Origin of the sequence: Enterococcus sp. DIV1767 (genome assembly GCF_050542585.1) — a bacterium.
GTDB lineage: Bacteria > Bacillota > Bacilli > Lactobacillales > Enterococcaceae > Enterococcus_D > Enterococcus_D innesii.
Genome location: NZ_CP172936.1, coordinates 1611217 through 1668887 on the forward strand (window position 1 = coordinate 1611217; position 57671 = coordinate 1668887).

56 protein-coding genes (2 of these 56 only partly in view) are annotated in these 57671 nt (G+C 42.5%); 39 read left to right on the forward strand and 17 right to left on the reverse strand.

The annotated features are described in order from the left end of the window. The 4 genes from IGI78_RS07735 to IGI78_RS07750 form a co-directional block, all read left to right on the forward strand. Positions 1-66, forward strand: partial view of a hypothetical protein gene (locus IGI78_RS07735; RefSeq protein WP_077453460.1) — the end only. Its footprint begins 117 nt before the window's first position; the window shows 66 of its 183 coding nt (coding positions 118-183); its start codon lies beyond the left edge, outside the window; the stop codon is at positions 64-66. Positions 67-236: 170 nt separating this feature from the next. After that, entirely contained in the window at positions 237-1019 is a 783-nt protein-coding gene (locus IGI78_RS07740) for a MurR/RpiR family transcriptional regulator (RefSeq protein WP_195265166.1), read from the forward strand. 103 nt (positions 1020-1122) lie between these two features. Beyond that, the gene (gene malX, locus IGI78_RS07745; protein WP_195265165.1) at positions 1123-2685 is read left to right on the forward strand and encodes a maltose/glucose-specific PTS transporter subunit IIBC; all 1563 of its coding nucleotides are present in this window, start codon (positions 1123-1125) and stop codon (positions 2683-2685) included. Positions 2686-2715: 30 nt separating this feature from the next. Next, positions 2716-3876, forward strand: a complete 1161-nt coding sequence (locus IGI78_RS07750; protein ID WP_195265164.1) for a MalY/PatB family protein — start codon at positions 2716-2718, stop codon at positions 3874-3876. Between the two features lie 62 nt (positions 3877-3938). Here the strand turns inward: IGI78_RS07750 and IGI78_RS07755 are convergent, their stop codons facing one another. Then, on the reverse strand, positions 3939-4109 hold the full coding sequence (locus tag IGI78_RS07755; RefSeq protein ID WP_081118717.1) for an aldo/keto reductase: 171 nt from the start codon (positions 4107-4109) through the stop codon (positions 3939-3941). Between the two features lie 185 nt (positions 4110-4294). After that, entirely contained in the window at positions 4295-5695 is a 1401-nt protein-coding gene (locus tag IGI78_RS07760) for a C69 family dipeptidase (protein WP_195265163.1), read from the reverse strand. 165 nt (positions 5696-5860) lie between these two features. Here IGI78_RS07760 and IGI78_RS07765 point away from each other — a divergent pair, with 165 nt between their 5' ends. From IGI78_RS07765 to IGI78_RS07775, 3 genes are all read left to right on the forward strand, one after another. Then, on the forward strand, positions 5861-6280 hold the full coding sequence (locus IGI78_RS07765) for a DUF4430 domain-containing protein (RefSeq protein WP_195265162.1): 420 nt from the start codon (positions 5861-5863) through the stop codon (positions 6278-6280). Continuing rightward, on the forward strand, positions 6264-6809 hold the full coding sequence (locus IGI78_RS07770; RefSeq protein ID WP_081118714.1) for an ECF transporter S component: 546 nt from the start codon (positions 6264-6266) through the stop codon (positions 6807-6809). Before IGI78_RS07765 ends, IGI78_RS07770 begins: the two co-directional genes overlap by 17 nt. 168 nt (positions 6810-6977) lie before the next feature. Continuing rightward, a complete protein-coding gene (locus IGI78_RS07775) occupies positions 6978-7349 on the forward strand; it encodes a hypothetical protein (protein WP_077453452.1) in 372 nt (123 codons plus the stop codon). Positions 7350-7438: 89 nt separating this feature from the next. Here the strand turns inward: IGI78_RS07775 and IGI78_RS07780 are convergent, their stop codons facing one another. Continuing rightward, positions 7439-7711 (reverse strand): hypothetical protein, encoded by a 273-nt coding sequence (locus IGI78_RS07780; protein ID WP_005226206.1) that lies wholly within the window; start codon positions 7709-7711, stop codon positions 7439-7441. Between the two features lie 135 nt (positions 7712-7846). Between IGI78_RS07780 and IGI78_RS07785 the strand changes: the two genes are divergently transcribed. Further along, positions 7847-8044 carry a hypothetical protein gene (locus IGI78_RS07785; RefSeq protein ID WP_005236143.1) on the forward strand — a complete coding sequence of 66 codons (198 nt, stop codon included), beginning with the start codon at positions 7847-7849 and terminating at the stop codon, positions 8042-8044. Positions 8045-8080: 36 nt separating this feature from the next. Here the strand turns inward: IGI78_RS07785 and IGI78_RS07790 are convergent, their stop codons facing one another. The 3 genes from IGI78_RS07790 to rsxC are packed head-to-tail and all read right to left on the reverse strand — an operon-like array spanning position 8081 to position 11077. Beyond that, positions 8081-8653 carry a hypothetical protein gene (locus IGI78_RS07790; protein ID WP_081118713.1) on the reverse strand — a complete coding sequence of 191 codons (573 nt, stop codon included), beginning with the start codon at positions 8651-8653 and terminating at the stop codon, positions 8081-8083. Positions 8654-8676: 23 nt separating this feature from the next. Continuing rightward, the gene (locus IGI78_RS07795) at positions 8677-9747 is read right to left on the reverse strand and encodes an RnfABCDGE type electron transport complex subunit D (protein ID WP_195265161.1); all 1071 of its coding nucleotides are present in this window, start codon (positions 9745-9747) and stop codon (positions 8677-8679) included. Further along, a complete protein-coding gene (rsxC, locus tag IGI78_RS07800; RefSeq protein WP_195265160.1) occupies positions 9740-11077 on the reverse strand; it encodes an electron transport complex subunit RsxC in 1338 nt (445 codons plus the stop codon). The genes IGI78_RS07795 and rsxC overlap by 8 nt, the downstream gene beginning before the upstream one ends. A gap of 184 nt (positions 11078-11261) precedes the next feature. On the opposite strand from rsxC, the gene IGI78_RS07805 reads away from it, so the two are divergent. After that, complete coding sequence (locus IGI78_RS07805) at positions 11262-13196, forward strand: heavy metal translocating P-type ATPase (protein ID WP_369907635.1); 1935 nt, start codon at positions 11262-11264, stop codon at positions 13194-13196. Positions 13197-13228: 32 nt separating this feature from the next. Here IGI78_RS07805 and IGI78_RS07810 read toward each other — a convergent pair whose 3' ends face one another. Continuing rightward, the gene (locus tag IGI78_RS07810; protein ID WP_077453448.1) at positions 13229-13672 is read right to left on the reverse strand and encodes a hypothetical protein; all 444 of its coding nucleotides are present in this window, start codon (positions 13670-13672) and stop codon (positions 13229-13231) included. Between the two features lie 120 nt (positions 13673-13792). Beyond that, positions 13793-14320 (reverse strand): HdeD family acid-resistance protein, encoded by a 528-nt coding sequence (locus tag IGI78_RS07815; protein WP_369907636.1) that lies wholly within the window; start codon positions 14318-14320, stop codon positions 13793-13795. A 137-nt stretch (positions 14321-14457) separates the two neighbouring features. Between IGI78_RS07815 and IGI78_RS07820 the strand changes: the two genes are divergently transcribed. After that, positions 14458-14952, forward strand: coding sequence for a hypothetical protein (locus IGI78_RS07820; protein WP_195265153.1), 495 nt, complete (start codon positions 14458-14460; stop codon positions 14950-14952). Between the two features lie 63 nt (positions 14953-15015). Here the strand turns inward: IGI78_RS07820 and IGI78_RS07825 are convergent, their stop codons facing one another. Then, the gene (locus IGI78_RS07825) at positions 15016-15612 is read right to left on the reverse strand and encodes a nitroreductase family protein (protein WP_195265151.1); all 597 of its coding nucleotides are present in this window, start codon (positions 15610-15612) and stop codon (positions 15016-15018) included. Between the two features lie 114 nt (positions 15613-15726). Next, positions 15727-17178: an NAD-dependent succinate-semialdehyde dehydrogenase gene (locus IGI78_RS07830; protein WP_349702306.1), complete on the reverse strand. Its 1452-nt coding sequence runs from the start codon at positions 17176-17178 to the stop codon at positions 15727-15729. 215 nt (positions 17179-17393) lie between these two features. Between IGI78_RS07830 and lepB the strand changes: the two genes are divergently transcribed. From lepB to pheT, 6 genes are all read left to right on the forward strand, one after another. Then, a complete protein-coding gene (gene lepB, locus IGI78_RS07835; RefSeq protein ID WP_077453443.1) occupies positions 17394-17942 on the forward strand; it encodes a signal peptidase I in 549 nt (182 codons plus the stop codon). A 126-nt stretch (positions 17943-18068) separates the two neighbouring features. Continuing rightward, the gene (locus IGI78_RS07840) at positions 18069-21686 is read left to right on the forward strand and encodes a PD-(D/E)XK nuclease family protein (RefSeq protein ID WP_195265147.1); all 3618 of its coding nucleotides are present in this window, start codon (positions 18069-18071) and stop codon (positions 21684-21686) included. Then, complete coding sequence (gene addA, locus IGI78_RS07845; protein WP_195265145.1) at positions 21679-25356, forward strand: helicase-exonuclease AddAB subunit AddA; 3678 nt, start codon at positions 21679-21681, stop codon at positions 25354-25356. The genes IGI78_RS07840 and addA overlap by 8 nt, the downstream gene beginning before the upstream one ends. A 67-nt stretch (positions 25357-25423) precedes the next feature. Then, positions 25424-25744: a winged helix-turn-helix transcriptional regulator gene (locus tag IGI78_RS07850; protein ID WP_005226192.1), complete on the forward strand. Its 321-nt coding sequence runs from the start codon at positions 25424-25426 to the stop codon at positions 25742-25744. A 357-nt stretch (positions 25745-26101) separates the two neighbouring features. Further along, positions 26102-27148 carry a phenylalanine--tRNA ligase subunit alpha gene (gene pheS, locus IGI78_RS07855; RefSeq protein WP_140965593.1) on the forward strand — a complete coding sequence of 349 codons (1047 nt, stop codon included), beginning with the start codon at positions 26102-26104 and terminating at the stop codon, positions 27146-27148. Next, positions 27149-29569 (forward strand): phenylalanine--tRNA ligase subunit beta, encoded by a 2421-nt coding sequence (gene pheT / locus IGI78_RS07860; RefSeq protein WP_194194525.1) that lies wholly within the window; start codon positions 27149-27151, stop codon positions 29567-29569. It abuts the gene before it with no gap. A gap of 400 nt (positions 29570-29969) precedes the next feature. Here the strand turns inward: pheT and trpS are convergent, their stop codons facing one another. Further along, positions 29970-30977 (reverse strand): tryptophan--tRNA ligase, encoded by a 1008-nt coding sequence (gene trpS / locus IGI78_RS07865; protein ID WP_081118703.1) that lies wholly within the window; start codon positions 30975-30977, stop codon positions 29970-29972. A 19-nt stretch (positions 30978-30996) separates the two neighbouring features. On the opposite strand from trpS, the gene IGI78_RS07870 reads away from it, so the two are divergent. From IGI78_RS07870 to cbpB, 9 genes are all read left to right on the forward strand, one after another. Continuing rightward, entirely contained in the window at positions 30997-31254 is a 258-nt protein-coding gene (locus tag IGI78_RS07870) for a hypothetical protein (RefSeq protein ID WP_422718479.1), read from the forward strand. Continuing rightward, the gene (locus IGI78_RS07875; protein WP_077453439.1) at positions 31245-31982 is read left to right on the forward strand and encodes an amino acid ABC transporter ATP-binding protein; all 738 of its coding nucleotides are present in this window, start codon (positions 31245-31247) and stop codon (positions 31980-31982) included. The genes IGI78_RS07870 and IGI78_RS07875 overlap by 10 nt, the downstream gene beginning before the upstream one ends. A gap of 18 nt (positions 31983-32000) precedes the next feature. After that, a complete protein-coding gene (locus IGI78_RS07880; RefSeq protein WP_077453438.1) occupies positions 32001-32810 on the forward strand; it encodes a transporter substrate-binding domain-containing protein in 810 nt (269 codons plus the stop codon). Between the two features lie 11 nt (positions 32811-32821). Then, a complete protein-coding gene (locus tag IGI78_RS07885) occupies positions 32822-33469 on the forward strand; it encodes an amino acid ABC transporter permease (protein WP_077453437.1) in 648 nt (215 codons plus the stop codon). Between the two features lie 17 nt (positions 33470-33486). Continuing rightward, positions 33487-34143 carry an amino acid ABC transporter permease gene (locus IGI78_RS07890; protein WP_086292424.1) on the forward strand — a complete coding sequence of 219 codons (657 nt, stop codon included), beginning with the start codon at positions 33487-33489 and terminating at the stop codon, positions 34141-34143. A 226-nt stretch (positions 34144-34369) separates the two neighbouring features. Then, positions 34370-35185, forward strand: a complete 816-nt coding sequence (gene racE / locus IGI78_RS07895) for a glutamate racemase (protein WP_081118702.1) — start codon at positions 34370-34372, stop codon at positions 35183-35185. Then, the gene (gene rph, locus IGI78_RS07900) at positions 35186-36538 is read left to right on the forward strand and encodes a ribonuclease PH (RefSeq protein ID WP_140965595.1); all 1353 of its coding nucleotides are present in this window, start codon (positions 35186-35188) and stop codon (positions 36536-36538) included. Next, positions 36535-37047 carry a metallophosphoesterase gene (locus tag IGI78_RS07905; RefSeq protein ID WP_140965596.1) on the forward strand — a complete coding sequence of 171 codons (513 nt, stop codon included), beginning with the start codon at positions 36535-36537 and terminating at the stop codon, positions 37045-37047. Before rph ends, IGI78_RS07905 begins: the two co-directional genes overlap by 4 nt. A gap of 109 nt (positions 37048-37156) precedes the next feature. Continuing rightward, on the forward strand, positions 37157-37660 hold the full coding sequence (gene cbpB / locus IGI78_RS07910; protein ID WP_005226181.1) for a cyclic-di-AMP-binding protein CbpB: 504 nt from the start codon (positions 37157-37159) through the stop codon (positions 37658-37660). A gap of 35 nt (positions 37661-37695) precedes the next feature. On the opposite strand, the gene IGI78_RS07915 is transcribed toward cbpB, so the two are convergent. Both IGI78_RS07915 and fabI read right to left on the reverse strand, forming a co-directional pair. Beyond that, positions 37696-38613, reverse strand: coding sequence for a mechanosensitive ion channel family protein (locus tag IGI78_RS07915; protein WP_005236101.1), 918 nt, complete (start codon positions 38611-38613; stop codon positions 37696-37698). A 147-nt stretch (positions 38614-38760) separates the two neighbouring features. Continuing rightward, the gene (fabI, locus tag IGI78_RS07920) at positions 38761-39516 is read right to left on the reverse strand and encodes an enoyl-ACP reductase FabI (RefSeq protein WP_430618569.1); all 756 of its coding nucleotides are present in this window, start codon (positions 39514-39516) and stop codon (positions 38761-38763) included. A 203-nt stretch (positions 39517-39719) separates the two neighbouring features. Between fabI and fabZ the strand changes: the two genes are divergently transcribed. Continuing rightward, positions 39720-40160, forward strand: coding sequence for a 3-hydroxyacyl-ACP dehydratase FabZ (fabZ, locus tag IGI78_RS07925; protein ID WP_005226178.1), 441 nt, complete (start codon positions 39720-39722; stop codon positions 40158-40160). A gap of 50 nt (positions 40161-40210) precedes the next feature. On the opposite strand, the gene IGI78_RS07930 is transcribed toward fabZ, so the two are convergent. Continuing rightward, positions 40211-40960: a peptidylprolyl isomerase gene (locus IGI78_RS07930; RefSeq protein ID WP_195265143.1), complete on the reverse strand. Its 750-nt coding sequence runs from the start codon at positions 40958-40960 to the stop codon at positions 40211-40213. A 182-nt stretch (positions 40961-41142) separates the two neighbouring features. Here IGI78_RS07930 and IGI78_RS07935 point away from each other — a divergent pair, with 182 nt between their 5' ends. Then, a complete protein-coding gene (locus tag IGI78_RS07935) occupies positions 41143-42234 on the forward strand; it encodes a DUF871 domain-containing protein (protein ID WP_086292419.1) in 1092 nt (363 codons plus the stop codon). Positions 42235-42414: 180 nt separating this feature from the next. Beyond that, positions 42415-43365, forward strand: a complete 951-nt coding sequence (locus IGI78_RS07940; RefSeq protein WP_195265182.1) for an alpha/beta hydrolase — start codon at positions 42415-42417, stop codon at positions 43363-43365. Between the two features lie 52 nt (positions 43366-43417). Here the strand turns inward: IGI78_RS07940 and gap are convergent, their stop codons facing one another. After that, entirely contained in the window at positions 43418-44428 is a 1011-nt protein-coding gene (gap, locus tag IGI78_RS07945) for a type I glyceraldehyde-3-phosphate dehydrogenase (protein WP_061054148.1), read from the reverse strand. 248 nt (positions 44429-44676) lie between these two features. On the opposite strand from gap, the gene obgE reads away from it, so the two are divergent. From obgE to IGI78_RS07980, 7 genes are all read left to right on the forward strand, one after another. Continuing rightward, complete coding sequence (gene obgE, locus IGI78_RS07950; RefSeq protein ID WP_077453427.1) at positions 44677-45990, forward strand: GTPase ObgE; 1314 nt, start codon at positions 44677-44679, stop codon at positions 45988-45990. 180 nt (positions 45991-46170) lie between these two features. Continuing rightward, entirely contained in the window at positions 46171-46746 is a 576-nt protein-coding gene (locus IGI78_RS07955; RefSeq protein WP_010748409.1) for a DUF456 domain-containing protein, read from the forward strand. A 72-nt stretch (positions 46747-46818) separates the two neighbouring features. Continuing rightward, a complete protein-coding gene (rnz, locus tag IGI78_RS07960; protein ID WP_081118695.1) occupies positions 46819-47775 on the forward strand; it encodes a ribonuclease Z in 957 nt (318 codons plus the stop codon). Continuing rightward, entirely contained in the window at positions 47759-48547 is a 789-nt protein-coding gene (locus IGI78_RS07965; protein ID WP_086292417.1) for an SDR family NAD(P)-dependent oxidoreductase, read from the forward strand. Before rnz ends, IGI78_RS07965 begins: the two co-directional genes overlap by 17 nt. Before the next feature lie 12 nt (positions 48548-48559). Then, positions 48560-48997, forward strand: a complete 438-nt coding sequence (locus IGI78_RS07970) for a LapA family protein (RefSeq protein ID WP_195265142.1) — start codon at positions 48560-48562, stop codon at positions 48995-48997. 147 nt (positions 48998-49144) lie between these two features. Further along, the gene (gene recJ / locus IGI78_RS07975) at positions 49145-51445 is read left to right on the forward strand and encodes a single-stranded-DNA-specific exonuclease RecJ (protein ID WP_140965601.1); all 2301 of its coding nucleotides are present in this window, start codon (positions 49145-49147) and stop codon (positions 51443-51445) included. Positions 51446-51456: 11 nt separating this feature from the next. Further along, positions 51457-51969: an adenine phosphoribosyltransferase gene (locus tag IGI78_RS07980; protein ID WP_005226167.1), complete on the forward strand. Its 513-nt coding sequence runs from the start codon at positions 51457-51459 to the stop codon at positions 51967-51969. A gap of 63 nt (positions 51970-52032) precedes the next feature. On the opposite strand, the gene IGI78_RS07985 is transcribed toward IGI78_RS07980, so the two are convergent. Together IGI78_RS07985 and lexA are read right to left on the reverse strand one after the other, a co-directional pair. Beyond that, a complete protein-coding gene (locus IGI78_RS07985) occupies positions 52033-52245 on the reverse strand; it encodes a hypothetical protein (protein WP_005236082.1) in 213 nt (70 codons plus the stop codon). Between the two features lie 128 nt (positions 52246-52373). After that, a complete protein-coding gene (gene lexA, locus IGI78_RS07990; protein ID WP_005226165.1) occupies positions 52374-52994 on the reverse strand; it encodes a transcriptional repressor LexA in 621 nt (206 codons plus the stop codon). 135 nt (positions 52995-53129) lie between these two features. On the opposite strand from lexA, the gene IGI78_RS07995 reads away from it, so the two are divergent. The 4 genes from IGI78_RS07995 to cysK all read left to right on the forward strand — a co-directional run. Beyond that, positions 53130-53369 (forward strand): DUF896 family protein, encoded by a 240-nt coding sequence (locus IGI78_RS07995; protein ID WP_077453423.1) that lies wholly within the window; start codon positions 53130-53132, stop codon positions 53367-53369. 100 nt (positions 53370-53469) lie between these two features. Continuing rightward, on the forward strand, positions 53470-55467 hold the full coding sequence (gene tkt / locus IGI78_RS08000) for a transketolase (protein ID WP_195265141.1): 1998 nt from the start codon (positions 53470-53472) through the stop codon (positions 55465-55467). A 370-nt stretch (positions 55468-55837) separates the two neighbouring features. Continuing rightward, on the forward strand, positions 55838-56707 hold the full coding sequence (locus IGI78_RS08005) for a glucosaminidase domain-containing protein (RefSeq protein ID WP_194194529.1): 870 nt from the start codon (positions 55838-55840) through the stop codon (positions 56705-56707). Positions 56708-56907: 200 nt separating this feature from the next. Then, positions 56908-57671, forward strand: partial view of a cysteine synthase A gene (gene cysK / locus IGI78_RS08010; protein ID WP_077453420.1) — the 5' portion only. 166 nt of this gene lie beyond the right edge of the window; only the first 764 of its 930 coding nucleotides appear in the window; the start codon lies at positions 56908-56910; its stop codon lies off the right edge, out of view.

Sequence of the window (57671 nt, forward strand, 5' to 3'; positions counted from 1 at the left end):
CGTCATACGCAAGAAAATGATTACGGCAACGGGCAAGAGTTTACTGAAGTGACTGTCTACAGATGACCGATGCAGAGACAATAACAAAGATGGCTCACTCATCAAAGGGTGAGTCCTTTTTTTTATTTCAAGCCATTCATCATCAGTTTGTACTTTTGTTGAGGGAAGGTATAATGAGTAAATGAAGCATAGTGGAGACGGAAGAATGAAGCAATAGTAGAGAGGAGAAGCAGGTGATGAATCATTTATATAAACGAATCCAATACAAAATTCCAGAGCTGAACCGAGTAGAAAGAACGGTCCTTAACTATTGTTTAAGGGCACCCGAGAAAGTTTCAGAAATGACGGCCGATGAGTTAGCTTCCCAAACGTACACCAGTCAAGCGACGATCAGCCGAATGGCAAAAAAACTTGGCTTTACCGGTTTTCAAGAATTCAAATTTTCACTGAAGAATTATCAAACTCTTGAAAGAAAATCATCTACTCAAGCTTCTCTTGGTTTATCCCCACTGATCAAGCAAATGATTGACCAGCTGACGACATCCTTATCAATGATCGAAGAAGCCGACTTTCAGCGTGCCGTGGAAATGCTTCAGCAAGCACAACGAATCGAATTTTTTGCTTTAGGGCAAAGTGCGCCGGTTGCATTATCTGCGAGTCGAAAGTTGCGGTTTTTAGGAAAAACGGTTGGCGCTTCAACGGATTGGGATGAATTGACAACCATCGCTAATCAACTATCAAAAAAAGATATCGCTATTTTTGTTAGTCATAGTGGGGAAACGATCGGGATGCTAAATTATGCTAACCGGTTGAAACAAAGAGGTGTGCCAATTTTAGCCTGTATTGGTCAACCAAAAAGCACGTTGGAGAAGCTTGCCACCTTCTCTTTTCCTGTTGAAATGACAGCGATTTATCATCATGAAGTCGATTTGAGCCCACGGATCTCTTTAGCAGCGTTACTGGATATTTTAATTATTCAATACGCCAATCAAATCGAAGAAGTACTTGATCCTGAATGACCATTCCATTTTGTGAATGGTCATTCTTGTTTTGGTAACTGTATTGTAAGCCTTCTTGATATCGTTTACATTTTAAGAGACAAAAGTGTTAGGAGGAAATGATATGCAAAAAGGGAAGAAAGCAAGCTGGATGGAAATTTTTCAAGGACTTGGGAAAACATTTATGTTGCCAGTCGCTTTACTCGCATTCATGGGTTTATTTTTAGGGATTGGTAGTTCATTTTCATCTTCTTCAACGATCGATGTTTTCCCGTTTTTAGGTGCCCCTTGGCTCCAAGTGGTTTTTCGTTTCATGTCAACGATCGGTGGGTTTGCCTTTAGTTACTTACCCGTCATGTTTGCGATGGCGATTCCTTTAGGTCTAGCAAGAAAAGAGAAGGGAGTTGCGGCATTTTCAGGCTTTGTGGGCTATGTCGTGATGCATTTATCCATCAATTTTTATTTACAAGAAACGAATCAATTAGCTACTGCAGATCAACTACGAGAAGCAGGACAAGAGATCGTTTTTGGCATTCAAACATTATCAATGGGAGTTCTAGGTGGTATTATCGCAGGATTGATCGTTTATAAATTGCATATGCGCTTTTACCATTTTCAATTGCCAGATAGTTTTGCATTCTTTTCAGGAGCACGTTTTGTTCCAATCATCACCTCGCTTACTTTAGCTGTGGTTGGGGTGATCATTCCGATGATTTGGCCGTTGTTTGCTATGATCATCACAGGAATCGGACATTTAATTCAACAAGCTGGTCCATTCGGTCCGTTCTTATTTGGTTCAGGTGAACGCTTATTACTGCCATTTGGGTTACACCATATTTTGGTTTCCATGATTCGTTTTACCGAAGCAGGGGGAAGTCAGCTGATCGATGGTCAGCAAGTCTTTGGGGCGTTGAATATTTTTTATGCGGAATTACAAAACGGCTTAAGTATCTCACCAAGTGCAACGGCGTTCTTGTCTCAAGGGAAGATGCCAACCTTTATGTTTGGTTTACCGGCAGCAGCATTAGCTATGTACCAGACGGCAAAACCTGAGAATCGTTCAAAAATAAAAGGCTTATTGATTTCAGGCGTCATTGCAACTTTTGTGACAGGAATTACTGAACCAATCGAATTCTTATTCTTATTCATCAGCCCTTTATTATGGATTTTTCATGTAATCATGACAGGTGCTGGATTTATGGTAATGAGTCTATTGGGTGTCACGATTGGAAATACCGATGGGGGCGTGCTTGATTTTCTTATCTTTGGCGTGATGCAAGGCGCATATACAAAATGGTGGCTCGTTCTGATCGTAGGAGCTTGCTGGTTTGCCCTGTATTACATTGTTTTTAAAACAGTGATCCTTCGTAAGAATTTGAAAACACCTGGCCGAGAAGACAACAACGAGCAACAGAATGAGATGGAAGATGAAAAGACGTATTCTGGAAAAAGTGGCTATGATGCCCATGGCATTTTGGCAGCTTTAGGGGGAGCAAGTAATATTGACTCTTTGGACAATTGCATTACACGGCTACGCCTGGTGTTAACTGATGGTTCACTGGTTGATGATGAACGGTTAAAAAAACTAGGTGCGCTTGGAGTCGTTCACTTAGATGATACTAACGTTCAAGTAATCATTGGAACGAAAGTAACAACAGTCAGAAATCAACTTGATGCGATTCTTTAGCAAAATTGTCAAGTAGTAGGAGTGAAGAAAATGTTTTTTGATGAACCAATCAATCGTAAAGGAACCCAGTGTACTCAGTGGGATTATGTTGAAGACCGTTTTGGTGAAAAAAACTTGTTGCCATTTACGATTTCCGATACGGATTTCAAGGTGCCAGCTGCAGTTGAAGCGGCACTTATCAAGCGAATGCAACACCCGGTTTTTGGGTATACACGTTGGAATCATAATGAATTCAAGCAAGCGGTCTGCAAATGGTATTCTGAACGTTTTAACAGCATGATCAAAAGCGATTGGCTGGTCTATAGTCCTTCCGTTATGTATAGCGTTAAACAGCTCGTCACCCTACTCAGTGATCCAGGAGATGGGATCATTATTCAGACGCCAGCGTATGATGCGTTTTATAAAATGATCAAAGAGAACAAAAGAAAAATCGTACCTAATGCACTCATCTATGATGCCAACTCGTACCGCATTGATTTTGAAGAGCTAACAAGATTGATGGCACAGCCTGAAAATAAAGTTCTTCTCCTCTGTAGTCCTCATAACCCAACTGGGAGAGTCTGGCAAAAGGATGAGTTGCAACGAATGATCGAATTGGCGAGAACCCATGAAGTATTTATCATCTCTGATGAGATCCATATGGACATTGTAAGAAAAGGACAAAGGCATCAACCAATCATTGATTTGTTGCAAAAAAATGTAGCCCTTGTTACTTCGGGAAGCAAAACGTTTAATTTTCCAGGGTTGATTTATTCTTATGGAATCATTCCTGATTCCAAGTTGCGTGATCGCTTCTTAACTCAGTTAAAAGAAGCCGATGGGTTGAGCTCCACCAGTATTTTTGGCATGACCGCAACGATTGCTGCCTACGATAATGAAAGTAAGTGGGTGGATCAGCTCAATGACTATCTGGATGGTAACATTGCTTATGTGATCGCTTATTTACAGGAACATCACCCAGAACTCGTGGTCACGAAAAGTGAAGCCACGTATCTTATGTGGATTGATTGTACAGCAATGGGTTTAACGATGGCAGAATTGCAGCAACGAATGATTCGTAAGGGAAAAGTTGCGATTATGTCAGGGGAAATCTATGGGAAAGAGGGGAGAAATTTTTTGCGCCTAAACATTGGCTGTTCGCGAGAAAAACTCATTGATGGCTTGAAACGATTCACATTGAGTTTGACCTAACAAAAAGAACCCACTGAGCAATCAGAAAGATCCTGTATTCTTTCTGATCGCCAGTGGTTTTTTTAGTCTTTCGTCGTGCGGGGAGTCATTGCAGTAGTAACGGGGAGTGGTTCAACGACATGGAAATAACCTTCTTTGTCTTGAATGATCAGCATATCTTGCTGACTCTTGCTCTTGATGATCTCACCTTTAACAATTTCGTTGGTGACAGTCCGATAAATGCTTGTAGTCATGTTCATTCCTCCCAACGGTTTTTACCAATTGGTCTTCCATAGGGGGACCAGTACAAATCAATTGCTTGATTTGTACCAGCAAGGAAAAAGAAAACGAATTGGTATCTTTAGTATAGGAGAGCAATGTTTAGATTGCTGCAATTCCATGTAAAGTTTTTGTTAATCCTTTTATTTTCAGCGATTGACTAATCGGCTAAAGAAAAACGCAAGGCCATTTTATTACTGCCAGACTCCACCATTTTTCCTAGTAACGTTGTTGCATTTTTTAAATACAGTTCAGCCATCTCAGCGTTGGCTTCTTCAAGCAGACGAGTAGGCTCATTTTCAGCGGAAGCTTTACAATCAGTTTCTTGTTGGATGCGGCGACAAGCCGCCATCGTTTCCATTTCAAAACGGTTGGCAAGATCACTATAGCGATCGTAGTCGCTGTCCCCAATCAACGCCAAGGTGCGTCCTAACCAATAGCTATTTGTTGGATCGTAGGTCTTTGCCGTATCGCAATAGCCAAGTGGGGTCTTAGTGATAGCTGCATAAAATGGCACAACGCCGTTGAAGGTATTGGGACCAAAGGCGAGCCAATGAATGCCAGCGATTGCTGCAGGCACGTGGTTGCGGATCTGCAAAATATGGACTTGCTGGTTGCGATTGAGAGCAATCGATCGGAATTGTGTTTTTTGTGTCTCGGTCCCTGTACCGTAAGGGTCAAAAGGCGTATTTTGGAAGTGGGAGCTCAATGCCCATTTTACATCTTCCACGGATAGCTTTTGTTTTGGGTAGCATACAAACGGGAGCTCTTGATCGATCGGTTCAGCAGCTGTTCCGCTAAAGTGTTTTTGAATGTACCATGCCCGCGGGTTATTGTAACGGGTATCTTTTTCTGATGAGCTGCCAAAAATATGGCGTAGATTGATACCTTCAAAATCAGGATTTAATTGATAGTCTTCAATCAACTGTTCGAGATCCTGCGAACACAATGTCATTTCTGAGGCGAAATCGAAGTGATCAATGTTTAAGCGATTGGGTGCCACGACATAGGCATCATCGGGTAGGCGAACAGCTGCCCAGTGATGTCCACCGATGGTTTCCATATACCAAATTTCCTCGGCATCAGAAAACGCGATCCCGTTGGCTTCATAGGTACCATAGGTTTCTAAGAGTTCCCCTAAGCGCAAAACACCTTCTTTAGCGGAATGGATGTAAGGCAGTACGATGCTGACGAAATCAGCTTCCCCGATACCATCTTCCACATATGGATCAATAGCCAAAACGCGTGAATTGGTTGTGATCGTTTCTGTCGCAGTCATGGCGATATTTTCTTCATTGATTCCTGAAGCTGCCCAGACTCCTTGGGATTCATCTGCTTCAGGTGTCGAAGTATAACGTAAGGGATCCTTAGGTAAACGGATTCGACAGCCGCTTAAAACGGCGTAAAATTCATTTCCTTGCTGTTCTGGAGTGATAACGACGAATTTTTGCGGTTCCGAACCGCTTCCAGAATCTTCATTACGGGCAATCATGGTCGAGCAGTCGATCGATGCTTTTTTTCCTACTAGTAAAGTGGTACAGGACGCTTTTTTTCTATCCATCTTTCCAACACTCCTTCATTTCTTCTTACGAATGATTGAAGCTAGTATACCCATAGTCTCATGGTTTTACAATGCTTTCTATAGAGAGGAACAAAAATATTTCGCCTTTTTTATTTATTTTTAGTACAATAAGGTGTTGTAAAAATAATCAAAGGAGCCATTATTATGAAGAAAACAGTTATCTTTAGTTATATTTTTTTACTTAGTCTGGTTTTTGCCGGTTGTGCCAAACCATCGATGGATGCGGGAAACTCCTCCAGTGACTCTTCGTCAGTCCAACAAAATGCAGAAGAGCGCACTGCCCAAATCAGCTTCAATAATAAAAGTGAAGAGCAAGACCAGAAGATTGAAACCAAAACGGTCACTTTTAAAGAAGGGGTTTCTTTGATGACCATCATGAAAGACAACTTTGACTTGGAAGAAAATCAAGGGATGATCACCAGCATCGACGGTTTAGCGCAAGATGAAAAAGCTGGCTATTATTGGACGTATACAATCAATGATGAAATGATTACAACTGGGGCGGATGATACCTTTTTAGGAAACAACGATAAAGTGGTTTTCACGTATGAAAAATTCGAATAAACCACTTCCATTTGCTGGAAAAGAAATTGCTTATTTAGGGCTGCTTGTGGCAGCGGCCGTCGTCGGCAGGACTCTTTTTCAACCCTTACCCAATGTTCAACCAATGACGGTGATCTTTTTATTAGTAACCATCCATTTAGGTCTTCGTCGTGGATTGATCGTTTGTCTGCTCTCGATGCTGATTACCAATTTTTACATGGGAATGGGAATATGGACGATTGCCCAATTGATTAGCTATGCCGTCGTAATTTTTGGAATGTATCTATTATCAAAAAGCAAACTGTTTATGAAAAAGTTGTATTTACAAGTCATTTATAGTGTATTTGCAGGTTTTGCGTATGGCTTTGTGATTTCTTGGATCAGTGTCAAGCTTTATGGGTTTCCCAGCTTTTGGGCTTATTACTTTCAAGGATTGAGCTTTGATGCCCTGCACGCAGTAGGCAATGGCATTTTTTATTTGTTACTAGCACCGATCTTTCTACGGCTTTTCCAACACTACTATCCAAAGAAAAAAAGCGAAGGGCACTAAGCGCTTCGCTTTTTTGTTGCGTTTGCTAGTGTCAGGCAAAAACGTCCATGACTAGAGGAAAAGTCTTTGACGATCAAATGAGATAAAAGGGGCTATGTGAGGAAACAAGCAGGCATATTGTTGTGCAAAAGCGGTTTCTGCAGGTATCCTTAAGGTATCTAAGGAAGGATGTGGCTTTTGATGAAATGGATCGTGAAAAAAGATGATTTAGAAAGCTACCGCGCGAAGTTCCATGGAAAACTGGCTGGTTATGCCGAGGAAGCCAAAGTGATTGCCCTGCCAACCCCAAAGTATTTTATCGTGGTGGTTGACGAAGAAAAAATCCACTTGATTCAGTTAGATCTGCAATTTCATGAAAAAGGGATGCAGACAATTATGATCCATGAGATCACAAAATTACAACTAGGCGGTGTGGTAAATAAAAAAGTCCAGATTCAGACACCTTCGACCACGGTCAAATTAATGATCAAACCGTTGGCGATCGGTATCAAAGAGGAGCAAAAAGCCTTGATCGATCGGTTTACCAGAATGTCGCGATAGACTTCGGAGGAATAGTGAGGAAAATCAGCTGGATTTTTTTCAGAAAAAAAGCAAGGGCAGTTGCCTGCACTTGCTTTTCGTGAGTCCTCTTATTCTGGCGTACCGACGATTTTAATAAACTCATCGATATTCTTGATTTTCATATGCTTGATCACTAACTGTTCCCGCTTGTTCCATTTCCCTTCGACTTCTAATTGGTATTTATTTAATGGAAGGCGTAAGACATAGCTGGCTAAGTAGCGATCCTTAATAATACAATTTACGATTTTGTGGTCTTCTAAAAGTTGGATACCTGTCAGCATCATTGGCGTTTCTTGAAAAACACGGCTATTGACTAACAATCCAGTGTGGGTTTCGTTCATGGAATCTTCCTTTCTGACAAACCTAGGGTAAATCATCTTTCTGTCTGTTATGTTACCTGATTTGCATCAGAAAGGCAATTCCTATAGTAAATCCTCGTTATTAAGTACCATGTAAAAAGAAAGGGGGCAAAAGGAATGGTTGGGTATAATCGTTTCTCAAATGAGTTTCAAAAGGCTTCGAAAGAACTCCGTGAAGGGAAGAAGTCCAAAAATGCCAATAAAGGGCTGCGAACCCGACAAAAAATCGCTGCTGAAAAAGAACAAAAAGCACAAAATGCTTTTTCAACTGGTTTTTTGATCGGTTCCTTCAGAGAGTTATTCCGCAAAAAATAAGCAAGTTCCGCTGCCAAGGCGGGACTTGCTTTTTGTTTAGAATAAATAGTTGAAGAAGACACCGTTGAGAAAGGAAAAGCTCAGATAAAATAGAAAAAGTGTTACGATATCCAGTGGGAGACCTTTTAGAATTGGCGGAATTGCGGCAATTTGATTCCGTGTATGAACCCCTGACAAAGCACAAGAAAAGAGGAAATACATGCCTACAGCAACAAATAAATTGGTTAAATAATCGGTATAGGGAAATTGGGTCACAGTGGCGACCGTCAGCAAGAGCACACTGACTAGGATCGTTTTTTTTAGATCAGTCGTCAAGAAATGCTTTTTTGCAGGAACGATCAGTAAACACAAGCCCGCCGCGATCAAGGCGATGATGGCAGCACTTACCAAGTTGGTGACCACTTGATTGCCATAGACGAAACGATTTTGAAGTAAAAGATAAAAGCTTAACCCACTGAACAAGTAAGCGACCGCAATGATCCCTGAGAGGAAAACCACCCGTGTCGTCACGTTCGGTTTTTTCTCTTTGACGGTCGGCGCCAAATTTTGACAGGCGTAATTTGTGAGTAGAATGACTAGAAAGACCACTAGCCGATTGGCGATCATCATAAGGAACCCTCCTTTTTTGCGATTTAGCTCATAATTTTAAGGTTGAACGGGGTCTTTTTTCCTTCCCCTAATATGCGAAGGCGTAAGAAGCGATCAATAAGTGGGGTGAAACAATTCATGATCAAGATGGCATAGCTCATGCCTTCATTCGTAAAACCAAAGAAACGGAAGAGCACAACGAGGAGGCCAACGCCTAAGGCAAAAAGATTTTCTCCTGCTTTTGTTCCTGGGGTCGAAGAATAATCAGTCGCCATATAGATGGCACCCAACATGGCACCACCACTGATGATATGACCGATGATCGTTTGCCAACTGCCAGTAAAAAGTCCTTCTGGACCAAGGATAAAAGCAAAGAGCCCGATCGTCGCAAAGATAATCAATGGGATACGAGGGGAGATGATTTTCTTGTAAACCAGAAAAATTCCACCCAACAGTAAAAGTAAGGCACTGGTTTCACCGATTCGCCCCCCGGTAAATCCTAAAAAGGCATCCACTAGTTCAGAACCGCTTAAGGTGTCCCCGGCCTTCATGACAGCTAACGGCGTAGCACCGGAAACGACATCGTTCGCCGTAGCTTGCGAAACCACATCAGGAGCAATGCTGCCAAAAGGTGGATCTGGCCAACTGATCAAAAACATCTGGTTATAAAACAAGCCAATCAACAGGGCGCGACCGCCAAGGGCTGGATTTAAAAAGTTATAGCCGATACCGCCAAAAAATTCTTTGACGATGATCACGGCAAACGCCACCCCGATCACTGGGAAATACCAAGGTGCGGTCGGTGGAAGATTCATCGTTAAAAGCAATGCCGTCACAACGATGCTTAGATCGAAACGAAATGGCCGTTTGATGAGGTAGGACCAAATTCCGTCGGCGGCAAACGCCGTGGCTAACGCAATGAAAAACAACCCATATACCTTGAGCCCGAAAAGATAGCCAGAGAATAAAACTGCTGGTAATAGGGCTAGTACCACACACCCCATGATCTTAATGGTCTCGTCATTGCTACGAATATGGGGGCTGGGGGGCGTTTCTTGACTTTTCCGCTGTTGAAAGAGGCGCTCACTATCAGAATCCTTGTAGTAATCAGGCACTTTCCTTCGCCTCCTTTTGCAGCTGGGCAACTTTGCCTTTTGCGGCAGTGATATTGGCAGCTAAGGAACGTTTGGCTGGGCAGACGAAGGTACAGGCACCACAATTGATACATGCTTCTGCCAACAGTTCTTCACATTTTTGATAATCCCCCGCTCGATAAAACTGATCGATCTCCATCGGCATCAGGCGCATCGGACAAGCTTCGACACATTTATTGCAACGAATGCAGGGGTTTTCGGCATAGAGCCAATCGGTTTCTTCATTAAAAACAACGATGCCGTTGCTGCCTTTGGTGACCGGAACTTTCAAGGTTTTGACGGATTTTCCCATCATTGGTCCACCAAGAATCAATTTGCTGGGGGCGCCTTGAAAGCCGCCGGCAAAGTCGATCAATTCTCCTGCGAGTGTTCCTAACGGATTTTTGACGATGCAGGGATTTTGAACATCGCCGGTAACGGTTGTATAGCGTTCAATCAACGGTTTGTCATAACAGACCGCTTCGGCGATGGCAAAGCTGGTGGCAACATTGATCAAGACGATGCCAATATCGGCAGTCAAACCACCTAATGGCACCTCTTGATCGGTCAATAACTCTACTAACTGCTTTTCACCACCGGTTGGATAAACAGTTGGGACAGTAACGACTTCTATCGTGTCATCCTCTGCACTTGCGGCTTGCATGGCTGAAATGGCTCTTGGTTTGTCATCTTCGATGCCTATTATAATTTTTGGACCAGCTAATAATTTTTGGGCGATCTTTGCGCCGTGAATGATTTTTTTGGCTTCTTTTTGCATTAAGAAAGCATCACTGCGTAGGAACGGTTCACATTCAGATCCATTTAAGATCAAAGTATGGATTTTTTTTGTTTCATCAATACTGAATTTGACATGGGTGGGAAACGTTGCACCGCCTTTGCCGGCGATGCCGCCTTGACGGATTTTGTTGAGGATGGTTTCGTTAGCGGCAGATTGCCAGTCGAAGGAGACAGACAAAAAATCATTTTGATAAGCATAATCATTTTCAATGATGATGGTTTTTCCTTCTTCATTGTTTTGATTCGGCCAATCGACCATGTCGACGATTTTACCCGAAACAGATGCATGAATTTTGGCAGATACAAACGCATCAGTCTCAGCAATCACTTCCCCTTGTTTGACGTAATCGCCAACGGAAACGATCGGTTCCACCGGGGCACCGATATGTTGTGCTAAAGGGATAAAAACCATCGTGGGTGAAAAGGTAAGAATTTCATCTTGTTCGATCATTAATTTTTCTTTTAACATTTTTAATGGGGGACTTAGTGAAATACCGCCAGTAAATGTTCTCATAACCAACACTCCTTTCTCTCCTAAGTTTATTCTAGCATGCCGTAAAGAATCACAAAACCCAAAACGCTTACATTTCACAAGAAAAACTTATTTCGGTTGACATATGATTGTTTGTTCATATATAATAAGTGTATAAATATGATTGGTTGTTCATATGTTAGATGGACTAGAGGAGGTTTTGATGATGGCTGAACATACTTGTCAACATAATCACACAAAAACGGAGGGAAATTCTCATACTCACGATCATGGGACTCTTCCGCGTAACGTTTATTTTGCAGGCTTACTGCTCTTTATACTGGCACTTTTTGTTCCGAACCAATGGGTGAAAGATGGTTTTTATTTTGCAGCGGTTTTATTAGCGGGCTATCACATTTCTTGGGAAGGGATCGAAGATACCATAAAAAGTACCAGAGCCAATCGGCGCTTCACACCGAATGTACATCTTTTGATGTTGTTGGCAGCGATTGGTTCCATGGTCATAGGAAATTTTAATGAAGCCGCTTTGTTGATTTTGATTTTTGCAGGTGCTCACTTCTTAGAAGAATACGCCGAGGGACAAAGTCGAAGAGAAATCACCAATCTTCTCAAACTGAATCCCACGGAAGCCCGCTTGATGGGTCCAGATGGAAAAACCAAAAAAATTGCCGCTTCAGAGATAAAAAAAGGGGATATTTTGCAAGTGCTGCCTGGTGATCAGTTAGCAACAGATGGCGTAATTCTTTCTGGAACGAGTGCCATCAATGAAGCCTCGATCAATGGGGAAAGTATTCCTCGAGAAAAGACTACAGGAGACGAAGTCTATGGGAGTACGATTAATGGAAACGGCACATTTTTGATGGAAGTCACGAAAGACAGCTCTGAAACAGTCTTCGCAAAAATTCTTTCAGTGGTGGAAGCGGCGCAATCAAATCAATCACCGACCGAAACACGAATCAAAAAAATCGAACCAATCTATGTAACAGTTGTTTTCATTGCAGTCCCTTTGTTCATTTTGACTGCACCGTTTCTATTTGGTTGGGATTGGTATACAAGTTTTTATCGTGGGATCGTAATGATGATTGCCGCTTCTCCTTGTGCTTTAGCGGCAAGCGCTGTCCCTGCTAGTTTGTCGGCGATCTCAAATTTAGCAAAAAAAGGGATTCTTTTTAAAGGGAGCAATTACTTGACTAATTTTGCTCAGATCAAAGCGGTGGCTTTTGACAAAACGGGAACATTGACTGTCGGAAAACCTACAGTCACGGAAGCCGTTTTCGCTGATACGATCGATCGAGCAGAGGCAGCAGCGGTCATCGTTTCGATGGAAAAGCAAGCCAACCACCCATTAGCAGATGCGATCGTTACTTATTTCGAGAAAACAGAGAAAATACGAGAAATCGAACAGTTGACTGTCACAAACGAGATTGGTTCCGGGTTAGGTGCCGTCGCAGGAACAAAAACCTATCGATTAGGAAAAAGAACCGAAAACACCCAGTTCACAGGTTTGATGGAGCAACAGTACCGTCAATTGGAAGCGCAAGGAAAAACAATGGTCGTGTTTTCCATCAACGAAGAGGTTACGGCGATCATCGCATTGATGGATGAGCCGAACGAACAGGCAGCTTCTGTGATTCATTATTTGAAAAATGAAGGTATCCATACTGTTATGATCACCGGAGACAGTGCCTCTGCTGGTGAAGCAATCGGTCAGCGCTTAAAGGTTGACCAAGTGGCTGCCAATGTTTTGCCTGAGAACAAAGCGGAAGCGGTACGAGCACTCCAAGAAGCATACGGACAAACCGCCATGGTGGGTGATGGTATCAATGATGCTCCTGCACTCGTTCAAGCAGACATCGGCTTTGCGATGGGGGAAGGGTCAGATGTTGCGATTGAAGTAGGAGACGCAGTGATCATGAAGAATGACCTTTCACGTTTTGCATATGCCTATCGCTTAGCGAAGAAGATGGATCGGATCATTTGGCAAAATATTTTCTTCTCCATGTTTATCGTCGCGTTATTAGTCGGCTTGAATCTATTCGGCATGATGAACATTGGGTTGGGGGTATTTGCCCATGAAGGCAGTACATTGATTGTATTGTTCAACGGGTTGCGCCTTTTGCGTAAACTGCCAGAAGCATAAAAAAAGCGGCTATCGAAAGATAGCTGCTTTTTTTAATGACTGAATTGTGTCGAAGTTGGAAAATCAAAGGCATCGATTTTTTGTAATCGATTTTCGATCCTTCTTAGAATTCCTTCAGAGGATTCTAACGGTTTGATTGCATGATAAGCAGTCAGCAATAGGACTTTTTCTTTAGCAGGACGATTTTCGATGCGATAGATATTTGCTAACCGCTCAACATATTCGTAATGACTATAGTCCGTTTTATTGATCAAGAAATGCAAGAGATCTTTTGCTTTCGCATAGTCTTCTTGAAGATAGAAACTGATCGCTTCACGATACAATTTGATATCAAGTTCTTCGATTTGGTCTGGATTCGCTTTTAACGCACGCCACTCATTGATCGAGATTTTTCGTACGACTTTGCCAGTTGCATCGGTCAAAAAAATTACCGGCACATCATTTGGATGTTTTGCTTCTTGCTTGATTTTCTTCATGTCGCACCTCCCGCCTCTCAATGGACTGACTGTTTGATATCTCCTATTTTAAAAGGAATAGCGGGAAAAGTCTACATGTAGATGTTAGATTCAAAGGAAATTTTAAAACATTCTCATTTATTAAGCTCTTTTTCGTTGAAAATGGTTAACAGCGTCGGATGCCCCCATGAAAATCAAGATACCACCAAAAATTTGGAAGAACAGGAGCCAAGTCGCAAATGGATTTAATACAAGAACGAGTCCAGCAGCAATAATCAAGAGACTGATGATTAAGCTCGTGATGTAAGGTAAGCCAATGCGTTTTTGGTTAAAGCTTGCCATTAAGCGGGTGCACCCGCTGATGGTGATCATGATTCCCAAGAAAAATGGTACGATAGCAAGTAACCCTTTAGCAAAAACTAAAATCGCAGCTGCAGCGATCAATAGTAAGATACCAGAGACCGATTGCACATTGTAATAGCCCTTTTGTTTTTCTTTGTAGCTCGTATACAAGCTGACGATCCCTAGACATGCGATGTATCCGGCAACAAGATAAACGATCGTGTTAAAGACAGATCGTGGTGCGATCAAGATAATGAAGCCGAAGACGATATATACGACGGCACGAAGCAAGTCATAGCGTTGTAATTTATCAAAAAATGCATTCATGATAATTCCTCCTTTTTTTCTTATTGTACCGAATTCTGGTGAAAATAGATATCAAAAAACCTAGGAAATAGGCTAAGCCTTTTGTAACAGATCATTTTTTGGTAAAATAGGGAAAAGAAAACAGAACGGAGAGTTTTATGAGTGGGTTAACGCTATTGATGTGTGCCTTTACGATCGTTTTGTACCTCTATTTATTGGTGGTACGCAAAGAGATTCACTTTATTGCTGTTGAGCGCAAACTAAGCAAAATCGCTATTACGATCTTTTCAGTAATGATTATCGGGTCCATGTTGATGATGGATGACCAATTGGATAATCAGGTGCGAGGAATCGTTTCAGGTTTTGTCTTTTTAAGCTTTGTGCTAGACAGCCGCGGGTTAGCCCTTGATCGAATTATTGTCCATCCAATGAGTATTAAAGGGGTACTGTACCAAGAGATCGATCGGGTCGTTTTATTTCAAGAAAAGGAAGGGCAGCCTATTAAGATGAACTATTTTCGAAAAGGGATGCGGGGACCATTAATGAAATTCAAACAGCCGTTAGCTGAATTAGTGGTTTTTTTGTCGGAGCACTTGAATGAAGGAACGCCGATCGATATTCTGGTCGACCATGATCAAGGAACCAACGACTAAAAGACCCTTGATTGCTGCCGTATGTGGCCGTAATCAAGGGTCTTTTTTAGGTCGCGCATTGGATTAATGGAACACGCGGAAGCGCTCATCATCACTTAGAAATTCTTTTTCGTTCGGTTCGCTTTCTTTTGAACCAAAGACTAGTTGCGCCCGCAATTGCCAATTTTCAGGAATTGACCATTCAGCTGCAACAGCGTCATCGATGACAGGGTTGTAATGCTGTAAGTTGGCACCTAATCCAGCTTCTTCTAAAGCGGTCCAAGCGTTCGCTTGAGCGATCCCATTCGATTGTTCCGCCCAAACCGGGAAGTTTTCTGCATAAAGGGCAAATTGGTCCTGCAAGTTCTTAACGGTATCTGTGTGAATAAAGAATAAAACGGTTCCGTAACCTGCTTTAAAGCCAGCAAGTTTTTGTTTTGTCGCTTCAAAAGCCTCGGGTGGTGTCAATGGTTCTAACGCAGCCTCTGTTAATGTCCACAGTTTTTCGTGGGCTTCGCCAAATAAAATTACAGCTCTTGGCGATTGTGCGTTAAACGCAGTTGGACTATTTTTCACTGCTTCTATCACAATGTCTTCGATTTCTGTGTCGGAAAGAGCAACATTTTTACCTAACCCATAGATTGAACGGCGTTGTTTGATCGTATCAAGAAATTTTGTCATCGTATTCCCACCTTTTCTATTGTCATAGAGTGAAGTATACATTCTTACTTAATGTTAGTAAAACAAAATGCTTTGTAAGAAAAAAAGTCAGGCAAACGCGCCTGACTTTTTTTCTTACTGGGCATCAATGGCGATAAATTTGACAGTCACATATTCTTCGGGACCATATTTGCCATTTTCACGACCAAAGCCAGAATGCTTGACGCCGCCGAAGGGAGCCGCCGGGTTTGAGATCGCGATGTCATTGACTCCAACCATCCCATATTGGAGGTTTTGGGCTACATCCGAGATTGTTTGCAGATTCGTTGAAAAGAAGTAGGAGGCTAGTCCAAATTCCGTATCATTTGCCGCAGCGATGACTGCTTGTCGATCCGTAAATGAGATCAATGGGATGACGGGTCCAAAGGTTTCTTCATAGTAAATAGTCATGTCAGGAGTGATGTCATCAATGACTGTCGGTGCAAAGAAATTGCCTTTCTCATATTCGCCTTCAGTAAGTTTTGTACCGCCACATAAGACTTCAGCCCCTTTGTTTACCGCATCTTCCAGCTGTTCGATAACTTTTTCAACGCCAGCTTGATTGATCAAAGGACCAACGGTGGGGTTATCAAGACCATTACCGACCGTTACGGTTTCCATTTTCGCTAATAGTTTTTTAGTAAAAGCGTCTTTGACGGATTCTTCGACAAAAATACGATTTGGTGACGTACAAACTTGACCGTTGTTACGGAATTTAGCTGCAACTAATTTTTCAGCAGCTAAATCTAAATCAGCATCGGCAAAAACAAGAAACGGGGCATGGCCGCCTAACTCCAATGAAACTTTTTTCAGAGTTGGTGCAGCTTGTTCATATAATTTCATCCCTACTTTCGTGGAGCCGGTAAAGGTGATTTTTTTGACTTGTTCATTCTCAGTCAATTCTTTCCCGATTTCAGAAGAATCCCCTAAGACGATATTGACGACTCCGTCAGGAAGGCCCGCTTGTTGAAAAAGTTCACCTAAAGCCAATGCTGATAATGGTGTTTCTTTAGATGGTTTCATAACCAGGGTACAGCCAACTGCCATAGCAGGCGCAATTTTTCTAGCAATCATATTGGACGGAAAATTCCAAGGTGTGATCGCACCAACAACGCCGATGGCTTCTTTGCGTACCAGCCAATGATTGTGTGCAGGAGCTGGAATCACTTCACCATAGACTCGTTGTGCTTCAGCAGCATTCCAACGGAAATTATCAACGTTGGATTGGATTTCTGCCTCCGCTTCCTTTAATGGTTTTCCTTGTTCCATACTCATAATCTTTGCCAGTCGGTCGCTTTCTTGCTCCATTAAATCTGCAATCTTGTTCATCAAATCGGCTCGTTCTCGAGGCGAACGTTTTGACCAGTCTGTGAAGGCTTTCGCGGCGGCATTGATCGCTTGCTTCGTTTCTTCGATCCCTCCTTGGCTGACTTTTACCAGTTCTTCATTCGTGGCAGGATTGGTAACCGAAACCGACTCTTTTGTTCCTTCAAGCCATTTTCCGTCAATCAATAACTTCGTGGGCACTTGTGGTAACTGTGGGTTCATTTTGGCACTTCCTTTCAATAATGGATTCTATTTCAACCGTAGCACGGATCAGAATAGATGACAATTCATATGCAAGTCTAATGATTCCCCAAATTTTCATAAAGAACCAGAGAGGAGATGTCCTGCTTCTATCATTTTATGGTAGAATAGAAAATAAGAATGTTTGTTCGATTCTTTTAAAAAAATAGTAAAAACATTCAAGGAGTGAAGGACACGTGCAACAGATAAAAGAGCTTTTAAAAACAGTGGGATTTGTCGTGATCTTCGCCTTATTCCTTTTGTTATTAAGACAATATGTCTTTACCCCCGTTATTGTAAAAGGAGATTCGATGGATCCAACCTTACATGATGGTGAGCGAGTAATTGCTTTAAAGAACACGGAAATCGAGCGTTTTGATATCATTACATTCGAAGCGCCGGATGAAGAGGGGAAAAATTATATCAAACGAGTGATCGGTTTGCCGGGGGATCGGGTTGCTTATCAAAACGATACCCTGTACATTAATGGACAAGCGTATGATGAACCCTATTTGGATGAATTCAAAGCGGCTGTCACCGATGGCTTTCCTTTGACCAGTGACTTTGACATGAGTCTATTTGGTGTGGAAGTCATTCCTGAAGGCCAAGTATTGGTTTTAGGTGATAATCGCCGAATCTCTAAAGATAGCCGTCAATTAGGCTTGATCGATGAATCAACGATTTTGGGGGATGTAAAATTTGTTTTTTGGCCCATTGCCGATTTTGGCATGTTAGGAAAAGATTGAACGAGTATTACCGATTTTGTAACGTGTTTCTGAAAATGACCACTAGACAAAAACGTCGCTTTCGAAGAAAAGCTGCTCATTGTTTTTTGGGGATTTTTTAAAACTATGTAGAGAAGGAGTCCTTTCATGAGTTTACGATTTATCCTTGGTGATGGCCGTTGTCGTCATGATCAAGCTGTGATAGAGCAGGCAAAAAGCTGGTTAGAAAAAGACCATCAAGAAGTGTTTTTCCTCGTTCCTAACTACAATAAATTTGAACGAGAGCGGGAGATCCTTCAATTACTTAAAAATGATCAATTAGGGGATTTCGCTTCCATTCGGGCCCAAGTGTATAGTTTTCACCGTTTGGCTTGGTTTTATTTGCAGCAAACAGGATTGCTTTCTCAAAATGCCATCACTGAAAATGGTGCCTCCATGATCATGCGCAAGCTGCTTTTGGATTTAGAAGAAGAACTTGTCTTGTATCGCGGCGAAATTAATAAAGCGGGGTTTATCCAACAATTGTTGGCTTTTTATCAAGAAATGCATACAAGTCGATTGGGGATCGAAGATTTATTAGCTGGTGGTGCTGCCCCCAGTGCAACCCAAGATGAAGAGAAGAAATACAGTGAATTGGCGATAATTTTTCAACGATTTGAACAAGAACTTCTAGAGCGTGCTTTGCAAGTCGAACAACCGCTCACCTTATTGACACGCTTTCTGGAAGGTTCCTTGCTGGGTGACTCCCGGGTGGATCAAACGATACCAACTGCTGTGTCTTTGAACAAAGCGCCAGATCTTTCCCACGCCTTATTCATTATCAGCGGTTTCTCCGCATTTTCAACCCAAGAGCAACAGTTGATACAAGTACTGATGAAGAGAAGTCATGTAGTGATTGATCTTATTTTGGATCGCGGGTACCCACAAGAGATGCCCACGCCATTGAATTTATTTTATGAAGCAGGACGGACCTATTATCAGTTGATCAGTTTTGCTCGTGACAATCAAGTGAACATTTTCTTAGATCAGAAACTTTCCGTCAACCAAGAGGTGGACAAAGAAGACGAGGGATCGATCCCGCAGGCGTACAAGGAAGTAGAAACTTTTTGGCGGCAGACCCAATCACAAGCCAATTATCATCAGCAGACCTCCGTCAAAGACTTTCTGGCAGTCTGGAAAGTTGGGAATCCCGAAGAAGAGATCCGTCAAATCGCAGCGTCGATCCGCGGGATGATGAGTGATAAGAAACGGTACCCAACATTACGGTATCGTGATATCCAATTATTGATCGCCGAACCAGAAGTCTATCATCAGTATATTCCTAAAATTTTTACTGAGTTTGAGATTCCTTTTTATATCGATGAAGAGCAGATGATGGCACAACATCCATTGGTTGAGTTTTTGAATGCTTTTTTTGCTTGTCAATCCTATGGTTTCCGCTTAAATGATATTTTGCGATTATTAAGAACGGAACTTTATTTACCGGCAGCCTATCGCTCCGAAGCAGATTGGCTCGTTGGGCGTGACCAGTTTCGTAAGTTAGTGGATATTACTGAAAATAAAGCATTAGCCCATGACTTTCAAGGAGCTAGCTGGACAAGAAACGAAGATTGGGAACTGATCGAGTATTTACAATCAGAAGAAGAGCAGACGGATAAAGTGGATTTGACGGCGTATACCAACCAGTTGCGTAGGGCCTTTAAGCAAGATGTTGCTGATACTCTTGACTGGCTGACGGCTGCTAGAACAAATCGAGATGCCGTAGAACTGCTGTATCGCTTTTTACTGAATGCTGGTGTCGAGCAACAACTACGGCATTGGCGAGACCAGGCAATCCAACAAGGGAAATTGGATCAAGCTCGCAACCATGAACAAGCATGGCAAGCTTTAATGGATTTGCTAGATGAATATGCCACGATCTATGGAGAAGAGCCCTTTGATTTTGCGCTCTTTGAAGATGTCTTATTGACTGGCTTAGAAAATGTCACATTCGGGAAGATCCCAACAGCGATCGACCAGGTCAACGTCAACCGCCTTGATTTGGCTCGTCCAAAACAAGCGAAGATCACATTTGCACCTGGATTGAATGAAACGGCGTTGCCAAGAAAAATAGAGAACAAAACATTGTTGACGAATGAAGAACGTCAGCATTTCAATCAGTTGTTCAACGGTGAAAAATACCTTAGGGATACAGTGGTGGAAGGCAGTGTCAAAGAGCCATTTGCCTTTTATTCGGTCTTGCTTTCAGCAACGGAACACTTATCACTGTCCTATGCCGTTAATTTTGATACCCAGCAAAACATCAAAATGTCGCCTTATTTAGACCGCGTGATCAAACATTTGGATGTTCCTCTGCAAGATCGCGGCATTTTAACGCTGACCAGTGACCCGAGAAACTATGTCGGCAGTTACCGTGGCCTGATCTATCAAATCAATAACCTCAGTCAGCAAGCGCAAAAAAACAAAGAGAATTTGCCTCGAGTTTGGGAGCAGCTGAAACAAGCACTGCTACGTTCGGAATGGACAGATTTAGCTGCTCAAGTATTTGAAAGCCAAACTCATCAAAATATTCCGATTCCTTTGTCTCAAGCACAAGCTGCGGCACTATATGGCCCGTCGATCTACAGCTCCATTTCTCAAATGGAGACGTTCTATCAGTGTGAATACAAGTATTTCGTCAGCTACGGATTACGGTTAAAAGAACGGGAAGTTTATGGCTTAAATCCAGCAATGACGGGTGAGTTTTTCCATGATGCGTTGGACCGCTTTGTCAAAGTCCTGATTGCTGAAAATATTTCCTTGACCCAGTTAACTGCTGACCAACGCGTGCAATTTGTGGAAGTCGTTTTGCAGGAAATTTTTGGCGAAAGCCGTTATCGCTTATTGACGAGCTCTGCTCGGATGAATTTTATTCGGTATCAATTAGGCAAGACGATTCAGCGAGTAGCGTGGGCTTTAGCGAAACAAGGTCAAAAAATGCATTTTAGTCCTGAAAAGACGGAGGTACTGTTCGGCCAGATCGCTGGCTCAAATGGGATCAACGGGATCGAATTGCCTTTAAGCTCTGGTGGGAAACTACATGTACGGGGGAAGATCGATCGAGTCGATACGGCGAAAACGGAAGAAGAACAATGGCTTTCTGTTGTTGACTATAAATCTAGCAGCCGAGATTTTGACCTTTCTGAAGCCTACTACGGACTTGCGATGCAGTTGATCACCTATCTCGATGTCGCATTGACGGATGCTGTCCAACTGGTTGGTTCGCCAAATGTGCGACCAGCCGGTGCATATTATCTGCATGTGCATAATCCACTTTTGGACGGACAAGAAGCCAGTGAAGAAGAACGTTTAAAACGTTTCAAGTATGACGGGTTGTTTATTGACGAACCGGCTGTTTTCCCGTTGCTAGATGAGGATGTTGAAGCCAGCAAAAATTCACCGATATTTCCTGTTCGAAAAGACAAAAACGGCGATTATCAAAAAACGACGCAGGCGAAAAACAAGTTTTATACAGAAGAAGAGCTTGAGCTGTTAAGAAAACATAATCGTAAAAACATGCAACAAAGCGGTGAGAAGCTATTAAGCGGTGAAATCGCCTTAAACCCTTCTTATAAATTAAAAGACAAAAAACGGGCGTGTGAGTTTTGTCCGTTTCGCAGCATATGTGACTTTGATGTATTGTTGAAAGAAAATGAGTACCACCGTTTAGAAAACTTATCTAAAGATGAGATTATCCATCGCTTAAGGGAGGAAGAAGATGAGTAAGATCCCTTTAAAACCGCAAAATGAAACCTTCACGGATACCCAATGGCAAGCCATTTTTGATAAAGGGGATAATATCCTCGTTTCCGCTTCAGCGGGTTCAGGAAAAACCACCGTTTTGGTTCGGCGAGTGATTGAAAAGTTAAAAGCAGGAACGACGATCGATTCTTTACTGATCGTGACCTTTACCGAAGCAGCTGCTCGAGAAATGAAAGAACGGATTCAAGCGGCATTGCAACAAGCCATCAACCAAGAAAGTGATGAGCAAAAACGCCAGCACTTCGTCCGTCAGCTGCAGCTATTGCCGACAGCTAACATTTCTACTTTGCATGCATTTTGTTTAACGGTGATTCGGCGTTTTTATTATTTGATCGATTTAGATCCAAATTTCCGCATGATGACCGATGAAACCGAAATTTTATTGATGAAAGAAGAAATCTGGACACAGCTGAGAGATCAACAATATGAAGCCAATGATGAAGCCTTCTTTCGTTTGACAGAAAATTTTTCTAGTGATCGTTCTGATGAAGGCGTCGGGGATCTGATCCTGTCTCTTTATGACTTTGCCCGAGCAAATCCGGATCCCGTCAACTGGCTAGCTCATCTAAGTGATCACTATGTCGGTAAAGAAACCTTTGCTGAAAATATCCTGTACCAATCGCAAATCAAACCGACTTTGCAAGAAAATTTGAAGACAGCGGCGCATTTGCTGCAGGCGGCGCAAGACTATGCCCGTTCTGATGAAGCGATGGAAAAAGCAGCACTATTGATCGATACCGAATTGGGAGTGGTGGAAACCTTAAAGGCTCTGCTGGATGCAGACGATGTTGATGGCTTCTATGAGCAGATCAAAGTGTTGCGTTTTGGTCGCTACCCAGCTTTTCGCAAACCAGAACAAAAGGAACTCTCCCAAGAAATTAAACCTTTGCGAGATGATGCGAAAAAATTGGTCGAGCAATTGAAAGTGGCCTCTCCATACCCGCCGGCTGAAATGATGGAACTGCTTCATCGATCAGCACCTGTCGTTGAGAAAATGGCGGCCATGACCGAAGCGTTTATGAAAGCATTTCAAGAAAGAAAGCTTTCAAAAGGCCGTTTAGACTTTAATGATTTGGAACATTTTACCTTGCAGATTTTACAAGGTGACGGCAGTGGAAGTGAGGCGTCGGTCTATTATCGGGATCGCTTTGAAGAAGTTTTAGTCGATGAATACCAAGACGTCAATCGGTTGCAAGAGGCAATTTTATATTGGGTGAGACAAGTTGATCATAACCCTGGCAACATGTTTATGGTGGGGGATGTGAAGCAGTCGATCTATTCGTTTCGACTAGCAGATCCGACGCTGTTTATCGAAAAATACTTGGCATTTGAAACGGAGAATGGTGGGCGGAGAATCGTCTTAGCAGAAAATTTCCGTTCTCGCTCCGACGTATTGGATTTTACGAATCTAGTATTTCAACAGCTGATGGATGAACGGGTTGGCCAAATCCCTTACGATGAGGCGGCAGCCTTGATTAACGGTTTTCCTCATTTTCCAGAAAGCGATGCATTTGCCACGGAGCTCTTGTTATATGAAAAAGCGCATGAATCTGAAGAACAATTGATCGATGACAAAACAGAAGGTGAGATGCAGATTACTGCATTGAAGATTCGAGAGTTGATTGAATCAAAATTCATGATCTATGACAAAAAATCCAAAACAAATCGACCAATCACTTACAATGATATTGTCTTGTTGACCCCCACACGTAAAAACAATCTTGTTATCCTAGATGTCTTTAAGCAGTTTGGAATTCCGATGGCGGTCAATGATGCTCAAAACTATTTTCAGGCAACGGAGATCCAAACCGTCGTATCTTTGCTGCAAATCATTGACAATCCGTACCAAGACATCCCGCTTGTGGCGGTCTTGCGTTCACCAATCGTCGGCTTAACAGAAGATCAATTAGCTGAAATCCGTTTAGCCAATCGTTCCGGCGACTACTACGATGCAGTATTGGATTATCATGGTCAACATGAAGCGTCAAACTTGTGGCAAACGGTGGATGGGTTTTTAGCTAAACTAAATCAATGGCGAGAAGAAGCACGCAGACTGCCGATCCCGACCTTGCTTTGGCAAATCTATGAAGATACTGCTTACTTGGATTATGTTGTGGGACTTCCTGCAGGACAGCAGCGTTATGCAAATTTAGTGGCATTGATCCACAGAGCCGAAAAATACGAAAAGAGCAGTTTCCGTGGTTTGTACCAATTCATTCGCTTCATCGAAAAAATGCAAGAAAAAAACAAGGATTTGGCAGAGCCTGTGGCTACTCCTGTAGAAGATGCCGTTCGAGTGATGACCGTTCATGCAAGTAAAGGCTTGGAGTTTCCTGTAGTCTTCTTATTGGATACAACAAAATTCTTTAACTACCAAGATTTTCAAAAACGCTATATCTTTGAAGAACAACTGGGGGCTGGAATCCAATATGTGGAACCCGCAGAAAATCTTAAATTTGAGACACTGCCGTTTCAAGCCATCAAGCAAGTTCGTTTGAAAAAAGCCTTATCAGAAGAAATGCGAAAATTGTACGTAGCATTGACACGAGCAGAGCAGAAGCTTTTCTTAGTGGGCTCCTATAAAAATCAAGCGGATGCCTTTAAGACTTGGCAATCTGGCTTGACGCAAGCCGAAATGGTTCTTGACCCTGCATTGCGCCTTGTTGCCCGGGGGAGTTTGATGGATTGGGTCGGACGGACCCTGATGCGCCATCCAGATATGGAAGCAGTATTCTCTGAAGCGTCAGAGCGCAAGCGGACGATCGATCATCCTGCTCATTTTCGTCTGTCATGGTGGAATCAAGAAACGATCACGCAACAAGTCCAAGAGACCCTTGCGCCAGTCGAGGAGCCTAAACGATTGCTTGCGCCAGATAGCAATATCGATGATCTTTTGAAACGCCTAGCCTATCGCTATCCTTATCAAAAAGCGACCCAAACCACTAGTTATCAATCTGTATCAGAATTGAAAAGACTCTATAACGATCCTGATGATCAACAGACCACTTTGTTGGAATGGCGGTCGGTTTCCGAGAAGACGAATCCTCAGCAATATCGCTACGTACAGGATGAATTGGCGAAACCAAAATTTCTGCAAGAAACGAAGCCTCTCGCCAGCAGTATCGGGACAGCAACCCATACGGTTTTGCAAATGATCCCATTAGGAATGACGCCAAATCAAGATACTTTGGAGCTCCTGATTGCTGAACTCGTGAAAAAGCAATTTTTTTCTGAAGAAATCGCCAAAAAAATTGACCGATCGAGCATTTTGTGGTTTTATCAAACTGAACTAGGTGAATTGCTGAACCGATCCTCTGATTTGGTGAAGCGGGAACAACCGTTTTCGATGCTAAAAGAGGCTGATACGATCTTTGAAGAGTTTGACGAACCAGATGCGCCGCTTTTGATCCACGGAATTATCGATGGCTATATTGAATTGGCGGATGAAATCATTTTGTATGACTTTAAAACAGATGATGTTTTCGGTAGTCAGGCTCAGATTGAAAAGAAAATGCGCGAACGATACTATGGTCAATTGAAACTCTATTGCCAAGCATTGGAGAAAGCGTTGAACAAACCAGTGAAACAGACCTATTTAGTGCTGTTAAAACCTAAGATGATCGTGTCATTCTAACTGATCGATCCTAGTTTCTTACAATTCGTAAGTCATATGCTATAATAGGTAAAAGAGGTGATGGAGAATGATAAAAGTAGAATCGGATTATGCCCTTTGTCCTAAATTTGAAAAAGCTTTTTCTATTTTAGGCAAAAAGTGGAACGGCTTGATCATTGATGTCCTTCTTGAAGACGGCAAACAAAGATTTGTTGAGTTAGCAAACAAGATTCCTCAAGTGAGTGATCGGGTGTTAGTCGAACGCTTGAAAGAATTAGAGCGGGAAGAAATTGTCTGCAAAGAAAACAATCTTTACTGCTTGACGCCAAGAGGTATTGCTCTTGAAAAGAGTATGATGAGTGTGAAGCGTTGGGCAGAAACATGGGTACGTGAGGAAGAATGCAGTTGATTTCTCACCAGAAATTAGGTAAACTAACCTTAAATGAATAGTTAAAAAGCGTTGATAGAAACTAGTAATTTGGCTGAATCAGAAAAAGGGAGACTTGTCACAGACTGAAAGCAAGTCCTGCATTCGAAAAATGAATTTCACTTCTGGAGCTTGCTGATTACAGTCAGTCGGCAGTTTTGCTGTCGTTAGCCGAAGTGAGTGCGCGTTTTTTTCGCGAATGAGGATGGTAACACGAGACGTCGTTCCTTTTTTAAGGGATGATGTCTTTTTTTGTCTTTAAATGAATGATATTCCCTTTAATCAGTCAATCCAGTCTTGTTATTCTTACACTATTCACAGTATAGAAGGAGGAAACACATGTCTTTACAAGAAAAATTAGAAGCATTGAAGGAAACGACATTGCTTAAAATCAAAGCAAGTCCAACCATGAACGACTTGAATCAAATTCGAGTGGAAGTGCTTGGAAAAAAAGGACCCATCACTGAAGTTCTACGGGGGATGAAAGATCTTTCTGCGGAAGAACGGCCGAAGGTGGGGAGCTATGCCAACGAGATTCGTGATATTTTGACAGAAGCGATCGAAGAAGCCAAGACGTCTATCGAAGCAGCAAACTTGGAAAAAGCCCTCGCTGAAGAATCGATCGACGTGACGTTGCCTGGTAAAAAGATGGACCGAGGAACTCGCCATGTGCTGACACAAATCATGGAAGAAATCGAAGACATCTTTGTTGGTATGGGCTACCAAGTCGTTGAAGGCTATGAAGTGGAAAAAGATCATTACAACTTCGAGCGGATGAATCTGCCAAAAGATCATCCTGCTAGAGACATGCAGGACACCTTTTATATTTCAGAGGAAGTGTTGATTCGAACCCATACATCACCCGTTCAAGCGAGAACAATGGAGACCCATGATTTTTCAAAAGGGCCGTTACGGATGATCTCTCCCGGGAAAGTTTTCCGTCGTGATACAGATGATGCGACCCATAGCCACCAATTCCATCAAATTGAAGGATTGGTAATCGATAAAAATATTACGATGGGTGACTTAAAAGGAACCTTAGAAGTCATGATGCAAAAAATGTTTGGGGAAGATCGCCAAATTCGCTTGCGACCAAGCTATTTCCCTTTCACAGAACCATCGGTCGAAGTCGATGTCAGTTGCTTCAAGTGTGGTGGTGCCGGATGTAATGTTTGTAAACAAACTGGCTGGATCGAGATCCTTGGTGCCGGAATGGTCCATCCTAACGTCTTAGAAATGTCAGGGATTGATCCAACCCAATATTCGGGATTTGCTTTTGGTTTAGGTCCTGACCGAGTGGCAATGTTGCGCTACGGCGTGAACGACATTCGCCAATTCTATCAAAATGATGTGCGTTTTATTCGCCAGTTCAAGGGGGAACAATAAATGTTAGTATCATATAAATGGTTAAATGAATACCTTGATCTGTCTGAGATCACACCCAAAGAGCTAGCAGATAAAATGTCAGTGACGGGGATCGAAGTCGAAGGTATTGACGTGCCTGAAGAAGGTTTAAAAAAAATCGTTGTCGGAGAAGTGACCGACTGCCGACCGCATCCGGACTCTGACCATCTATCGATTTGCCAAGTAAATATTGGTGAGGATGAAGACTCACAGATCGTTTGCGGTGCGCCGAATGTCAAAAGCGGCATCAAAGTCATCGTGGCATTACCCGGCTCTCGAATCGCGGGCAACGTAAAAATAAAAAAGGGCAAGATGCGGGGAGAAGTTTCCAACGGCATGATTTGTTCGTTGCAAGAGTTGGGATATGCCGATAGCGTGATTCCCAAAGAATACGCGGAAGGAATCTATTATTTACCAGCAGAAGCAGAACCAGGATCACCGGTTTTTCCTTATCTGGATATGGATGATCACATTATCGAATTGTCGATCACTCCGAATCGTGCGGATGCGTTGAGCATGCGGGGGGTTGCTTATGAAGTCGGTGCGATCTATCGCCAAACACCGAAGTTTCCTGAAATTTCGCTTACTGAAAGTGAAGTAGCTGCTGCCGATAAAATTCAGGTGAAGGTCACTGAAGCAACAGATGCACCCGCCTACCAAATTCGAATCATTGATGGTGTAACGATCGCCCCAAGTCCACAATGGTTGCAAAATCGCTTGATGAATGAAGGTATTCGTCCAATCAACAATGTCGTGGACGTGACGAATTATATCTTACTATTATTTGGCCAACCATTGCATGCCTTTGATTATCAAAAGCTCGACAGCAAAGAAATACTTGTCCGTCGTGGTAAAGAAAATGAAAGTTTGGTGACTTTAGATGGAGAAACACGTCAGCTTTCCCCAGAAGACATCGTTATCACCAACGGAACCACGCCCGTTGCGCTCGCAGGCGTCATGGGAGGGCTTGATTCAGAAATCACGGAAAAAACGACTACAGTCGCTTTAGAAGCGGCCTTGTTCGATCCGTTAGCGATTCGTTTGACCTCAAAGAAATTCAATTTAAGAAGTGAATCCTCCGCTCGTTTTGAAAAAGGGATCAACCAAGCCACGGTTGCAAAAGCTTGTGATGCAGCAGCAGCACTGATTGCGGAACTTGCTGGTGGAACGGTCTTAAAAGGGGCAGTAATAGGTTCCCAAGTAGCAGTAGAACCTGTTGAGGTTACAATCACTTTAGCTCGAATCAATAGCTATTTAGGCACAGAAATCACTGATGAAGAAGTGCAAGAAATCTTTGATGCATTAGGCTTTGGTCATCGTCAAGAAGCAGACAGCTATATTGTTTCTGTCCCACCTCGTCGTTGGGATATTACGATCGAAGCAGATATCATTGAAGAAGTGGCGCGTATTTACGGTTATGATCGTTTGCCATCGACTTTACCGCAAGGAGAAACGGTTGCCGGTCATCTAACCAAAGCGCAACGTCTGACCAGAGAAGTTCGGACGCTATTGGAAGGCAATGGGGTCAGTGAAGCCATCAGCTATGCTTTGACAACGGAAGAGAAGGCACAACAATTTACGAATAAATCGAGCCAAGTGACTCGATTGGATTGGCCAATGACCGAAGAACGTGCCGTCTTGCGCTTGAATCTGATTTCAGGTTTGTTAGACGACGTTGCGTACAACTTGGCACGTAAAAACAATCGTGTTGCTTTGTATGAAATTGGTCGCGTCTTTTATCAGACAGGCGACAGTAAACACGAGCTGCCAACAGAAGTCAATCATTTAGGACTAGCATTGACAGGGAATATCCATGAGAAAGACTGGCAAACCCAAGCTCAAAAAGTTGATTTCTTCCATTTAAAAGGCATTTTAGAAAATCTATTTGATTCGTTGGTATTAACCGAACGTATTCGTTATCAAAAAACGGCAGCTATCAAAGAGATGCATCCTGGTCGTACGGCAATGATCTTGCTAGATGACCAAGAAATCGGCTTCTTGGGACAAGTCCACCCATCGATCGCCAAAGCCTATGAAGTGAGTGAAACGTATGTCGCTGAATTGGACTTGGATCAACTGCTAGCAGCTAAAACTGAGCAATTGGTCTATCAACCGGTCTCAAAATTCCCATCAGTAACGCGGGATATGGCACTCTTGCTTGATGAAGCAATCGACAACCAATCAGTGATGGAGATTATCCGTGAAAGTGCAGGTCGCTTCTTAAGTGATATTCGCTTATTCGACGTTTATCAAGGGAAGAACATTGACGCAGGCAAAAAATCATTAGGATATAGCCTGACGTTTAGCAATCCTGAAGCTACTTTGACGGATGAAGAGATCAATCAAGCAATCGCAAAAATTACTCGTAATTTAAAAGAGAAAGTTCAAGCAGAAATCCGTTAATAGAAGTATGAAGAAAAACGTTCTCCACCTTGAAAAAAATGAAGGTGGGGAACGTTTTCTACTATTTATAATAGATGTTCAGATGACGCAAAAATGTTAGGAGTTGGATTGGAGCCGTAAAGTATCTCACTATCAAAGGCAATCCAGCTTTTTTGATCTGTTCTTTTTTTAGCGCTGTCAAGGTTGAGAAAATGATCCTCTAATCAGCATTTTCGAAGTTATTTTTAGGGCAATTTTCTAGGTTTTTTCGCAAGAAATCGCATCAAATAAAGTTGCCTAATGGATCGGTCTGTGGATGAAGTTTGCTCGTGAAACCTAACACAGAGTGTGCTCGTAGGTTTAGCATTAAATTGTATTCTCGATTTGTGAACAAAAAAATAAGCCGCTAAGGCTTATTTTTTTAAGCAAAGTAATTGATGCCCATTGCATTTTTGACTTCAGCTAACGTTTGGGCGGCAACTTGTTCTGCTTTTTCGCTACCAAGTTTTAATAAGTTCATCACTTCACCGGGATCTTTCGCAAAAGCTTCACGTCGTTCCCGAATCGGTGCAAATTCGGCTTCCAGAACATCGATCAAATAGCGTTTGATTTTGACATCTCCTAATCCGCCACGGGTGTAATGTTCTTTTAATTCAGTAATTTTTTCTTTTTCGGTACCAAATACATCAAGATACGTAAAGACCATATTGCCTTCGACTTGTCCGGGGTCTTCGACATGGATGTGATTTGGATCAGTGTACATGCTCATCACTTTCTTTTGTAACACATCAGCTGGATCTGCTAAATAGATACCGTTATTTAGTGACTTACTCATTTTTCCATTGCCGTCGATCCCAGCCAAACGTCCCATACCTTTTGGCGGTAAAACAGCTTTTGGTTCGACCAATACTTCACTATACGTAGAATTAAAACTATGCACGATTTCTTGTGTTTGTTCCAGCATTGGTTTTTGATCTTCACCAACTGGGACTAAGTTTGCTTTAAAAGCAGTGATATCCGCTGCTTGAGAGACTGGATAGATGAAGAAACCAGAAGGAACGCCTTCGCCAAATTTCTTTTGTTCAATTTCTGCTTTGACCGTCGGGTTGCGTCGCACGCGTGCTACACTGACTAAATTTAGGTAGTACATCGTCAATTCAGAGAGTTGAGGGATTTGCGATTGAATAAACATCGTTGTTTTTGATGGATCCAATCCAACGGCTAAATAATCCAAAGCGACTTCTAAAATATTCGCTGAGACCTTCTCAGGTGTTTTCGCATTATCTGTTAGTGCCTGCATATCAGCGACCATGATATAAAGCTGATTTTCAGGGTCAGCTTGCATTTCGACCCGTTTTTTTAAAGACCCCACATAATGGCCAAGATGCAGTTTGCCAGTTGGGCGGTCGCCAGTTAAAATCGTATTCACTTTTTTTCCACCTTTACCTTTGTTATATGGTTTATCTTACCTTTTTTTAGCAAAAGAAACAACAGGTTCTCCTTGTGATCTGTCGAGGTTAGAAAAATTTTCATGGACAAAAACCTCACATCAAAGTAAAATAGCACTTGTCTTTTCAGAAATAAGGGGGGAACATTGGAAAAGCACCTTTACAAATGAAAAAAGATTGGGCTATAATATGAATCAAATCTTTCCATTTACTCATTTAATTTTAAAAATAGCTAGGAGTGTGAATCAATGGCAATGATCGAATTTAAGAACGTAGAGAAATATTACGGAAAGTTCCATGCATTAAAAAACATCAACCTTGAATTTGAAAAAGGTGAGGTCGTTGTTGTTATCGGACCTTCAGGTTCTGGTAAAAGTACAATGCTCCGTACAATTAATGGACTAGAAACCATTTCAGGTGGTCAATTATTAGTCAACGGCAAGAACTTATTTGATAAAGATGTCAAAATGACAGAAGTTAGAAAAAACATTGGTATGGTGTTTCAACATTTTAACTTGTATCCAAACAAAACCGTGTTAGAAAACATTACGTTAGCGCCGATTAAAGTATTAAAACAAAATGAGCAAGAAGCCATCAATTTGGCGGAAAAACTACTTGATCGAGTTGGGATGTTGGATAAAAAAGATTCTTATCCGTCTATGTTATCCGGTGGACAACAGCAGCGGGTCGCAATTGCCCGAGGCCTTGCGATGAAACCAGAGATGCTGCTTTTTGATGAGCCAACTTCAGCATTGGACCCAGAAATGATTGGCGATGTACTAGATGTCATGAAAAAAATCGCCAGTGAAGGAATGTCCATGATCGTCGTTACCCATGAAATGAGCTTTGCTCGTGAAGTAGCAGATCGAATCGTCTTTATGGCAGAAGGCCAAGTGCTAGAAGATCGACGGGATGTCGATGGATTCTTTGACGCACCAAGGGACGAGCGTGCAAAACAATTCTTGAGCAAAGTCACAAATCATTAAGCGACAGGAGGAACCTATATGAAAAAGAAAATTTTTTCTTTTCTAGTTTTAGCCTTTGCCCTTGTGACTTTCTCAGGTTGTAAAGGACAAAGTGCCGCAGATATTGATATTTTAGAAAACAGCAAAGAGACGAATCAGATCGTTTGGGGCGTAAAAAACGATACCCGTCTATTTGGTTTGATGGATATCGCGACTAGAGAAGTGCGTGGCTTTGATATTGATATCGCTCGTGCGATCACTGAAAAAATCTTAGGGCGTGATGGCAATGCGATTTTTGTTGAAGTTACCTCAAAAACTCGGATTCCGCTTTTGAAAAACGGCAATATCGATGCGATCATCGCAACGATGACCATCACGGAAGAGCGTAAAAAGCAAGTTGACTTTTCGGATGTTTATTTTGATGCAGGACAATCTTTATTGGTCGCAAAAGATAGTCCAATCCAAGGAATTGAAGATTTGACCGCAGACACCACTGTATTGGTCGTGAAAGGCTCTACGTCAGCTGTAAACATTCGTGAGGCTGCACCAGAAGCGCAAATCCTAGAACTTGAAAATTATGCAGAAGCCTTTACTGCTTTGCAATCAGGACAAGGGGATGCTATGACTACGGATAACGCAATCTTATTAGGGATGGCGAGTGAAAATCCAAATTATCATTTAGTTGGCGAAACATTTACCGAAGAGCCTTATGGGATAGCCATCAACAAAGGTCAAAAACCATTTCTAGATGCTGTCAATCAAGCCTTGCGGGAAATGCGTGAAGATGGAACCTATGATGAGATTTACAACAAGTGGTTCCCTGAAGACGAATCAGGAAAAGTAGATTAGGAGGAAACTGAATGGTTGAATTATTTCAAACCTATACCGGTCAGTTTATTGAAGGCTTTAAATATACAGTCATGGCGAGTTTGATCGCACTGTTTTTTAGCCTTTTGATCGGAACTTTAATGGCAATTTTTCAGTTGTCAGACAATCGCTTCATCAAAGGGATCGCCAAAGCATATGTCGAGTTTTTTAGAAATATCCCCTTATTGATCATCGTGATGTTCTTTTATGTTGTTGTGCCAATGTATTGGGTCTCTTTTGACGGATTTCAAGCGGGAACGATTGGTTTAACGATCTATACATCGGCATTTATCGCCGAGACGATCCGTTCAGGGATCCAAACGGTTCCTAAAGGACAGATGGAAGCTTCCTTGTCTTCTGGCTTTACTTATAGTCAAGCGATGCGCTACATTATTTTGCCTCAAGCATTTAAAATCGTTGTGCCGCCACTAGGCAATCAATTTATTAACCTCGTCAAAAACTCCTCAATTTTAGCGATGGTCGCAGGATTAGATATCATGTATCAAGGGGATTTGATCGCAAGCGAGACCTTCAATACATTTGATACCTATATCATTGTTGGTCTTTTCTATTTGATTATCACCCTGCCATTGTCTTATTTGATGGTTTACTTGGAACGGCGTTGGGCTGTCCGCTCATAGAAAGGAGCTAAAGAACTATGGATTTTTTTGAAGCTTTTTCAGCGATTAACATTCGCTTTTTGATCGATGGCTTACGTGTTACGGTTGAAGTGTCGATCCTCTCGATCTTATTTAGCTTTATTATTGGAGGAATCGCCGGTATTTTACGCTTCAGCTCGATTCCGGTCTTTTCTAAAGTATTAGGTGTCGTGATTGATGTTATTCGTAACTTGCCTTTGCTCTTGATCATTTTCTTCACTTATTTTGCCTTGCCACAGATTGGCATCCGCTTTAACATTTTTTGGTCAGCGGTTGTGGCGTTGACGATTTTTGAATCAGCGATGCTTTCTGAGATCTTTCGAGCGGGTTTGAATTCTGTGCCAAAAGGTCAGATGGAAGCTGGTTTATCAACGGGATTAAATTATGTTGAAGTATTGCGCAGTATCGTCGTGCCACAAGCATTTAAAGCGATGTTGCCAGCGATCGTCAGTCAGTTGATCTCTTTGATCAAGGATACATCACTAGCCGTGATCATTTCTTTACCAGAGTTGACCCATCATGCCCGGATCATTTATGGTCAAAATACAAACTATGTTTTGCCAATGTTTTTGGCAATGACTGTTTTATACTTTTTGGTTTGTTATGCACTGTCATTGCTTTCAGGTTTTTTGGAAAAACGTCAGTACGATTACTAAAAATGAACAATCGACAAAAATCCCCGCGATCGGTCTTTCAACCATGCAAGTGCAACTTGCTGGTTGTGAGCCAATGGTTGGGGCTTTTTTTGTACCGATTGGTATTTTTTGGGAAAGCTTTCTTTAGCAAACGAAAGGAATACTTGAAAAATAGACAAAAAAAGTCCAAAATGAATAAGAGAGAAAAATGCATCAAACTCTTTCTTTCATGTAAAGGATGGAAACTATGACAAACAACAGACCAATTGGCTTTATCGATTCTGGTGTTGGTGGGTTGACGGTCGTCAAAGAGGCAATCAAACAACTGCCCAACGAATCGATTCTTTATCTAGGCGATACTGCCAGATGCCCTTATGGCCCAAGACCTGCTGAGCAAGTCATCGAGTATACGTGGCAAATGACCCGTTTTTTATTGGAAAAAAACATTAAAATGTTGGTGATCGCCTGTAACACAGCAACAGCGGTCGCTCTTGAAGAAATCAAAGAACAACTGGATATTCCAGTGATCGGCGTGATACTGCCTGGCAGTCGAGCAGCGGTCAAAGCAAGCAAAAATCAACGAATCGGTGTTATCGGGACAAACGGAACGATTAAAAGCGACTCGTACAAGCGCGCCCTTCATGGGAAAGCCCCCCATGCGTCAGTCGTCAGTTTGGCTTGCCCAAAGTTTGTACCGATCGTAGAAAGCAAACAGTACCACAGCTCGGTTGCCAAGAAAATTGTGGCAGAAACGTTACGCCCCTTGAAAAACAAGCGGTTAGATACGGTGATTCTGGGCTGTACCCATTATCCTTTATTGCGTCCTTTGATCCAAAATGAATTGGGGGCCCATATCCAGCTCATTGATTCAGGCGCAGAAACGGTGGGGGAAGTCAGTACCTTGTTGGACTATTTCGCCATTGCAGCAACGAGCCAGGACGATCCGCACCCGCAGCATGCATTTTTTACTACTGGTTCACCAAAAATATTTGATGAGATCGCCAATGATTGGCTTGATTTAGACACGATCTCATCGGTTCACACTGATTTAGGAGGCTTTTAAATGCGACATGATGGCAGAAAAGAAACAATGTTAAGACCAGTTAAAATTCAAACCAACGTCTACAAACACCCCGAAGGATCGGTTGTGATCTCTTTTGGTGACACAACCGTGATCTGTTCGGCAACGATTGAAGATCGGGTCCCTCCGTTTTTACGAGATACGGGAAAAGGCTGGGTCACAGCCGAATACAGTATGCTCCCACGAGCGACCAACACTCGTAATCGTCGAGAAAGTGCCAAAGGCAAGCTTTCTGGTCGTACGATGGAGATCCAACGGCTGATTGCTCGTTCCTTGCGAGCTGTGGTCGATTTAGAAAAGCTAGGGGAACGCAGTATTGTGGTCGATTGTGACGTCGTTCAAGCAGATGGTGGTACCCGAACAGCTAGTATTACCGGCGCATTTGTTGCGTTGCGTTTAGCTATCGATACATTGTTGCGTGACAAAGCATTGACGGAAGACCCGATCAAGGAGCATTTGGCAGCCATCAGCGTTGGAATCTTACCAGATGGCACCTGTGTGACTGATCTCGATTATCAAGAAGATTCTTCAGCTGCTGTCGACATGAATTTGGTGATGACAGAATCCGGTCGATTTGTCGAATTGCAAGGAACTGGGGAAGAAGCGACCTTTGATGGTCAGCAGTTGAATGAGATGCTGATCTACGGAAAAACAGCTATCGAAGAATTGATTGCCTATCAAAAAGAGGCACTGTTTTTGCCAGATGAACCCCCTTATGAGATTCCCGAAAAAACGATCGTCATTGCCACAGGCAATCCAGGAAAAGCCAAGGAATTTAAAGCCGTATTTGGGGCAGCAGGGTACGATGTCCGCACCTTGAAAGATTATCCTTCCTTGCCGGATGTTGAAGAAACCGGCACCACATTCGAAGAAAATGCCCGCCTTAAAGCGGAAACTATCGCCAGAATTTTGGGAAGACCGGTGTTGGCTGATGACTCAGGACTGAAAGTCGATGCATTAGGGGGACGCCCAGGCGTGTACTCTGCTCGATTTGCCGGTGAGCAAAAAAGTGATGCTGCCAATAATGCAAAATTGCTTTATGAATTGACGGATGTCGAAGATGACAAACGCAGTGCACAATTTCACTGTACGTTAGTTTTCGCAGCACCAGGAAAAGATAGCTTGGTGGTTGAAGCCCAATGGCCGGGGAGAATCGGCCGTATCCCTCGTGGAGAAAATGGGTTCGGTTACGATCCATTGTTTATTCCTGATGGTTCAGAGCAAAGCGCAGCCCAAATGAGTCAAGAAGAAAAGAACCGAGTGAGCCACCGTGGTCAAGCAATCAAAAAACTCCAAGTACAGTGGCAGGAGTGGCTAGAAGGAGAAAATGTATGAAATATTTAGTTGTCAGTGACAATCATTCAGATCGTGAGATTCTTGTTGATCTTAAAAATGAATTCGAAAATCAAGTCGATTTATTCCTGCATTGTGGAGACTCTGAACTGCCTGATACAGATCCTTTATGGGAAACATTCCAAGTCGTTTGCGGCAATTGCGATTACGGTGGTGGTTTTCCCAATGAGCGTATCGTTAAAACGTCGCTGGATACCATCTATATGACCCATGGCCATTTGGCGGATGTTCGTTTTGGCGTAACCAAATTAGGATTAAAAGCGCAACAAGCAGATGCCTCGATCGCTTTGTTTGGTCACACGCATCAAATTGCTTGTGAGAAAGTCGGGAATCGACTTTTCTTGAATCCTGGCAGTATTTCCCAACCGCGAGGGCAAATTCAAATCAAAAGCTTTGCGATTATTGAAAGTACGCCAGAACAATGGGCAATCCAATACTATGATCGTTCCTTTCATAAAGTCCCAGAGCTAGCTTTCGTTTTCACACGTTAAGTAAGCGGAATCAAAAAGTAAAAATTTCATTATAATTTTGCAGGTTTCTACTTTCTATTCTCATTTTCAAGTAAAATAGAAGAGTAGCTGTGAAATGGAGGCAATTAGATTGATAGGACAGACCGTAGAAAAAATATTACTCGAGAATCAAGAAAATTTCTTGGTGCCTGCAGAGAATGTGGCATCGGTATTTTATAACCACCCTTTGAGTCACGCATTGCTTGTTTTATCAAAAGTGGGCTATTCAAAGATCCCTGTACTAGATAGTGAGGACCATTTAGTCGGCTTAATCAGCCTCTCAAACATCGTGGAACGAATGATGGATCTCACTGGCTTCAGTATGGAAAATATTGAAGGGCTGACTGTGGCAGACGTCATGGAAGTCAACGTGAATTGCATCAAGGAAAACGATGAGTTGGAAAGTATGCTGCATCTTTTAGTAGATCAAGCATTCTTGCCGATCGTTGATGATGACAATGTCTTTGTAGGGATCATCACCCGCAAAGAGATTTTAAAATCCGTCAATCATTTGGCGCATGAAATCGAAAGACGCTATTTGCTGATTTCGAAAGAAGATGCCCCAAAGATGACAGATGAACTGCATGTGGTATAGAAAAAAGGTTATCCCAGTTTCGGGATAACCTTTTTTTAAATACCGACGATGGGCGCATTAGGGATCGTATAGCCTTTGGCTGTCAAAGCATCGATCGATGCTGCTAAAAATTCCTCTTTGATTTTCCATTGCGTACCGTTGGTCACATACATGGTGGTTCGAATCGCAAAGTTGTTGTTCCCTAGATCCACCAGACCGAAGACCGTAGGGGCCGTTTGAATCTCTTCTTCATGCTGCTGAGCGATCTGTTCATTGACTTCTTCAATGATGGCACGTATTTCATCTAGGCCTTCAGATGGTAAGATACGTACGTCGACAACGACTTGCATATTGGCTCTTGATGTATTACTGATGGTCGTGATGTTACGATTTGGGATATAATGAACGGTTCCATCAACGGATTTTAATTGGACCGTTCGAATCCCGACTGCTGTCACCGTACCTTCAAGCGTCAGATTGGTCAAGCGGACGTAATCACCAACATTGATTTGTTGCTCGGTAATAATGAAGAAGCCAGTAATCAAGTCATTCATAAAACCTTGGGCACCTAAACCAAGTGCGACCCCGACGACTCCGGCACCGGCTAGTAACGAGCCTACAGGTACGCCGATGGTGGAAAGCAGTGCATAGACAAAAAAGAAGCCTAATGTGTAATGAACCGTATTGCGGATCAGGGTATGGATCGTGTTGATTCGACTCACATTGAAACTGGCTTTTTTTTCATAGGAACGATAGATTCGATCGATGATCATATTGCTTATTTTCAATAAAATACCAAATAGGATACATAAAAAAAGCAACATCAATGCTTTTTGAATCAGTAAGCCAATGATCGATTCCCAGTCGATGGACGCCCACCATTTTTGTAATGCATTGAGTTGAGCAGCTGCTGGTTCGGTAATGCTGGAACCACTTGAATCGGTCGTGCTAGCTGCAAGTAGCAGTTGTTTCATAGAATCCCTCCAAGTCTTACTGCATCTATTTTAACGAAGAAAAAATAGAAATGCAAAGGAGGTTTTCTGAAATGATAATTTTTTTCAGAAAAAGCCTGCTAAGACCTTTAATTGGTCCACAGCAGACTTTACTTTGACGCTCAATGATTAAGACAAGTGAACCCCTTTATCGACAAAAATCACTTCACCGATAATGCCGCTCGATAACGGACTGATCAAGAAGGCACAAGTATTGCCGACTTCTTCGATCGTTACACCAATATGGTCAGGTGTCCGATCCTCTGACAATTGGATCAGCTTTTGATAGTCTTTTACACCTGTTACTGCTAGCGTTTTGATGGCGCCAGCTGAAATCGCATTGACACGGATCTTTTGCGGTGAAAGTTCGGCAGCTAAATAGCGAACACTTGATTCCAAAGCAGCTTTCGCAATCCCCATCATGTTGTAGTTTGGCACTGCCCGTTCGGCACCTAAGTAAGAAAGAGTGACGATACCAGCGTTTTCAGCTAAGATTGGTTTGGCATATTTGGTGACTGCAATCAATGAGTAACTGCTGATATCTTGCGCTAAAGCATAACCGTCACGAGAAATATTTAAAATATCGCCCGATAGATCTTCTTTATTAGCATAAGCAACGGCATGGACCACACCGTGGATCTCTCCAGCATATTCTTTGATCGTTTCAAAGGCGGCAGCAATGCTTTCGTCGTTGGCGACGTCACAATCCACTACAAATTCATCAGATTCCAATAAGCGTTCTAAAGGCTTTTTCATGCGGTCGTTTTGATATGTGTAGATCACTTCGGCTCCTTGGGATTTTAGTGCTTGTGCACAGCCCCAAGCAATACTGCGTTTGTTAGCAACGCCCATGACGACAACTTTTTTACCGGTTAAAAAACTCATAATTCCACTCCTTAATAAATTCAACAATAAAATACGTATAATGACAAATAGTAAATCAAACTATCTTGATTTCTAATTATTAAGCATAATTGTTTGATTGTCAAACTATTTTTTTCTTAATAAATATTTAGTTGCGAATTTCCTTGAACTATGATACTTTGATAATCAAACTATAATAAATTCTTAAGCAAGGAAGGGACACCATGAAAAAACTATTGACTGAAACGGAAGTCATGGATTTGATTCCAAATCGCTACCCAATTATTTATATTGATTATGTTGATGAAATCGAATCTGGTAAAAAAATTATCGCAACGAAGAATGTCACCATCAACGAAGATTTTTTTCAAGGGCATTTTCCGGGAAATCCAGTGATGCCAGGTGCCTTGATTTTAGAAACATTGGCACAAGCAGGATCGATCTTAATATTGAAATCTGAGGAATTCCAAGGGAGAACGGCGTATATCGGCGGCATCAATAAAGCAAAATTCCGTCAAAAAGTTGTTCCGGGAGATACCATGAAACTTGTTTTTGAAATCACCAAAATCAAAGGCTCTGTAGGAACTGCTGATGCAGTAGCGACAGTGGATGGCAAAAAAGCTGCGGAGTGCGAATTTACCTTTATCGTAGGCGACCAAAAATAAAAGAAAACCGCTGGAGCATCCGATAATCGGGGCTTTCAGCGGTTTTTTATTTATTCTTTGGCTTCTTGTAAGACCTTGATCGTTTCGATCTTCACTGGCTCAACCGGTTGAGAATTCTCACCATTGCCAGAGTCTTGGGTTTCTGCTTGCGCAATTTTATCGACGACATCCATGCCTTCGATCACTTGACCAAAGACGGTATATTTACCGTCCAAAGCCGGCGTGCCACCATTTTTATAGGCTTCGATGATTTTTTCGGGATAGTGTTGGATCGCTAGACCGTCAGAAACATCTTGATCATTTTGAACGATGTAGAATTGACTGCCTTGGCTATTTGGTGCACTTGATTTTGCCATTGCTAATGCGCCTCGCAAGTGGTAGAGCTGGTTTGAGTATTCTTCGCCGAATCCTTCACCCCAGATACTTTCTCCACCAGTGCCATCACCATTAGGGTCGCCCCCTTGGATCATAAACTCTTCTACGACACGATGAAAAGTCAAGCCGTCATAATAACCATCTTTGGCATGGGTCAAAAAGTTTTCGACGGCTTTGGGCGCGATCTCTGGGAAAAGTTTGATTTTGATCGAGCCTTCTTCCGTCACCATTTCAACTAAAGCTTCATTCTCTTGCACATCCGTTGATAATTGCGGCAATTCAAGGGCATTCAAGTCAACGGATTCTGAGGTCGACGTGCTTTCTGCCGAGTTGTTTGATGAGGAACCAGTGGTACTTGAACCTGTACAAGCAGCTAATAATAAAAGGCTAGCAGCTGCTGTCAGTGTGAATAGGATTTTTTTCATTCTTTCATTCCTTCCAGTTTTCTTAATGCTAATCATAACAAAAAAAAGATGTAGAAGAAAGCGCAGATTTTGTGGAATGAGAAAGAAACAGATGGAAAGGTGTAGACCACTTTTTAGATGTTTGCTATAATGAAAGAGTATTCATTATAATAAACGGATAGAATGTACAGGAGGTTTTTTTTATGGGAAAATTAGGGATATCGATTTATCCAGAGCGCTCAACGTTTGAAAAGGACAAAGCGTATCTAGACTTGGCACACAAATACGGCTTTAAACGGGTATTTACCAGTTTGCTGCAAATCAACGATGACAAAGAAAAAGTCTTGGCAGACTTTAAACAAGTCGTGGATTATGCCAATCAGTTAGGAATGGAAGTCATGGTAGATATCAATCCTGGTTTATTTGAACAGCTAGGCATTTCTTATGATGATTTATCCTTCTTTGATGAGATGGGGGCTTACGGTGTTCGATTAGATATCGGTTTTACGGGTTCAGAAGAAGCCAAAATGACCCGCAATCCTTACGGGATCAAAATTGAGATCAATATGAGCAGTGGCACGAGCTACGTGGATAACATCATGAGTTATTCACCAAACACCGAAAATTTACTAGGTTCGCATAATTTCTACCCTCATCGCTATTCAGGGTTAGGCTATGACCATTTCGTTTTTTGTTCGGAAAAATTCCGCAAGTACAATTTAAATACGATGGCTTTTGTGAATTCACACGAGGCTGATTTCGGTCCTTGGCCAACACAAGATGGCTTATGTTCTTTAGAAGACCATCGTGATCTGCCGTTAGCTACACAAGTCAAACATTTAGTGTTGACTGGTTTGATCGATGATATCTCTATTGGAAATGCCTATGCTTCAGAAGCAGAATTGGCGGCAATGGCTGAAGCATTTCACGCGGATTATCCGACATTAAGAGTTGATGTGGTTGATGGAATCACTGAAGATGAACGCATCTGTTTGTTTGATAATCTGCATAGTTACCGAGGAGATCGTTCAGAATACATCTTGCGTTCAACGATGACCCGGATCTATTATAAAGACAAAGAATTTCCACCCCATGATACCCATGATATGGTAAGAGGAGATGTCTTGATCGATAATGCTGGCTATGGACAATACAAAGGGGAGACGCAAATCGCCTTGAAAGAAATGAAAAATGACGGCCGGGTCAATGTCGTTGGGAAAATCGCTGAAGAAGAGCTTTTCTTATTAGAATTTTTGAAACCTTGGTCAAGTTTTAAATTGGTCGAAAACAACTAGCCATTACGAGGAATCAACCATTGTCAACACCTATTGTTGGCAATGGTTTTTCTTTTTGGGCGCTTGCGATTGACAAACACGAGTAAAAAACGGTAATTTATGTAGTGGGTTCTTACCATGAGGAATGTTGAGACCATAATAATATTATGTAAACTATATACTTAAGAGGACGTGACAAGTGTGAAATTGCGCTGGAAAATTGCCATCGGAGTAGCTGTATTAGCGATTGCGGGATTAGGATATGCTGGAAACTATTTTTACGACTATGCGGTAGTTCCTTCAGAAAAAGATTTCTTGGAAGGAGATACCCCGGGTACTGATGAAAATCAGACGGGAAGCGAAGCGCAAAATTGGTTTACAGATGCAGCAAATCGTGAGATGTGGCAGCTGACTTCTGAAGATGATTTAAAATTATCCGCCATTTATCTACCGGCGGAGGAGAAGAATCAAGGAAAAACGGCGATCATCGCGCATGGCTACATGGGGAATGCAGAAACGATGGCGGACTACGCCAAGATGTATCATGATTTAGGTTATAATGTGTTGGTTCCAGACGCTCGAGGGCATGGTCAAAGCGAAGGGGATTATATTGGTTTTGGTTGGCACGAACGTAAAGACTACTTGCAATGGATCGATGAAATACTTGCAAAAAATGGTTCTGAAGAGACGATCACTTTGTATGGCATCAGTATGGGTGCGGCCACAGTGATGATGACCAGCGGAGAAGACTTACCAAAAAATGTCACTTCTATCATTGAAGATTGTGGGTATACCAACGTCAATGAAGAACTAGGCTATCAACTCGATCAATTGTTTGGGTTGCCCGCATTCCCATTGATGAATGTCACTAGCCTTGTCACAAAAATCCGAGCGGGGTATTTCTTTGGTGAAGCAGATGCAGTCAAACAACTGCAAAAAAATACGCGTCCAATCTTTTTTATTCATGGCGATGCGGATACATTTGTTCCTTATGCGATGTTGGATATTTTGTATAACGCGACCGATGCGCCTAAAGAAAAATGGGTCGTTTCAGGAGCCGAGCATGCGAAAAGCTACAAAACTGATCCAGCGCTTTACAAAGAAAAAATCGCGGCTTTCTTGGAAAAATACGATCATCCAGCAAGTGAATAAAAAAAGTGCCGGTTCTTTCTTCAGAACCGGCACTTTTTGCCTACTCATTGACTTACAAACGAGCAAATTCTTCGAGTAAACGAATCATCTGGCAAGTAAAGCCATATTCATTATCATACCAAGCGACGGTTTTCACCAATTGGAAATCGCCGGCAGTAGTCACTTCTGTTTGCGTCGGGTCAAAGATAGAACCTTGAGTGGTACCAATGACATCACCCGAGACGATCTCACGGTCATCGTAACCGAATGACGGATTATCGACGGTGTGTTTTCTGATGGCTTCATTGACTTCATCGGCGGTTACTTTGGTTTTCAAAATTGAGACTAATTCTGTTAAAGAACCATCGACGACCGGAACCCGTTGGGCGTGGCCTTGTAATTTGCCATTTAATTCTGGGATAACCAAACCGATTGCTTTGGCGGCACCCGTTGAGTGAGGGATCGTGTTGTCTGCAGCGGACCGAGCGGCTCTTAAGTTTCCGCCTTTTACAGGACCATCCAATAGCATTTGAGTAGAAGTATACGCATGAACTGTCGTCATCGTACCAACTTCGATCCCAAATTCTTCATTCAAAAAGTAGGCCATCGGAGCTAGACAGTTGGTCGTACAAGAGCCTGCGGATATGATAGTATCATCTGGTGTTAACGTGTCGGAGTTAACATTGTATACGATCGTTTTCATATTGCCGGCGGGAGCGGAAATGACCACTCGTTTGACACCTGCATCAAGATGAGCCTGTGCTTTTTCTGCGGAAGTGTAAAAACCCGTACATTCTAAAACGATATCGACGCCATTTTCTTTTGCCCAAGGAATTTTACTTGCGTCTGGTTCGGCATACACTCTGGTTTCTTTGCCATCGACAACGATAGCATTATCCGTTGCAGTTACAGTGCCAGGGTAAGTGCCATGGGTCGAGTCAAATTGCAACAAGTGTGCTAACATGACGGGGCTTGTTAAATCATTGATTGCCACAACTTCAATATCGGCAGAAACTTCTTTGATCCTACGAAAAGCCAAACGTCCAATTCGTCCAAAACCATTGATTCCAACTTTTACTGTCATTTCTTGTTTCCTCCTTTAATTGTGTCTGGTACACTTAAAAGTTTGCTACGATTTGATGTGACTGTCAAAGAATAACCCTTAAGAATTCACGATTTCTTATGGAAACCCATGAGAAAAGATAGACAAAAGGCGTTTCGGTCGTTACAATAAAATAGACTTTCTTATTAGAGAAATAGTAACCACTTAAGGTGAGATAACTGATAATCAAAAAGTATAGAAGGTAGTAAAAAAAGAATGGAGGACAAATAATGTCCATGTTTTTAGATCAAGTGACAATCGATGTCAAAGCAGGAAAAGGCGGCGACGGAATGGTTGCTTTTCGCCGAGAGAAATATGTCCCAGACGGCGGACCCGCAGGTGGTGACGGCGGACGTGGTGGTGATGTCATTTTAGTCGTAGACGAAGGTTTGCGTACACTAATGGATTTCCGCTTTAATCGTCATTTTAAAGCACAACCCGGGGAAAACGGCATGAGTAAAGGAATGCACGGCCGTGGCTCAGATGATACTTACATCAAAGTGCCCCAAGGCACCACCGTTCGTGATGCTGAAACAGGAGCTTTATTAGGTGATTTGATTGAGCAAGGTCAAACATTAGTGATCGCAAAAGGCGGGCGGGGCGGGCGCGGGAACATTCGGTTTGCCTCTCCGAAAAACCCAGCACCAGAATTAGCTGAGAACGGGGAACCCGGTCAAGAAAGAAAAATCGAGCTCGAATTAAAAGTCTTAGCAGATGTTGGTTTAGTTGGTTTCCCTTCGGTTGGGAAGTCCACATTACTCTCTGTGATTTCCTCTGCTCGGCCAAAAATAGGCGCGTATCATTTTACAACACTGGTGCCAAATTTAGGCATGGTAACGACCACTGATGGTCGTAGTTTTGCAGTAGCCGATCTGCCGGGCTTGATCGAAGGTGCTTCGCAAGGTGTTGGTTTAGGGACTCAGTTTTTACGTCATATCGAACGGACGCGGGTCATCTTACATGTGATCGATATGAGTGGCATGGAAGGGCGCGATCCATACGAGGACTATTTGTCCATTAACAATGAATTGTCGACCCATAACTTGCGCCTACTAGAGCGCCCGCAGATCATCGTTGCCAATAAGATGGATATGCCGGATGCTGAAGAAAACCTAGCCCTTTTCAAAGAGCAGCTGGCAAAAGAAAAAACGGATGAGTTCGCGGATGAACCAATGATTTTCCCAATCTCTGGTGTCACTCGTAAGGGAATCGATGCCTTGCTGAATGCGACAGCGGATTTATTGGAAGTCACTCCTGAGTTCCTCTTGTACGATGAAGAAATCGAAGAAGATGTGGTTCATTACGGCTTCCAATCGGATGAGCCGGAGTTTTCAATCGATCGCGATCCTGATGCAACTTGGATCTTGAGCGGTGAGAAAATCGAAAAACTATTCCAAATGACGAACTTTGATCATGATGAGACCGTGATGCGCTTTGCACGTCAATTGCGTGGACTGGGTGTTGATGAAGCATTGCGTGCGCGAGGTGCCAAAGACGGCGACATCGTGCGTATTGGTAATTTTGAATTCGAGTTTGTCGAATAAGCGTTTAAAAGAACATCATTTGTAAAAAAAAATCCTTCATAGTTGAAGTGGTTATGACTGTTGATCATTGATTTTCTCTAAGAAATCAATGATCAACAGTCTTTTTGGTTTCTTTTTTTATTTAAATGATTTACTGTTAAAATAAAGAAAAGAACAAATAAACCAAAGGGAGCGATTTTTATGTCAAAACGAGTCATTGTAATGAACTTTGATGCTAGTGCCAAAGCGTATCAAGCCTTTTCGGAAGTGAAACGGATGCATATGGAACGGAAGATCAAAGGGGAACAAATGGCAGTTCTTACCCACACCAATGAAGGCGTGCATCAATTTAAAGTCGAGGACTTTCTCGATTTTACTGGGAACAATAAGACATCAACGGGTGGTTTGATCGGGATGCTCGTTGGTGTGTTAGGCGGACCTTTAGGAATCATGCTGGGCTGGTTTGGCGGCAGTATGATCGGTGCTACTCGGGATGCAAAAGAGATCCAAAATGCGCAAATGCTTTTTGAACACGTCGGAAATCAAATTGGTGTAGGTGATACCGGGTTATTATTGATCGCCGATGAAGAAGACAATCGTCCTTTGAATCAATTGATCATGAATGAATTGGGCGGCGATATCACGCGCTTTGACTACGATGAAGTGGAAGCAGAGATTGAAACAGCTAAGAAAGTCGAAGAATCCACCAAAGCACGGGTTCAAGAGGACTGGAAAAACTCTCATAATGACGCAGAAGATCGCCAATCTGAGAAATAAAAACCGCAAGCTTCAATTGCAACTTGATTTCTTTTCCGCTAAAATTGGGAAGAGATGAAAGGAAAGAAGCTTATGGAATTAGAATTTTTAGGAACAGGTGCGGGAGTGCCTGCAAAACATCGAAACGTGACCAGCATTGCGTTACGACTTTTAGATGAACGGAATGCCGTTTGGCTTTTTGATTGTGGCGAAGGAACCCAAATGCAGATTTTGCATTCTACAATTCGACCACGAAAGATTGAAAAAATCTTTATCACTCATCTTCATGGTGACCATATCTATGGGTTGCCGGGATTGATCAGCAGCCGCTCCTTTCAAGGGGGCGACACGCCTCTAGAGATTTATGGCCCAAAGGGAATCAAAGCATACATTCAAACCGTTTTGCGGATTTCCCAGACGAAAGTCAGCTATCCATTGCATTTTTTCGAGATTGAAGAAGAAGGGATTCTTTTTAAAGATCAGCAATTTGAGGTATCTTGTCTGCCCCTTGATCACGGCATTGATAGTTTTGGCTATCGTATTGTTGAAGCAAGCCATCAAGGGGAATTGCAAGTGCAAGCATTGCTTGAACTTGGTCTGAAACCTGGTCCCGTCTTCGGACGTTTGAAAAAAGGTGAAGTAGTTACCCTCGACGATGGACGTCAAATCAATGGGGCTGATTTCTTAGGTCAAGCGAAAAAGGGTCGGATCTTGGCAATATTAGGTGATACGCGTAAATGTCAAAACGCCGTGCTTTTAGCGAAAGATGCGGATGTATTAGTGCATGAAAGTACCTTCAACAAAGAAGAAGCCAAGCTGGCTCGCGCTTATTTTCATTCGACGACACGCCAAGCTGCTGAAGTGGCCCAAGAAGCTCACGCCAAGCGTTTGCTATTGACTCATATCAGCGCGCGCTATGTTGGCAAAGATATTACAAATTTAGTAAATGAAGCAAAAGAAGTATTTCCGAATACGTTGATCGTCAAAGATTTTGATGTTGTCGAGATCCCTTTTGCCGGAGAGGAAGAATCAGATGAACTTGGAGAATAAAGTTGTCGTTGTAACAGGTGGTTCTGCCGGACTTGGCGAACAAATCTGTTATGAAGCCGCAAAACGCGGTGCGATCGTTGTGACTTGTGCTCGCAGAACAAATTTGATTGGGAAAGTCAAAGAACAATGCATGGAATTAAGCGGCAAAGAAGCGTATGCGTTTCAATTGGACGTAGCAAATCCTGAAAGCGTGGCGCGCTTATTAGAAAAAATCAGTGAGAAAGTCGGAAAGATCGATGTCTTTGTCAATAATGCCGGCTACGGGATCTTTCAAGAATTTACCGAGATGGATCCTGCGGTCATCCGTAATATGTTTGAAGTCAATGTGCTTGGGATGATGGTTTTGACTCAGCAAGTTGCGATTCAAATGGCTGAACAAAAGCATGGTCATATCATAAATGTTGCTTCAATCGCGGGTAAGATCGCTACGCCAAAGACGGCAGTCTACTCTGCCACGAAGTTTGCTGTACTTGGTTTTTCTAACGCATTACGTTTAGAACTAAAACCACTGGGAATCAACGTAACAACAGTCAATCCAGGGCCGATCGAAACGGCATTCTTTGACCAAGCAGATCCTAGCGGTAGTTACTTATCATCGGTGGGTAGCCTTGTCCTTGAACCAAACAAATTGGCACAAACGATCGTCAAAGCCATGATTCATCCAAAACGAGAAATCAATCGCCCACATATTTTAGGGGCGGCTGCAAAACTTTATACACTGTTCCCTGCAATTGGGGATTATATGGCAGGAACGATGTTCAACAAAAAATAGGAGTTGAAACCCATGAAAAATCAATGGCGTGTTATTGTTGGTATTTTACTGATTTTAGTGATCGTTTTATTTGCGGTTGCAAACAATATGACTGTTCCGATCAATTTTGGCTTCACAACGATTCAATCGCCACTGATCTTAGTCATTATTGGTTCTGCTTTGTTAGGCGCATTGATTTTGTTGCTGGTTTCCACAAGCGCAATGTTCCGTCAAAAAAAAGAACTAAAACAATTGAGAAAAGAGCTCTCGGATTATCGCTCGAATAACGAGAAAGTTCTGCAAGAACAACGAGAAGCCTTGGAACGAGAATATACCAACAAGCAGGCGGAGTTAGCAGCTAGGCAGCAGCAACTCGACGATCAAGAAGCGCAACTTTCATTCCGTGCAGCAGGTGCCTCAACGCCGCCAACGATCGATGAAGAAATGAAGTCTTTTGAATCGCAAGCCTAGAATACATGAGCGTAATGAAGAAAAGAGTTTGCAGGTGCATCATTCGCTGCAAGCTCTTTTTTGTGATATGAAAAAATAAATTGTTTCTTTCGTTGTTTTTCCTTTTTGCATAAACTTTGCTATAATATCCTAGTTAGGAGTGATTTGGTGAAACGTGCAAATTTTCATTGGGTGCGTCCGCAAGATAGCGAAGCTACCCCTGAATTTAAAGAATTGATCCAAGCAAGAAAGATTCCTGAGCGGATCGGCGCATTGCTATGGCAAAGAAATATTCGAACAGCAGAAGCGCTAGACGCTTTTTTATCCACTGATTTGCAATACCTTCATGATCCGTTTCTCTTTCATGATATGGATAAAGCCGTGGAACGAATCCATGAAGCCATTTTAAATGGTGAGCAGATCTTGATTTATGGCGACTATGATGCAGATGGGATTACGAGCACCACCGTATTAAAAGAAACGCTGGAGCTGCTGGGGGCTGAGGCTGAGTATTATCTGCCCAACCGTTTTACAGATGGCTATGGTCCCAATATAACTGTCTATCAAGAAAAAATTGCCGCAGGGACACAATTGATCATCACTGTTGACAACGGAGTGTCTGGACATGAGGCGATTGCTTATGCTCAAGGACAAGGCGTCGATGTGATCGTGACGGATCACCACGAACTTCCTGTAGAACTCCCAGAAGCCTTTGCTATCGTTCATCCTCGTCATCCTGAAGGAAATTATCCGTTTGGTGATTTGGCAGGAGTCGGTGTCGCATTTAAAGTGGCGTGCGCCTTATTAGAAGAAGTGCCCGTCGAACTGCTTGATCTTGTTGCAATTGGGACGATTGCTGATATGGTTTCTTTGACAGATGAGAATCGACTACTAGTCAGCAATGGCCTGAAAATGATCCAACAAACTGATCGGCTTGGTTTAAATGAGTTGCTGACGGTCAGTGGATTGAAAAAACGAACAGTCAATGAAACCGACATTGGTTTTGCTATTGGCCCGCGCCTTAATGCGATCGGCCGCTTGGAAGACCCAAATCCTGCTGTTCGTTTGTTAACCACATTTGACGAAGAAGAAGCAGTAACCTTAGCCAAGACATTAGATACGATCAATCAGCAGCGAAAAACTTTCGTTGAAGAAATCATGAAAGAAGCGCAAGAAAAAATCGACCCTGCCAATCATGTTCATCTAGTCGTAGGTGATGACTGGCACGAAGGGGTTTTAGGGATCGTAGCCGGACGAATCATGCAAAGTACCGGACAACCTGTGATCGTTTTGACCAAAAAAGAAAATGGCTTAGCAAAAGGATCAGGAAGAAGTATTGCTGCGTTGAATCTGTTTGAAATGTTGACCACGATGAAAGACATGTTTACTAGTTTTGGCGGCCATCATGCAGCAGTTGGCTTAAGTATCCCCATCGATCATTTAGATATGCTACAAGCCCAAATGAATCGCTATGTGGAAGAAAATGGAATTGATCTTAGCCAAGGGATCCCCTTGACAATTGATGAAGAACTGCCATTGACAGAAGTATCGATCAATTTTATTGAATCTTTAAACGTTTTAGCGCCTTTTGGCACGGATAATCCGTTACCGAAATTTCTGTTTTCCAATCTATCGACTCAAAATGCTCGCCAGATTGGTACTGAAAACCAACACTTGAAGTTAGTGATGACAGATGAGTCCAATACACAGCTAGATGTGATTGGGTTTGGTTTTGGAAAAGACTTAGTAGAGTTTGAAAATGATCGACTGTCGATCATCGGTCAGCTTTCAATCAATGAATGGAATGGCAACAAAAAACCGCAGTTGATGTTGGATGATTTTGCTGTGGAAGGTCTGCAGTTGTTTGATTACCGTTCGAAAAGGAGTCGGCAAGGTGTCTCTCTGGGAAATCAAACAGTAGGGGTCGTTTTCAATAAGAAAATTCCTCGAGAGCTACAAGGGTTTTGTGGACAAACGATCTTATTCGACTCAGTGGCTAACTTGAGAGACACGTTTCATGAAGCTCAATTTCAAGAAATCGCCTTTTTAGATTGTCCTACTGATCCTGCAGTGATCAAAGAAATCATCCAAACGCTTCATGCTTCAAGAATTGCGTTTGTGTTTTACTCGACCGAAGATGCTTATTTAGATGGGGTAGGCACCAGAGAGCAATATGGTCGGCTTTTTCAGTTGATCAAGCAACAACCTCGTTTGGATATTCGCTACAAATTAAGGATGGTTGCTGACTATCTAAAAATTCCAGAAAAATTACTTATTTTCATGATTCAGGTGTTTTCTGAGCTGGAATTTGTTACAATACAAGATGGTGTTTTGAATAAAACGGCTGATCCTGTTTCTCGTCCGCTGACAGAGAGTCATTTGTATCAGCAACGACAAAAAATGATCAAAACAGAAGAATTTTTATTAATGAGTGATTTATCAACCCTACGTCAGTGGTTGACAGTCTAGGAGGAAAAAAAATGGATTTAAAAGAGTATATTGCTAGTATTCCGGATTATCCCCAAGAGGGAATTATTTTTCGGGACATCTCGCCGTTAATGGCTGATGGAGAAGCGTATCGTTATGCGACACAGCAGATCGTTGAGTATGCACAAGAAAAAGGCATCGATATGGTGGTAGGACCAGAAGCCCGCGGATTTATCGTTGGTTGTCCAGTTGCGTACCAGTTAGGTGTCGGCTTTGCTCCAGTACGTAAAAAAGGCAAATTGCCACGGGAAACCATTGAAGCAGAGTATGAAAAAGAGTATGGTGTGGATGTTTTGACGTTGCATGCCGATGCTATCAAACCAGGACAACGTGTCTTGATCTGTGACGATCTACTAGCAACTGGCGGAACGATCAAAGCAACAATTGAACTCGTAGAAAAATTAGGCGGTATCGTTGTTGGCTGCGCCTTTTTGATCGAACTAATGGATTTACATGGAAGAGATAAAATCCAAGGTGTCGAAATCAAAACCTTGATGGAATATTAAAGCAGAAAAAAAGGACTCTTACGAGTCCTTTTTTTCTGCTTTAAGGCTTATGTAGAGAAAGGATCATGGTTCATACCGATAAAAATCATGATCATGATAATAATGACGATTACGTTTGCGCTCTGCTTGCCGGAATTTCTTTTCATCCCACAGCATGAACCAAAGCATCATTAGAGGACAAAAAATCAGAACAGCACTTAGAACGCCAAAATAGCCAATAACGATACCCATCAATAATACCCACAACATAAAACCAAATCGACGAACTGCTTTCATCTCATTCACTCCTTAAATAATACGAACTTATGTTTGTATACCTATTATACGAATGTTTGTTCGGTTTGTAAAGAGGAAAGAAAAAAATCTTCGCAAGTACGAAGATTTCCTAGGTAGGACGATTAGAATCAAAGCAGATGGCGATACAAACCAACAACTAATCCTAAAATCGTTACGTCAGGCAAAATGATGGGCTCTAAATAATCATTTTCTGGCTGTAATCGAATGTAATTCTTTTCTTTATAGAATCGTTTGCAAGTAGCTTCATCTTCATCTGTCATAGCGATCACGATATCACCATTTTGCGCACTTTGTTGTTTGCGAACGATCACTTGATCGCCGTCAAGGATGCCAGCATTAATCATACTTTCTCCTCGGATCGTCAACATAAACAAACTGCCGGTACTATTTGCTAAATCTGGCGGAATCGGAAAGAAATCGGATGCATCTTCCACTGCTAAAATCGGTTCTCCCGCAGTTACGACACCAAGCATCGGAATGGATGCTGGTTGAACATCGATTTTTTCAAGACCGGAAGCAGTTAATTCAATGGCTCTGGGTTTTGTAGGATCTCGTAAGATCAACCCTTTTTTTTCAAGTCGGGACAAATGGCCATGAACAGTTGAGGTAGAAGATAACTGAACGGCTTCGCCAATTTCGCGAACAGTCGGCGGATAGCCTTTTTCAGTGACACGGGTATGAATGAACTTAAGAATTTCGATTTGTCGATTTTCTGTTCGTTTTGCCAAAACTGACACCTTCTTTCATTTGATAACATTAGTGTACCATAGGTATATCGAATATTCAAACAAATGTTCGCTTTTGCGCTATTGTTTTTATTCGCTAGTTTGTAGTAAAATCAAGAGGGAAAAGGAGGAACGAATATGCTATCTCAAGAAAAATTAGCTCGAATCAATGAACTTGCCAACAAGAAAAAAACAGAAGGATTGACCGAGGCAGAAACGAACGAACAAAAAGTTCTACGTGAAGAGTATTTAACCGCCTTTCGTGGAGGAATGCGTCACCATATCGAAGGAATGAAAATCGTTGATCCTGAAGGTGCTGATGTGACACCAGAAAAATTGAAAGAGATTCAGAAGAAAAAAGGTCTCCACGGCAGATAATTGTGAATTCCTTTTCATTGCTATTGAAATAAGCATCTGAATCACGTATAATAAGAGATGTAATAAAGGTAAAAAAAACCTAAATTAGGAGGAACTACCATTGTTTGATAAAATCGATCAATTAGGAGTGAACACCCTTCGTACATTAAGTATCGAAGCTGTACAAAAAGCCAATTCAGGACATCCGGGATTACCGATGGGGGCAGCACCCATGGCCTATGCCTTGTGGACCAAACACTTGAAAGTCAATCCAACGACTTCTCGCAACTGGGTGGATCGTGACCGCTTTGTTTTGTCTGCTGGACATGGTTCGGCGCTATTGTACAGCTTGTTGCACGTGTCTGGTTACGATGTGACCATTGAGGATCTAAAAAACTTCCGTCAATGGGATAGCCGCACGCCAGGACATCCAGAAGTCGATCACACAGACGGCGTGGAAGCAACCACTGGACCTTTAGGACAAGGGATCGCTATGGCAGTCGGTATGGCGATGGCCGAAGCCCACTTGGCTGCAACCTACAATCGCGACAAGTATCAAGTCGTTGATCACTATACCTACGCCTTATGTGGCGATGGGGACTTGATGGAAGGTGTTTCGCAAGAAGCTGCATCCATGGCGGGTCACATGAAATTAGACAAACTGATCGTCTTGTACGATTCAAATGACATCTCCCTAGATGGTCCGACCTCAAAAGCCTTTACAGAAAATGTCGGTGCGCGTTTTGAGGCGTATGGCTGGCAACACATTCTCGTTGAAGACGGCAATGATTTAGAAGCGATCTCAAAAGCAATCGACGAAGCAAAAGCTGAAAGCGACAAACCAACCTTGATCGAAATCAAGACTGTGATCGGATACGGTGCGCCAAATCAAGGCACCTCTGCCGTCCATGGTGCGCCGATCGGTGCCGAAGGCATTTCAGCAGCCAAAGCGATTTATGGCTGGGAATACCCAGAATTTACTGTACCTGACGAAGTTGCTGCGCGCTTCAAAGAAACCATGATCGATGAAGGGCAAAAAGCTGAAGCAGCTTGGAACGAAACTTTCCATGCCTATGAAGCAGCCTATCCAGAACTTGCGGCGCAATTCAAACAAGCCTTTGCAGGTGAATTGCCAACAGATTGGGATGCAGCATTACCAAGCTACGAAGTTGGCAGCTCACAAGCTAGCCGGGTATCCAGCAAAGAGATGATCCAAGCGTTGTCCAAAGCCGTACCTAGCTTATGGGGCGGATCGGCTGACCTTTCTGGTTCCAACAACACGATGGTGGCAGCAGAAAAAGACTTTGAGCCTGGCCAATACGAAGGCCGCAACATTTGGTTTGGTGTCCGAGAATTTGCGATGGCGGCAGCGATGAACGGGATCCAATTGCATGGCGGTACGCGAATCTATGGTGGAACCTTCTTCGTCTTCGTTGATTACTTGCGTCCAGCGGTGCGCTTGTCTGCGATCCAGCATGCACCTGTGATCTATGTCTTGACGCATGACTCCGTGGCGGTTGGAGAAGATGGACCGACGCATGAGCCAATCGAGCAATTAGCTAGCGTCCGTTGTATGCCAAATGTCCAAGTGATTCGTCCAGCAGACGGCAATGAAACCCGTGCTGCTTGGAGACTGGCCATGACGACAACCGATAAGCCAACGGTCTTAGTCTTAAGTCGACAAAACCTACCAGTGATCGAAGGCACGCAAACCGGTGCGGATGAAAATGTCGCAAAAGGTGGCTATGTGATTTCAAAACAAGCCGGTGAAACACCAGCGGGTATTTTGATCGCCACAGGTTCTGAAGTGAATCTTGCGGTCCAAGCACAAGCTAAATTGGCAGAAGAAGGCATCGATGTATCGGTGGTCTCCTTACCAAGCTTTGATCTGTTTGAAGCCCAAAGCTCAGAATACAAAGAAAGTGTCTTGCCAAAAGCAGTGAAGAAACGGGTAGCGATCGAAGCGGCTTCCCCATTTGGTTGGGAACGTTACACTGGCTGCCATGGAAAAGTGATCGCGATCGATCATTTCGGTGCATCCGCACCTGGTGACAAGGTATTAGCAGAATTCGGCTTCAGTGTTGAAAATGTGGTGAATACCTTCAAATCAATCAACTAATTGGTCGATACAAAGAAAAAGCTGCACGTTCGAGAATCTTTTCGATTTTCGAACGTGTTTTTTTTCGAGTTATTATCACTCTGAAAGTGACAGAGTGATGGATGTAGATCAGCAGTGGCTAAGATTTTGAAAAAAAGTTTTCACAGCAAGATACAAAGTTTTTGAATACGAAGAGGAAAGCAACAGGATAAAAGCAAATAGTTTTTTAAAAAACTTAGCAATGGTTCGGAAAATGAGGGAGGGAACTGAAAAGTTTTTTTAAAGTCTTTTTAGCGATCGAAAAGGAGACATTGTTTGCATAGCTGAAAGTTTTTCCGTATAATGGTTTTATTGATTTATTTGAAAAAACGTACACTTAGTGGAGGGTAAAATGAAAAGCTATCAAACTAGAAGCGAAAGACATCATCAACCAAAGAAGTCGAGTAAAAAACCTAGCAAGAAGGCGGTCGTTTCACTAATGAGCGCCGGAATGATGTTAGCTCCAACGGCGATCTCTTTCGTTCCTCAACAGGTACAAGCTGCTGAGAACCAATATGCGACGCAAGACATCTCAGGTTTCATCGAGCAAATTGGCTGGTCAGCACAAGATGTTGCTGCCAACAATGATTTGTATGCTTCTGTGATGATCGCTCAAGCAATTTTAGAAAGCGGCTATGGTTCTTCTGCATTATCCAATGCACCTTATTACAATTTATTTGGGGTCAAAGGCAGCTACAACGGTCAAAGTGTGTATATGCCTACCCAAGAGTATTTGAATGGTCAGTGGGTAGAAATGAATGAACCGTTTCGTCAATATAACTCTTATTGGGAATCGTTTCAGGATCATGCGAACGTCTTGCGAAGTACAAGTTTTGCGACAGGGACTGCCCATTACAGTGGTGTCTGGAAAAGCCAAACCACCTCATTTTATGATGCGACAAATTATTTGACGGGGCGTTATGCTACCGATCCAGGTTACGCACAAAAACTGAACTGGTTGATCGAAACCTATCAGCTTACACGGTTCGATACGGGAACGACACAAAGTACAGCATGGTCAAACACAACTAGCACAACGACCAGCGAAACAACGACGACCACGTATTCAGGTAGTACCTCTTCAGCTCAGAGCTATCAAGTTGCTTCTGGGGATACGCTTTGGGATATCGCCAATCGATTTGGCACAACCGTTGATGCGTTGATGGCATCGAATGGATTATCCAGTGAGATAATCGTTATCGGACAAGAGTTGATCGTATAAGTATATTAAAAACCTTAGGATGGGTTGCTACAACTGCAGCTAATCTTAAGGTTTTTTTGTCGTGACAATCAAACTCTAGTCAGTGGAAAAAGACCAAAGTAGAAAACTATAAGAAAAAAAATTTGAAATTGCTTACTTTTTATTCGCAACTCCGAGGTATTTTAGGTAGAATGGAAGAATAAGAACGGGAGGGATTTTCAATGACAAAAATCTATCAATCGGTCAATGAATTAGTTGGTCATACGCCAATCGTCAAATTAAATCATATCGTAGAAGAAGGTTCTGCTGATGTGTATGTGAAATTAGAGTTTTTCAATCCTGGGGGTAGCGTAAAGGACAGAATTGCTTTAGCCATGATTGAAAAAGCTGAAAAAAGTGGCTTATTGAAAGCTGGCGATACGATTATCGAGCCAACCTCAGGAAATACAGGGATTGGTTTAGCCATGATCGGTACGGCAAAAGGCTATCGCGTTGTGTTGGTTATGCCAGAAACGATGAGTATCGAAAGACGCAAAATCGTACAAGCTTATGGCGCAGAGTTGATTTTGACCCCTGGATCTGAAGGGATCACAGGATCCATCAATAAAGCAAAAGAATTAGCGGAGCAAGACGGCTACTATATGCCATTACAATTTGAAAATCCGGCTAACCCAGAAATTCATGAAAAAACGACAGGTAAAGAAATTGAGGATGCGTTTGAATCAAAAGGTTTAGATGCTTTTGTCGCTGGGATCGGCACTGGTGGAACGATCACTGGAGCGGGTAAAGAACTGAAGCGCGTCTATCCCAATTTGAAAATAGTTGGTGTTGAGCCAGCCGAATCTGCGATTTTAGAAGGTGGCAAGCCAGGACCGCATAAGATTCAAGGAATCGGTACTGGATTTGTCCCTAAAGTATTAGACACCGAAATCTATGACCAAGTCATTGCAATTGCTAGTGAAGATGCGATGAAAACTGCACGCCA

Bases quoted from the DNA above. Each gene is read 5' to 3' on its own strand.
- IGI78_RS07740 (WP_195265166.1), top strand. From the start codon at position 237: ATGAATCATTTATATAAACGAATCCAATACAAAATTCCAGAGCTGAAC.
- malX (WP_195265165.1), top strand. From the start codon at position 1,123: ATGCAAAAAGGGAAGAAAGCAAGCTGGATGGAAATTTTTCAAGGACTT.
- IGI78_RS07750 (WP_195265164.1), top strand. From the start codon at position 2,716: ATGTTTTTTGATGAACCAATCAATCGTAAAGGAACCCAGTGTACTCAG.
- IGI78_RS07755 (WP_081118717.1), bottom strand. From the start codon at position 4,109: ATGACTACAAGCATTTATCGGACTGTCACCAACGAAATTGTTAAAGGT.
- IGI78_RS07760 (WP_195265163.1), bottom strand. From the start codon at position 5,695: ATGGATAGAAAAAAAGCGTCCTGTACCACTTTACTAGTAGGAAAAAAA.
- IGI78_RS07765 (WP_195265162.1), top strand. From the start codon at position 5,861: ATGAAGAAAACAGTTATCTTTAGTTATATTTTTTTACTTAGTCTGGTT.
- IGI78_RS07770 (WP_081118714.1), top strand. From the start codon at position 6,264: ATGAAAAATTCGAATAAACCACTTCCATTTGCTGGAAAAGAAATTGCT.
- IGI78_RS07775 (WP_077453452.1), top strand. From the start codon at position 6,978: ATGTGGCTTTTGATGAAATGGATCGTGAAAAAAGATGATTTAGAAAGC.
- IGI78_RS07780 (WP_005226206.1), bottom strand. From the start codon at position 7,711: ATGAACGAAACCCACACTGGATTGTTAGTCAATAGCCGTGTTTTTCAA.
- IGI78_RS07785 (WP_005236143.1), top strand. From the start codon at position 7,847: ATGGTTGGGTATAATCGTTTCTCAAATGAGTTTCAAAAGGCTTCGAAA.
- IGI78_RS07790 (WP_081118713.1), bottom strand. From the start codon at position 8,653: ATGATGATCGCCAATCGGCTAGTGGTCTTTCTAGTCATTCTACTCACA.
- rsxC (WP_195265160.1), bottom strand. From the start codon at position 11,077: ATGAGAACATTTACTGGCGGTATTTCACTAAGTCCCCCATTAAAAATG.
- IGI78_RS07805 (WP_369907635.1), top strand. From the start codon at position 11,262: ATGGCTGAACATACTTGTCAACATAATCACACAAAAACGGAGGGAAAT.
- IGI78_RS07810 (WP_077453448.1), bottom strand. From the start codon at position 13,672: ATGAAGAAAATCAAGCAAGAAGCAAAACATCCAAATGATGTGCCGGTA.
- IGI78_RS07815 (WP_369907636.1), bottom strand. From the start codon at position 14,320: ATGAATGCATTTTTTGATAAATTACAACGCTATGACTTGCTTCGTGCC.
- IGI78_RS07820 (WP_195265153.1), top strand. From the start codon at position 14,458: ATGAGTGGGTTAACGCTATTGATGTGTGCCTTTACGATCGTTTTGTAC.
- IGI78_RS07825 (WP_195265151.1), bottom strand. From the start codon at position 15,612: ATGACAAAATTTCTTGATACGATCAAACAACGCCGTTCAATCTATGGG.
- IGI78_RS07830 (WP_349702306.1), bottom strand. From the start codon at position 17,178: ATGAACCCACAGTTACCACAAGTGCCCACGAAGTTATTGATTGACGGA.
- IGI78_RS07840 (WP_195265147.1), top strand. From the start codon at position 18,069: ATGAGTTTACGATTTATCCTTGGTGATGGCCGTTGTCGTCATGATCAA.
- addA (WP_195265145.1), top strand. From the start codon at position 21,679: ATGAGTAAGATCCCTTTAAAACCGCAAAATGAAACCTTCACGGATACC.
- IGI78_RS07850 (WP_005226192.1), top strand. From the start codon at position 25,424: ATGATAAAAGTAGAATCGGATTATGCCCTTTGTCCTAAATTTGAAAAA.
- pheS (WP_140965593.1), top strand. From the start codon at position 26,102: ATGTCTTTACAAGAAAAATTAGAAGCATTGAAGGAAACGACATTGCTT.
- pheT (WP_194194525.1), top strand. From the start codon at position 27,149: ATGTTAGTATCATATAAATGGTTAAATGAATACCTTGATCTGTCTGAG.
- IGI78_RS07875 (WP_077453439.1), top strand. From the start codon at position 31,245: ATGGCAATGATCGAATTTAAGAACGTAGAGAAATATTACGGAAAGTTC.
- IGI78_RS07880 (WP_077453438.1), top strand. From the start codon at position 32,001: ATGAAAAAGAAAATTTTTTCTTTTCTAGTTTTAGCCTTTGCCCTTGTG.
- IGI78_RS07885 (WP_077453437.1), top strand. From the start codon at position 32,822: ATGGTTGAATTATTTCAAACCTATACCGGTCAGTTTATTGAAGGCTTT.
- IGI78_RS07890 (WP_086292424.1), top strand. From the start codon at position 33,487: ATGGATTTTTTTGAAGCTTTTTCAGCGATTAACATTCGCTTTTTGATC.
- racE (WP_081118702.1), top strand. From the start codon at position 34,370: ATGACAAACAACAGACCAATTGGCTTTATCGATTCTGGTGTTGGTGGG.
- rph (WP_140965595.1), top strand. From the start codon at position 35,186: ATGCGACATGATGGCAGAAAAGAAACAATGTTAAGACCAGTTAAAATT.
- IGI78_RS07905 (WP_140965596.1), top strand. From the start codon at position 36,535: ATGAAATATTTAGTTGTCAGTGACAATCATTCAGATCGTGAGATTCTT.
- IGI78_RS07915 (WP_005236101.1), bottom strand. From the start codon at position 38,613: ATGAAACAACTGCTACTTGCAGCTAGCACGACCGATTCAAGTGGTTCC.
- fabI (WP_430618569.1), bottom strand. From the start codon at position 39,516: ATGAGTTTTTTAACCGGTAAAAAAGTTGTCGTCATGGGCGTTGCTAAC.
- fabZ (WP_005226178.1), top strand. From the start codon at position 39,720: ATGAAAAAACTATTGACTGAAACGGAAGTCATGGATTTGATTCCAAAT.
- IGI78_RS07930 (WP_195265143.1), bottom strand. From the start codon at position 40,960: ATGAAAAAAATCCTATTCACACTGACAGCAGCTGCTAGCCTTTTATTA.
- IGI78_RS07935 (WP_086292419.1), top strand. From the start codon at position 41,143: ATGGGAAAATTAGGGATATCGATTTATCCAGAGCGCTCAACGTTTGAA.
- gap (WP_061054148.1), bottom strand. From the start codon at position 44,428: ATGACAGTAAAAGTTGGAATCAATGGTTTTGGACGAATTGGACGTTTG.
- obgE (WP_077453427.1), top strand. From the start codon at position 44,677: ATGTCCATGTTTTTAGATCAAGTGACAATCGATGTCAAAGCAGGAAAA.
- IGI78_RS07955 (WP_010748409.1), top strand. From the start codon at position 46,171: ATGTCAAAACGAGTCATTGTAATGAACTTTGATGCTAGTGCCAAAGCG.
- rnz (WP_081118695.1), top strand. From the start codon at position 46,819: ATGGAATTAGAATTTTTAGGAACAGGTGCGGGAGTGCCTGCAAAACAT.
- IGI78_RS07965 (WP_086292417.1), top strand. From the start codon at position 47,759: ATGAACTTGGAGAATAAAGTTGTCGTTGTAACAGGTGGTTCTGCCGGA.
- IGI78_RS07970 (WP_195265142.1), top strand. From the start codon at position 48,560: ATGAAAAATCAATGGCGTGTTATTGTTGGTATTTTACTGATTTTAGTG.
- IGI78_RS07980 (WP_005226167.1), top strand. From the start codon at position 51,457: ATGGATTTAAAAGAGTATATTGCTAGTATTCCGGATTATCCCCAAGAG.
- IGI78_RS07985 (WP_005236082.1), bottom strand. From the start codon at position 52,245: ATGAAAGCAGTTCGTCGATTTGGTTTTATGTTGTGGGTATTATTGATG.
- IGI78_RS07995 (WP_077453423.1), top strand. From the start codon at position 53,130: ATGCTATCTCAAGAAAAATTAGCTCGAATCAATGAACTTGCCAACAAG.
- IGI78_RS08005 (WP_194194529.1), top strand. From the start codon at position 55,838: ATGAAAAGCTATCAAACTAGAAGCGAAAGACATCATCAACCAAAGAAG.